This window comes from Hydrogenispora ethanolica (genome assembly GCF_004340685.1).
GTDB lineage: Bacteria > Bacillota > UBA4882 > UBA8346 > UBA8346 > Hydrogenispora > Hydrogenispora ethanolica.
In genome coordinates this window covers 1-54,066 of the sequence record NZ_SLUN01000039.1, presented here as the reverse complement: position 1 = coordinate 54,066, position 54,066 = coordinate 1, and the positions used below count along the sequence as shown (strand labels likewise).

At 55.3% G+C, this 54,066-nt stretch carries 43 protein-coding genes and 2 riboswitches; of the genes, 6 read left to right on the top strand and 37 right to left on the bottom strand.

Annotation, left to right across the window (positions count from 1 at the left end):
- The first annotated feature begins 169 nt into the window (after positions 1-169).
- On the top strand, positions 170-1,582 hold the full coding sequence (locus EDC14_RS22460) for an aryl-sulfate sulfotransferase (protein WP_132016631.1): 1,413 nt from the start codon (positions 170-172) through the stop codon (positions 1,580-1,582).
- An 89-nt stretch (positions 1,583-1,671) separates the two neighbouring features.
- On the opposite strand, the gene ychF is transcribed toward EDC14_RS22460, so the two are convergent.
- The 23 genes from ychF to EDC14_RS22350 form a co-directional block, all read right to left on the bottom strand.
- Positions 1,672-2,781, bottom strand: a complete 1,110-nt coding sequence (gene ychF, locus EDC14_RS22455) for a redox-regulated ATPase YchF (RefSeq protein ID WP_132016629.1) — start codon at positions 2,779-2,781, stop codon at positions 1,672-1,674.
- A 126-nt stretch (positions 2,782-2,907) separates the two neighbouring features.
- On the bottom strand, positions 2,908-3,558 hold the full coding sequence (thiE, locus tag EDC14_RS22450) for a thiamine phosphate synthase (RefSeq protein WP_132016627.1): 651 nt from the start codon (positions 3,556-3,558) through the stop codon (positions 2,908-2,910).
- Complete coding sequence (gene thiM / locus EDC14_RS22445) at positions 3,548-4,360, bottom strand: hydroxyethylthiazole kinase (protein ID WP_132016625.1); 813 nt, start codon at positions 4,358-4,360, stop codon at positions 3,548-3,550. Before thiM ends, thiE begins: the two co-directional genes overlap by 11 nt.
- Positions 4,361-4,415: 55 nt before the next feature.
- A complete protein-coding gene (gene thiD / locus EDC14_RS22440) occupies positions 4,416-5,225 on the bottom strand; it encodes a bifunctional hydroxymethylpyrimidine kinase/phosphomethylpyrimidine kinase (RefSeq protein WP_132016623.1) in 810 nt (269 codons plus the stop codon).
- 96 nt (positions 5,226-5,321) lie between these two features.
- Positions 5,322-5,435, bottom strand: a riboswitch (TPP riboswitch).
- 79 nt (positions 5,436-5,514) lie between these two features.
- Positions 5,515-8,652, bottom strand: coding sequence for a methyl-accepting chemotaxis protein (locus EDC14_RS22435; protein ID WP_165908236.1), 3,138 nt, complete (start codon positions 8,650-8,652; stop codon positions 5,515-5,517).
- Positions 8,546-8,920 (bottom strand): hypothetical protein, encoded by a 375-nt coding sequence (locus EDC14_RS26930; protein WP_165908235.1) that lies wholly within the window; start codon positions 8,918-8,920, stop codon positions 8,546-8,548. Before EDC14_RS26930 ends, EDC14_RS22435 begins: the two co-directional genes overlap by 107 nt.
- Positions 8,921-9,316: 396 nt before the next feature.
- Positions 9,317-10,600, bottom strand: coding sequence for a UDP-N-acetylglucosamine 1-carboxyvinyltransferase (murA, locus tag EDC14_RS22430; RefSeq protein ID WP_132016619.1), 1,284 nt, complete (start codon positions 10,598-10,600; stop codon positions 9,317-9,319).
- Between the two features lie 48 nt (positions 10,601-10,648).
- Positions 10,649-11,488 carry a sugar phosphate isomerase/epimerase family protein gene (locus EDC14_RS22425; protein ID WP_132016617.1) on the bottom strand — a complete coding sequence of 280 codons (840 nt, stop codon included), beginning with the start codon at positions 11,486-11,488 and terminating at the stop codon, positions 10,649-10,651.
- Positions 11,485-12,303: a 6-phosphogluconolactonase gene (locus EDC14_RS22420; protein ID WP_207930775.1), complete on the bottom strand. Its 819-nt coding sequence runs from the start codon at positions 12,301-12,303 to the stop codon at positions 11,485-11,487. Before EDC14_RS22420 ends, EDC14_RS22425 begins: the two co-directional genes overlap by 4 nt.
- A 105-nt stretch (positions 12,304-12,408) precedes the next feature.
- Positions 12,409-12,618: a hypothetical protein gene (locus EDC14_RS22415; protein WP_132016613.1), complete on the bottom strand. Its 210-nt coding sequence runs from the start codon at positions 12,616-12,618 to the stop codon at positions 12,409-12,411.
- Positions 12,619-12,785: 167 nt separating this feature from the next.
- Positions 12,786-14,021 carry an ROK family transcriptional regulator gene (locus tag EDC14_RS22410; protein ID WP_132016611.1) on the bottom strand — a complete coding sequence of 412 codons (1,236 nt, stop codon included), beginning with the start codon at positions 14,019-14,021 and terminating at the stop codon, positions 12,786-12,788.
- An 852-nt stretch (positions 14,022-14,873) separates the two neighbouring features.
- On the bottom strand, positions 14,874-16,067 hold the full coding sequence (locus EDC14_RS22405) for a pyridoxal phosphate-dependent aminotransferase (RefSeq protein WP_132016609.1): 1,194 nt from the start codon (positions 16,065-16,067) through the stop codon (positions 14,874-14,876).
- A gap of 226 nt (positions 16,068-16,293) precedes the next feature.
- Positions 16,294-16,401: riboswitch (glycine riboswitch) on the bottom strand.
- A gap of 47 nt (positions 16,402-16,448) precedes the next feature.
- Positions 16,449-17,411, bottom strand: coding sequence for a 2-hydroxyacid dehydrogenase (locus EDC14_RS22400; protein WP_132016607.1), 963 nt, complete (start codon positions 17,409-17,411; stop codon positions 16,449-16,451).
- A gap of 272 nt (positions 17,412-17,683) precedes the next feature.
- Entirely contained in the window at positions 17,684-18,457 is a 774-nt protein-coding gene (locus EDC14_RS22395) for an SDR family oxidoreductase (protein ID WP_132016605.1), read from the bottom strand.
- Positions 18,458-18,610: 153 nt separating this feature from the next.
- Positions 18,611-19,630 (bottom strand): substrate-binding domain-containing protein, encoded by a 1,020-nt coding sequence (locus EDC14_RS22390; RefSeq protein WP_132016603.1) that lies wholly within the window; start codon positions 19,628-19,630, stop codon positions 18,611-18,613.
- Positions 19,631-19,808: 178 nt separating this feature from the next.
- Entirely contained in the window at positions 19,809-20,819 is a 1,011-nt protein-coding gene (locus tag EDC14_RS22385) for an ABC transporter permease (protein ID WP_132016601.1), read from the bottom strand.
- Positions 20,820-20,880: 61 nt separating this feature from the next.
- Positions 20,881-22,362 carry a sugar ABC transporter ATP-binding protein gene (locus EDC14_RS22380; protein ID WP_132016599.1) on the bottom strand — a complete coding sequence of 494 codons (1,482 nt, stop codon included), beginning with the start codon at positions 22,360-22,362 and terminating at the stop codon, positions 20,881-20,883.
- An 82-nt stretch (positions 22,363-22,444) separates the two neighbouring features.
- On the bottom strand, positions 22,445-23,092 hold the full coding sequence (gene dhaL / locus EDC14_RS22375) for a dihydroxyacetone kinase subunit DhaL (RefSeq protein WP_132016597.1): 648 nt from the start codon (positions 23,090-23,092) through the stop codon (positions 22,445-22,447).
- A gap of 91 nt (positions 23,093-23,183) precedes the next feature.
- Positions 23,184-24,188 (bottom strand): dihydroxyacetone kinase subunit DhaK, encoded by a 1,005-nt coding sequence (locus EDC14_RS22370; RefSeq protein ID WP_132016595.1) that lies wholly within the window; start codon positions 24,186-24,188, stop codon positions 23,184-23,186.
- 57 nt (positions 24,189-24,245) lie between these two features.
- Positions 24,246-24,710: a ribose 5-phosphate isomerase B gene (gene rpiB / locus EDC14_RS22365; RefSeq protein WP_132016593.1), complete on the bottom strand. Its 465-nt coding sequence runs from the start codon at positions 24,708-24,710 to the stop codon at positions 24,246-24,248.
- Positions 24,711-24,794: 84 nt separating this feature from the next.
- Positions 24,795-25,730: a substrate-binding domain-containing protein gene (locus EDC14_RS22360; protein ID WP_132016591.1), complete on the bottom strand. Its 936-nt coding sequence runs from the start codon at positions 25,728-25,730 to the stop codon at positions 24,795-24,797.
- A 347-nt stretch (positions 25,731-26,077) separates the two neighbouring features.
- Positions 26,078-27,688: a response regulator gene (locus EDC14_RS22355; RefSeq protein WP_165908234.1), complete on the bottom strand. Its 1,611-nt coding sequence runs from the start codon at positions 27,686-27,688 to the stop codon at positions 26,078-26,080.
- Positions 27,689-27,713: 25 nt separating this feature from the next.
- Positions 27,714-29,513 (bottom strand): sensor histidine kinase, encoded by a 1,800-nt coding sequence (locus EDC14_RS22350; protein ID WP_132016587.1) that lies wholly within the window; start codon positions 29,511-29,513, stop codon positions 27,714-27,716.
- A 260-nt stretch (positions 29,514-29,773) separates the two neighbouring features.
- On the opposite strand from EDC14_RS22350, the gene EDC14_RS22345 reads away from it, so the two are divergent.
- Complete coding sequence (locus EDC14_RS22345) at positions 29,774-30,184, top strand: bacteriohemerythrin (protein WP_132016585.1); 411 nt, start codon at positions 29,774-29,776, stop codon at positions 30,182-30,184.
- A 189-nt stretch (positions 30,185-30,373) separates the two neighbouring features.
- Here EDC14_RS22345 and EDC14_RS22340 read toward each other — a convergent pair whose 3' ends face one another.
- From EDC14_RS22340 to EDC14_RS22315, 6 genes are all read right to left on the bottom strand, one after another.
- Entirely contained in the window at positions 30,374-30,979 is a 606-nt protein-coding gene (locus EDC14_RS22340) for a transglutaminase domain-containing protein (RefSeq protein WP_132016583.1), read from the bottom strand.
- Between the two features lie 138 nt (positions 30,980-31,117).
- Positions 31,118-32,389: an MFS transporter gene (locus tag EDC14_RS22335; RefSeq protein WP_165908233.1), complete on the bottom strand. Its 1,272-nt coding sequence runs from the start codon at positions 32,387-32,389 to the stop codon at positions 31,118-31,120.
- A gap of 731 nt (positions 32,390-33,120) precedes the next feature.
- Complete coding sequence (locus tag EDC14_RS22330) at positions 33,121-33,819, bottom strand: alpha/beta hydrolase (protein WP_132016579.1); 699 nt, start codon at positions 33,817-33,819, stop codon at positions 33,121-33,123.
- Positions 33,820-33,975: 156 nt separating this feature from the next.
- Positions 33,976-34,710, bottom strand: coding sequence for a response regulator (locus EDC14_RS22325; protein WP_132016577.1), 735 nt, complete (start codon positions 34,708-34,710; stop codon positions 33,976-33,978).
- A 284-nt stretch (positions 34,711-34,994) separates the two neighbouring features.
- Complete coding sequence (locus EDC14_RS22320) at positions 34,995-38,165, bottom strand: protein kinase domain-containing protein (RefSeq protein WP_165908232.1); 3,171 nt, start codon at positions 38,163-38,165, stop codon at positions 34,995-34,997.
- 266 nt (positions 38,166-38,431) lie between these two features.
- The gene (locus tag EDC14_RS22315; protein WP_132016573.1) at positions 38,432-39,055 is read right to left on the bottom strand and encodes an FHA domain-containing protein; all 624 of its coding nucleotides are present in this window, start codon (positions 39,053-39,055) and stop codon (positions 38,432-38,434) included.
- 651 nt (positions 39,056-39,706) lie between these two features.
- Here EDC14_RS22315 and EDC14_RS22310 point away from each other — a divergent pair.
- The 3 genes from EDC14_RS22310 to EDC14_RS22300 all read left to right on the top strand — a co-directional run bounded on the left by EDC14_RS22310 (position 39,707) and on the right by EDC14_RS22300 (position 43,822).
- Positions 39,707-40,147 (top strand): MarR family winged helix-turn-helix transcriptional regulator, encoded by a 441-nt coding sequence (locus EDC14_RS22310; RefSeq protein WP_132016571.1) that lies wholly within the window; start codon positions 39,707-39,709, stop codon positions 40,145-40,147.
- A gap of 96 nt (positions 40,148-40,243) precedes the next feature.
- Positions 40,244-41,968: an ABC transporter ATP-binding protein gene (locus EDC14_RS22305; protein WP_132016569.1), complete on the top strand. Its 1,725-nt coding sequence runs from the start codon at positions 40,244-40,246 to the stop codon at positions 41,966-41,968.
- Positions 41,969-43,822 (top strand): ABC transporter ATP-binding protein, encoded by a 1,854-nt coding sequence (locus EDC14_RS22300; protein ID WP_424337428.1) that lies wholly within the window; start codon positions 41,969-41,971, stop codon positions 43,820-43,822.
- Positions 43,823-43,842: 20 nt separating this feature from the next.
- Here the strand turns inward: EDC14_RS22300 and EDC14_RS22295 are convergent, their stop codons facing one another.
- Positions 43,843-44,475 (bottom strand): exonuclease domain-containing protein, encoded by a 633-nt coding sequence (locus EDC14_RS22295; protein WP_132016567.1) that lies wholly within the window; start codon positions 44,473-44,475, stop codon positions 43,843-43,845.
- A 337-nt stretch (positions 44,476-44,812) separates the two neighbouring features.
- Here EDC14_RS22295 and EDC14_RS22290 point away from each other — a divergent pair, with 337 nt between their 5' ends.
- Positions 44,813-45,241 (top strand): hypothetical protein, encoded by a 429-nt coding sequence (locus EDC14_RS22290; protein ID WP_132016565.1) that lies wholly within the window; start codon positions 44,813-44,815, stop codon positions 45,239-45,241.
- A 78-nt stretch (positions 45,242-45,319) separates the two neighbouring features.
- Here the strand turns inward: EDC14_RS22290 and EDC14_RS22285 are convergent, their stop codons facing one another.
- The 7 genes from EDC14_RS22285 to EDC14_RS22255 form a co-directional block, all read right to left on the bottom strand.
- On the bottom strand, positions 45,320-45,940 hold the full coding sequence (locus EDC14_RS22285) for a redox-sensing transcriptional repressor Rex (RefSeq protein ID WP_165908231.1): 621 nt from the start codon (positions 45,938-45,940) through the stop codon (positions 45,320-45,322).
- 78 nt (positions 45,941-46,018) lie between these two features.
- Entirely contained in the window at positions 46,019-48,040 is a 2,022-nt protein-coding gene (locus tag EDC14_RS22280) for an NADH-dependent [FeFe] hydrogenase, group A6 (protein ID WP_132016561.1), read from the bottom strand.
- Positions 48,037-49,920: an NADH-quinone oxidoreductase subunit NuoF gene (locus EDC14_RS22275; RefSeq protein ID WP_132016559.1), complete on the bottom strand. Its 1,884-nt coding sequence runs from the start codon at positions 49,918-49,920 to the stop codon at positions 48,037-48,039. Before EDC14_RS22275 ends, EDC14_RS22280 begins: the two co-directional genes overlap by 4 nt.
- The gene (nuoE, locus tag EDC14_RS22270) at positions 49,917-50,456 is read right to left on the bottom strand and encodes an NADH-quinone oxidoreductase subunit NuoE (protein WP_132016557.1); all 540 of its coding nucleotides are present in this window, start codon (positions 50,454-50,456) and stop codon (positions 49,917-49,919) included. The genes EDC14_RS22275 and nuoE overlap by 4 nt, the downstream gene beginning before the upstream one ends.
- 140 nt (positions 50,457-50,596) lie before the next feature.
- A complete protein-coding gene (locus EDC14_RS22265; RefSeq protein ID WP_132016555.1) occupies positions 50,597-51,754 on the bottom strand; it encodes a SpoIIE family protein phosphatase in 1,158 nt (385 codons plus the stop codon).
- Positions 51,751-53,460: a [Fe-Fe] hydrogenase large subunit C-terminal domain-containing protein gene (locus tag EDC14_RS22260; RefSeq protein WP_132016553.1), complete on the bottom strand. Its 1,710-nt coding sequence runs from the start codon at positions 53,458-53,460 to the stop codon at positions 51,751-51,753. Before EDC14_RS22260 ends, EDC14_RS22265 begins: the two co-directional genes overlap by 4 nt.
- A 43-nt stretch (positions 53,461-53,503) precedes the next feature.
- Complete coding sequence (locus EDC14_RS22255) at positions 53,504-53,752, bottom strand: (2Fe-2S) ferredoxin domain-containing protein (protein ID WP_132016551.1); 249 nt, start codon at positions 53,750-53,752, stop codon at positions 53,504-53,506.
- Positions 53,753-54,066: the final 314 nt, after the last annotated feature.

Here is a 54,066-nt window from a genome sequence, read left to right as displayed (position 1 = left end):
CCTCCAATTCCTTTATTCAAAGTGACAGATAGGGTTCTCCTTACTTGGGGGTACAGAACCATATAGTGTTTGCTGAGTAAACTTGATACTCAGATTAAAAAAATATTTCAATCCGAAGATCCGGGACGGCCGGGAACACAAAAATACTTGAAATAGGATGTGAGGCAGTTTGAATACCAACGCATTCACGACGGCCATGGCGCGATGGACCGCGTTGCAAAAAAGAATGGCGATCGGTCTGGGTCTGGCCGCGGTTTTATTGATCAGCGGGGCGCTCTACCTCTGGAGCGAGCCGGCCGCCAAACCCTACGAAGGCTATACGTTATTCGCCCCGCTGAACTCCACCACGACCTACCTGATTAATAACGACGGCGCGGTGGTTCATCAATGGCCCAGCCGCCACCTGCCGGGAATCGCCGTCTATCTGCTGGACGACGGCCACCTGCTGCGGACGGCCAAGTCGGCGCCGTCCGGCAGAAGACATTTCGCCGCCGGCGGCGCGGGCGGCAAGGTGGAGGAGTTGGATTGGGACGGCAAGGTCCGCTGGGGATACACCTACTCCAATGAGCGCTACCGCCAGCATCACGACATCGAACGCCTTCCCAACGGCAACATTCTGATGATCGCCTGGGAGCGGAAGTCGGCCGCCGCGGCCGTGGCCGCGGGACGGGATCCCGAGTTATTGAAGGATAACGAACTTTGGCCGGATCACGTGATCGAAGTCAAGCCCACTCCCTCCGGCGGCGAGATCGTTTGGAAATGGCATCTCTGGGATCATCTGGTGCAGGATTTTGATCCCACCAAGGAAAACTACGGCGATGTCGGCGTCCACCCCGAACTGGTGGACATCAATTTTGTCGGGACCATGACCAATGCCGCGGGAATCGCCGACTGGACCCATATCAACGCCATCGATTACCATCCGGAGCTGGACCAGATCTTGCTGTCGGTCCACGGCTTCAATGAAATCTGGGTCATCGACCACAGCACCACCACGGCGGAAGCAGCCGGCCATCAGGGCGGCCGCTACGGCAAGGGCGGCGATATTCTGTACCGTTGGGGCAATCCCCGGACATACCGAGCCGGAGGGCCGGAAGACCAAAAATTATTCGGCCAACACGATGCCAAGTGGATCGCCAAGGGACTGCCCGGCCAGGATCATATCCTGCTCTTCAACAACGGCCTCAACCGTTCGGGCAAGGGCAAAGGCTATTCCACGGTCGTGGAGATCAAGCCGCCGCTCGACGCTCAAGGCAATTACGTCTTTGGGAAACGGCAGCGTTACGGACCGGAGCGTTCGTTCTGGAAGTACCGCGCCGGATCGTCCGGCAGTTTCTATTCGGCTTATATCTCCGGCGCGCAGCGGCTGCCCAATGGCAATACCCTGATCTGCAACGGCTATAACGGCCGATTCTTCGAGGTGACCCGGCGCGGCAAAACGGTTTGGAGCTACACCAATCCCTTTGGGCAGACTTCCGGGGATGACAGCGTCATCAAAAAGAACGGGGTCTTCCGGGCCGAACGCTATACCCTCGATCATCCGGACATCCGGGATAAGGAGTTACCCGATTCGACCACTTGAGAACCCCCGACCGGTAATAACCAAAAACGCCCAAAGCTCCGGAGAATAACGGAGTTTTGGGCGTTTGTTTCGTAGCAAGCCTAACTTGTTCAGACATTGAAACGGAAGAGAGTCACGTCCCCGTCCTGCATCACATACTCCTTGCCTTCCAGCCGGACCAGCCCCTTCTCCTTGGCTGCAGCATACGAGCCGCAGGCCATCAGATCGTTGTAGCTGACGATCTCGGCCCGGATGAAGCCCTTCTCGAAATCGGAATGAATCTTACCGGCCGCTTGGGGCGCCTTGGTCCCCCGGGTGATCGTCCAGGCCCGGACCTCTTGTTTCCCGGCGGTCAAGAAACTGATCAATCCCAACAGCTGGTAGCTCTTTTTGACCAACTGGTCCAGGCCGGACTCGGTCAAGCCCAGTTCCCCGAGGTACTCCTGGCGTTCATCCTCGTCCAACTGAGCGATCTCTTCTTCGATCCGGGCCGAGATCAGGATCAAGGCCGCATTCTCCGTCTCGACACAAGAACGCAACTCGGCTACCAAGGGGTTCCGCTCGGCCCCGGCTCCCAGCTCTTCCTCGCCGACGTTGGCGGCGTAGATGACCGGCTTGTCGGTGAGCAAGAAAGCCTGGCGGACCACGGCCCGTTCTTCCTCGTTAAACTCCATGGCCCGGACGGGAATACCCTGCTCCAGACCGGCTTTCATCTTCTCATAGATGGCCATCTCCGCCTGATATTGAGCTTTCAACTTGGGATCATGGGTCTTCAGGGAGATGTTGGTCTTCTCCATCCGTTTCTCCAAGGTCTCCAGGTCGGCGAAGATCAGCTCCAGATTGATGGTCTCCAGATCGCGCTTGGGTCCGACCGAGCCGTCCACGTGGACAATGTTGGGATCCTCAAAGCAGCGCACCACATGGACAATGGCGTCAACCTCCCGGATATGAGCCAGGAACTTATTGCCGAGGCCCTCGCCCCGGCTGGCGCCCTTCACCAGCCCGGCGATATCCACGAACTCGATGGCGGTCGGCGTGATCTTATCGGGATCATACATCTCAGCTAACTTTTGAAGTCGTTCGTCCGGGACGGCCACGACACCCACGTTGGGGTCGATGGTGCAGAACGGATAATTGGCGCTCTCCGCGCCGGCTTTGGTAATAGCGTTGAATAACGTGCTCTTGCCGACATTCGGCAATCCGACGATTCCCAGTTTCAAGGTCAAAGTCTCCTTCGGTTCGAATGAGTGTCCAACCTTATTTATTATAAAAGAATCCGGGTCATAATACAAACCAAATTATTTTGAAAAACGCCGGCGGCTCAGGCGCCGCGTCTCCTTCAGCCGCTAGACGGCAAGGTTACGCCAGCCATCCACCAAACCGCGCAGCCTCCGGGCGGCCTGCTCGATCTCCGGCTGGCAAAGGATGGCCGAGACCAGCGCCACTCCGGCTACTTCTTGTTCCAGCACCGACTGTAAATTCTGCTCCTGGATTCCGCCGATGGCCACCACGGGCAATCCCACCCGGGCGGTGACGGCCCGCAACCCCGCCAGGCCCACTTCCCGGGCGTCTTGTTTGGTGCCGGTGGGGAAGACGGCTCCAATCCCCAGATAGTCCGCACCGGCGTCCTCCGCCGCCAAGGCCTCGTCCAGCGTGCCGGCGGAGACGCCCAAGATCTTGCCGGATCCGAGCAAACGGCGGGCCAGCCCCGCCGGAAGATCCTCCTGGCCGATATGGAGCCCGGCGGCGTCGACCGCCAGCGCGATGTCCAGCCGGTCATTGATGATCAGGGGCACGCCATAATGGTCGGTGACTGCTTTCACCCGGACCGCCAATTCAAAAAAGTCCCGCGTCCCCCGGTCTTTCTCCCGCAGCTGGACCAGAGAGACGCCGCCGCGAAGCGCCGCCGCGACGCTTTGGCAAAAGTCTCTGCCCGCCAGGAGACCGCTGTCCGTCACCAAATAAAGTGAATAATCGATCGCCGCTTCACGCCTCATGATATTTTCCCCCTTGGATGAATTCTTCCGGGGTCAAGCGATCGATCTGATCCAATAACTTGACCCGGAAGCTGCCGATCCCGTCATCGGGAGCCAAAGCTGCCAAAGCTTTCTCCCCGGCCAGTCCCATGGTGATGATTCCGGCGGCGGCGGCCCGGAAATAGTCCCGGGTGACCCCGGCATAGCAGCCCACCAGCGAAGTGGCCATGCAACCGGTCCCGGTGACCCTGGCCAAGATGGGATGGCCGTTGTCGATGAGCCCAATCCGGCTGCCGTCGGCCACCACGTCCTGCGCGCCAGTGACGGCCACCACGCAACCAAGCTTTTGCGCCAGCGCGGCGGCGATCCCCGGCGCGTCGGCGCACGGACCCGCGGCATCAACCCCACGGGTCTGGGCGCTGCCTCCGGCGAGGGCCGTAATCTCCGCGATATTGCCGCGCACCACCGCCAGCTCGATCTCCTGGACCAATCTGAGCGCGGTAGCGGTCCGCAAGGTTGTGGCCCCCGCACCCACCGGATCCAACACCACCGGGATCCCGAGCCGGTTGGCCCTCTTCCCGGCCAGGAACATCGAATCGATGGTCCGTCCGTTCAAGGTGCCGATATTGAGCACCAGGGCCGAGGCGATGGCCACCATCTCCTCCACTTCGGCCGCATCGTCGGCCATTACCGGTGACCCGCCCAGGGCCAACACGATGTTGGCGCAATCGTTCACCGTCACATAGTTGGTAAGATGGTGCACTAAAGGTTTTTTCGTTTTGACCTCTGTCAGGAGGTCAGCAATAGCCTGAAGTTTCTGCATTGATCCATTCTCCTCTCAAGTCCGATACAATGTTTGAAATCCCGCAATCGTGAGTTTAGAACTGATCCAACCAGCCCGCTTTCCGATATAAGTCATAGAAATGATGAGTGGGTCCGACCCCTTTGCCGATCGCCAGGGCATGGGCGATTGCTCCGGTCAGATACTCCTTGGCCTCAGCCACTGCCGTCTTGACCTCCATCCCTTTGGCCAGGTTAGCCGCGATCGCCGCCGATAGCGTGCAACCCGTGCCATGCGTGTTTTTGGTGTCAATCCGGGCGGCACGCAACGCATGAATTTCTTTCCCGTCATACAGAATGTCCGTGGCATTATCCGGCAAGTGCCCTCCTTTCAGCAGCACGTAGGCGGGGCCTAATCCTTGGATTCTGGCCGCGGCCTCGGCCATCCCGTCCAGGTCATGGATGGGCATCCCCGCCAGGATCTCCGCTTCCGGAATGTTCGGCGTCAGAACGGTCGCTAGCGGTAAGAGTTCGCTGCGGAGCGCCGCCAACGCATCCGGCTGCAGCAGGTTCCAGCCGCTTTTGGAGACCATCACCGGATCCACGACAATATTGCGCGCCGCGTGGTGGCGCAGCCGGTCGCAGATGCGTATGATGGTCGTTTGCCGCGATACCATGCCGATCTTGACCGCATCCACCTCGATATCCTCAAAGATGGCGTCGATCTGCCGGCCGACAATCTCCACCGGGATCTCGGCCACGGCCAGAACGGCCTGGGTGTTTTGGGCCGTGATGGCCGTGATGGCGCTCATGCCGAAGACGCCATGAGCGGCAAATGTTTTTAAATCAGCCTGGATGCCCGCCCCGCCGCTTGAGTCGGAACCGGCGATGGTTAAAGCCTTCTTCATGAAATATCCCCTTTTCGTAAAATACGATGGTTCCATGCGGAAATAAAAAAGCACAAACCGGGAACGGTCTGTGCTTGAGCGACAGCTATTGCAATGGGCCTGCGCAAATCACTTCCCTTCGCTGGCATGATCCAGATCAGGTTTGAAGGGTGAAAGAATTCAACGGTTCTTAATCTCAGCCGGACCTATCCGACTCCCCTAGTGTCCAATGGATATTTAATTGCCTTTTATCATAGCATGTTTGATGCTGAAAAATCAATAGTTCGGGCCAAATTTACTCCACGCTTTTTCAATACTTTCCGAACTCACCGGCATCCGGTTTCCGGGATTTTTCACTGTTGGCCGCGGCCTGCCGGAGGCCGCCGGCAATCGTTTCCCGGGCCAATTCCGAACCCTTCTTGCTGCGCTGATCCGGCGCGGCCGAGTGCCGGTTATGCTCCGCTTCCCCACGCAGCTTGAATTTTTGGACGATCTGCCGCAGCAGATCGGCTTGGCTCGCCATCTCTTCACTGGCTGAAGCGCTCGCTTCCGCGGTAGCCGTATTGGTCTGGGTGACCCTGGCGACCTGCGAGATGCCCTGGTTGACCTGGGTGATGGCGGTCGCCTGTTCATTCGAGGATTCGGCAATCCCCCCCACGAGCGACGTGGCCTTGGTCACTCCCTCCACGATCCGGTTGAGCGCATCCGCGGTTTGGTTGGCAATCTTGGTTCCGGTCGCCACTTTCTTCATCGAGCCTTCGATCAGCGTGGTCGTCTCTTTGGCCGCGTTGGCGCTCCGGCCGGCCAGATTCCGAACCTCCTCAGCCACCACCGCGAATCCCTTCCCGTGCTGGCCGGCCCGGGCCGCCTCGACCGCGGCGTTTAGGGCCAGGATATTGGTTTGGAAAGCAATCTCATCGATTACCTTGATAATTTTGGAGATATTCCGCGACGCTTCATTGATGTCCGTCATCGCGGTGAGCATCGCCAGCATCTGCTCATCGCCTTGAATGGCTTGTTCCTTGGCGGCGAGCGCCAGCTGATTGGCTTGGCTGGCATGAGTCGCGTTCTGTCGGGTTTGGTCTGCGATCTCAGCCATCGAGGCGGTAATCTGCTGGACTGTGCTGGCCTGCTCCGTAGCGGCTTGCGACAGCACCTGGCTGGAATCGGAGACATGGCGGGCTCCGGAAGCGACTTGATCCGCAGCTTTGCCGAACTCTCCCAAAACTTCGTTCAGGGTTTTTATCGTCTGATTGAGGGCATCCGCGATCTTGCGGTGATCGCCCCGGTAGTCTCCCTGGACTTGGACCGCCAGATTTCCTTTCCCGATCTCTTCCAGAACCGAGGCCGCCTCGTTGACCGGTTGAATGACCGCATCGAGCGTTTGGTTGAACCCGGTGACAATCTGTTGATAGCCGCCGGTAAACCGGGCGGCTTCGCCCCGCACCTTCAAATCGCCATTAATCGCCGATTCGGTCAAGCGGGTCACTTCTTGGATCAGGCCGCGAATCGTTTGCATCATGGTATTGATGGCCGGCAATAACTGGTCATTCTCCGAACGCCGACTGAGCCGCTCGCCTTCCTCAAAGCGAGCGGTATCACCTTGCGAGACCGCCACCACGATCTCCTGGATTCCCAGGAAACCGGAACGGACCTCATTGATCTCTTTGGCAAACTGCCGCAGCATTCCCTGATATTTTTCGGAGTCCATCGCCAGGGTAAAATCATTCATTCCGATCTTTCGCAACACTTGATTGGCATCGTTGAGAGGCTCCACAATGGCATCAAGAGTCCGGTTGATCCCGGCGACGATCTTCCCGAAGTCTCCGCCGTGCCTTGCCGCGTCGACCCTGACTTCCAACTGGCCGGCAGTCGCCGCCTGGACGAGGATATCGGTATCGGCGATCAGTTGTTGAATCGCCGCGATGCTCTGGTGCAACGCTTGATGAATCAATACAAAATTCTGCCTGACCTCGAAAGTGTCCGCATCGCCCGGGGCCGCTTCGATGGTGAAGTCCAGGTCACCGGCTGCCAACTTGCCCAATCCCTGAACCAGCTTCGCAACTTCGTCTTTCTGGAACTGGTTTACTTTTTCGGCTATCCGCATGGCTTTGGTAATCGCAGTCTGATCGGTCATAAATTCGAAGGAACCGACGACCTCGCCCTGGTCATTCTTCAAAGGAGCCGCGGCGCAGAAAATGCTCACCTCGTGGTCGCCGATCATTGCATCATTGCTGCAAGTGTAGGTCGAGTTTTGCTCCATGGCCACCTGACATGGGCATTCCCGGGTTCCGCATTTGGTCGACTGCCAAAGATCGGCACAGTTCTTTCCGACCAACTCTTCCTTGCTCTTCCCGACGAAGTCCGCCCCGGTTTGATTGATGTATTGAATCCGCAACTGACTGTCCATGAATTGGATCGGCGCGGGAATCGCTTCGAAATTGCCGACAACCGTGTCCAGAGTCTTGTTAACGCCCTCAATAATCTTCCGGAAATCGCCGCCCAGCCCGCTACCGTCGGCCCGGGTATCCAGCCTGCCCTGCATGGCGGCGCCCGTCAAACGGGTTACTTCGTCATTCAAATTATGAAGCGATTGTACGACCTGTTTCATGCTGAGGGCCAAAATATCCTGCTCCGATTTTTGGACGACTTCCACCGTTAAATCGCCGGCGGCAACCCGCTGGGCCACACTCGCTTGTTCGCGGATATTGTCCACCATCTTGATGAACGAGCGGATCAATTGTCCGATCTCATCGGTGGAAGTCGCGACAACCTCGACTTCCGTATCCCCCAGCGCCAGTCTTTCGGCCGCTCCCGTCAAGCGTTTCACCGGGCGCCCAATCGCCATCGCGAATAAAATGCCGAGTCCGATCGCGATCAACATCCCGATGATGGCGATGATCATCATCAGATATCCGGCTTGATTGGCCGCTTTCGTATCGTTCAGCGCCGTTTGACTGGCTTGACTGACATTCATGTCATAGATGTTCTTAATAATGCTTTCGACCTGTTGCGCCTGGGATTTTAAATCGCCATTCATCAGTTCCAGCGCTTGCTTCTTTTGTTTGGCCTTAATCAGGTCAATGAAGGTCGCCTGGTATTCATCGAATTTTTTCAACGCGAAGGTAAGGCTGTCCGCTTGGATCGAAAAGCCGTCTTTTTGAAACTTGGCGACCGCGTCCTGGATAGAGCGATCTAATGCTTCAATCTCCGAAATATAAATTTCCTGGTCCGAATCGACAATTACCAAAGTCTTCATATTATTAAGGAGTTTTTCAAAATCGATCACCGCGAGGCCCATAAAATAAAGAGGGATGGTGTTTTTCTGGCACATCCGCTGTTCATTTTCGCCCATAACCCGGAGATGAATGGAGCCAATCAATCCAATAGCCCCGGCGAGTAAAGCGACGAATATGAAACCGCCCAACAACTTGACGCCGATCTTCATGTTTTGAAACCATTGGGTGAATTTCTGCAGTTTCGCGACTCCGTGAAGTATCTTTGACCAAGGAATTTTGGGAAATCGCTTGAATTTTGAGGTAGCTTGGGTCATGTTCTTTTTCAACCCATCGAATAGCTGCTTCATCGTCATCCTCCATGATCTGCTTTTGATTTGCCTGATTATCCCTTAAAGGCATCGCAATGTCCGGCCCCTTTTTTATTTTCCCGTCAAATGATTCGGCAATAGCAACCCTTCTTTCGTGAACGGTTTTCAATTGCGGTTCCTAACCATTAAAACAAAATCAACGCAGTTGCGTTGATGATGCTACGAACCCATCGCTGTTTTTAGATTTTCGGGATTCCCATTTCCCATTCACATGCTTGGAAGCATTCTAATAAATTTATCGGTCTGATCCGAGATCAGTTTACATCTTTTTTAAATTATTGAAAAACGGCGCGGCGAAGAATGAATATCCCGAAGTCCATATTCATTCATAGTTTTATATCCGATTCCGGACCGGTCTTTTCATTGCTTTTGAAAAAAATCCAGGATTGATAGGCGATAGCGGTGAAGAGGAAGCTTCCCCACCGGCATTCAGTATCAGAAGAGGGAGAAGGAATATTTGAATTTAGTTAACAATCTGTAATCGAGGCGCTTGCGGTGAGGCAAATCAAGGGTTATTGGAGAGAACCGGCGCTGCCCCCGGGGGCATGCGTTGGATCTCGGCTCCCAGCTGCCTCAGTTTTTTTTCAATGCTGACATAGCCACGGTCAATATGTTCGATCCGGAAAACCTGGGTCAATCCTTCGGCGACTAACCCGGCAATTACCAGGGCCACCCCCGCCCGGATATCGGTGGCGTCCACCGGCGCGCCGCTCAGCCGCTCGACGCCGCGGAATACCGCGGTTTCATGTTCCACTTTAATCTCAGCGCCCATTCTGCGTAACTCATCGACGTAGCGGAAGCGATTATCAAAAACATTCTCGCGGATGATGCCCGTTCCAGCCGCCTGCGCCAGCAATACTCCGAACGGAGCCTGCAGATCGGTGGCAAAACCGGGGTAAACGTCGGTATCGACATCCACGGCGCGCAATTTCCGGCGCGCCGTAATCCGCAAACCATTCTCGGTTTCGATAACGCCAGCTCCGGCCTCACGTAGTTTCGCGATGAGCATCCGGAGATGATCGGGGATCACATTGGTGACCCATACATCCCCTCCTGCCGCCGCTGCCGCGATCAGAAAAGTGCCGGCTTCGATCCGGTCCGGGATCGGCGCATGTTCATACCCGGACAGTTTGGCCACCCCGTCGATCCGAATCCGGGTGGTTCCCGCGCCACGGATCTTGGCTCCCATCCGGTTCAATAAGACCGCGGTATCGATCACTTCCGGTTCGCGGGCCGGATTCTCCAGGATCGTCACGCCCGACGCCAAACAAGCCGCCAGCATCAGATTGATGGTCGCCCCGACGCTACTGCGGTTGATAAAGATATTGGCCCCCCGCAAACCGCGGCTTTTCCCGATGAGCATCCCGTGCTCCACGGTGATTTCCGCTCCCAGCGCCTGGAAACCGCGGATGTGTTGGTCGATAGGACGCGAGCCAATCTCATCCCCGCCCGGCAGCGCGACCTCCGCTTGGCCCAACCGGCCCAGCAGAAGCCCGGCCAGATAGACGGAGCCTCGAATCTTCCGGGTTATCTCGTAAGGAGGCTGATAGCGGTCCAGCGCGGCCCCGTTGATCAGCAGCGCATTCTCCTCGAAGCGGACACTCGCCCCCAGGCTTCGTAACAGTTCACTCAGGGTCAAGACATCGCTGATCTGGGGGACCGGATTTAATATGACTTCTTCCGTGCCCAGCGCGGCGGCGGCCATTAACGCTAAAGTGCTGTTTTTACTGCTGCTCACTTCCAAGCTCCCCTGAAGGGCATTTCCACCTTGAATCTCAAACCGCTGCATGAGGCTCTATCACTCTCTTCATCCCAAATTGGACTGCGCTTCCCACTGTTAGTTTATCCGCTTCAAAATTTTTTGGTGAGCGATTTCAGCCGGTCTTTCGGCAAGATACGCCGCTTCCAGCAACCTCTTGGTACGCAAGGCTTCGTCAAAATCGCTGAGTTCCAGGACCCACCACTGGATCTCATGCTCCAACGCCCAATTTAAAATCGGTCCGATCGCCTCCAGGTTCTCCGGCTCCTGGTGCCGGCCCGCAACGGTTTCAATCTCATAGAGGTGCAAATTCCGGATGCGGTGGGCAAAAGGCTGGATATACTGCTCCAGGCTCACCGAAAGCTGCGCCGCTTTCAGAAAGGCCCGGGCATGGCCGATATCCAGGGTGACCATAGCCCCGGACGCCGCGGCCAGGGCGGCCAATCGCTCCGGATCGCTGGTCCAGCCTTTCTTCAGGTTTTCCAGACAAACCGTGACGCCGCATTCCCGGCCGTAGCGAACCAGTTCCTTCAGATGATGCAGGGCGGTCTCCCAGGACAATTCCGTCTCGGGAATACTACGCGACCCGATGTGCAGATTCAAGTGGGTCTCCGGAAAAACCTTCACGAAATCGATATACATCTTCAAATAGATCAAAGCCGCCTCCGCATAGAGCGGATTGGCGTGTCCGATCTCGACGTCCTGGCAAGGCGCGTGAAACCGGGTCGGGAGCCCGCTGTTCAGCACCGCTTCCGTAAAAAGCTTCCGAGCGTTGGAAGCGGCGGCGATCCGGAAATAATCCAGATTCCAATCGATGCCGTCAAAATGATGGGCCGCTGCGAATGATAATGCGGCGCGGAAATCTCCGCCGCTGGCCCGGGAAGAAAAGACCAGCCTGGGATGGATTTTAGTCCTCATGGCTCAGTAGCCGGATCGCGCGGCGCCGACTGGCGGTCGAGATAAAGGCGCGCCTGGGGATGCCGGCGCAGGATCGTCGCCGGGCAAGCGGTGCCGACCGGGTCGTTCAGCGTCCGCGTGACCGCTTCCCGCTTGGCCGGTCCGGGGACGATGCAATACAGCCACCGCGCGCCGATCAACGCGGGGATGGTCAGGGTCAGGGCATGAGTGGGAACCTCTTCCAAGGTGGCAAAACACCCGTCATGGACTTGTTGCAACCGGCAAGCTTCTTCCAATTCCACCAGTTTCACCAGCTTCGGATCGTGAAAATCGGCCACCGGCGGATCATTGAAGGCGATATGCCCGTTCTCGCCGATGCCCATGCAGACGATGTCGATGGGCCGTTCGCTGAGTCGTGCGGCGTAACGGTCACAGGCGTCGGCGACGGCATCGCCCATGGCCCAAAGCGCCCCCTTGCCCGCCAGCGGCGAAGCGGGCGGAATCAAATAATGGACCCGCCCTGGCTGAACCCGGTCAAAGAGGCGCGCTTTCAAGAACGAGGAGAACCGCTGTGGAGCGGCGTCGGGCAGTCCCGGGTAATCATCCATGTGAAAAGCAGTCACCCGGGACCAGTCGATGCTCCCGGCCCGAGCGAGCGCGTCTAAAAATTCATTCTGGGAAGGCGCGGCGGCGAAGATCATCCGCACCGAGTCCTGCACCGTTAGGAGTTCGATCATCTTTTGGGCCACGGCTGCGCCGGCAGCGGCGCCCATGGCCTCCCGGGTATCGTAGATTTCAACCGCCAAACGATCGACGGTCAGTCTTTTCAAACTCATGATTTACTCATTCCTTTTCGCACTGTGATAATGAATTTTCTCTTTCCTCCCCGCTGTTGGCGGCGGAGGTCTAAGTCCAATCCGGCTTCGGGCTCACTGATTCGCTCACGGGGCGGGCTCCGGCGCTTGGTAATAAATTTGCCCTTCGACCGGAGGCCCCCCGGACATCCACCACCTGGACATTCTCAGGAAAGCTGAACGCCTCGGCCGGGCCGAATTCCCGGATCCGGTCCCCTCCACCAGAACCGCGCCGTGGGGGATCACCCGCAGCGGTGTCAACAACGTCCCATTGGTGAGCAATATCGCCGGTTTCATACACTTCTCCTTCCAAAAGCCATGTGATAAAGTCCTCAAATTCGGAAACCATCCTTTCAATGGCCTAAAAAACGACTTTATCACTTGCTTTTCTGAGCTTTTGTGTTCACCCTGGCCTTCGGACAGGGTTTATCACAACGCTTCTAATGCCGGCCCCGCGTCTCAATCTACCTTTCGCCGGCGATCCATTCCTCGGAATAGAACAACTGGTCCAGGACCAATGCATAGACTCCCATCAGCGGCGGATCCTCCGGCATCGTAGAGATGACGATTTGGACCGCTTCCCGAATCTCCGGCAAGGCATGGGCTTCGACCATCCGCAGCATCTCATCGAGCAGCAGGCCGCCGCAGCGGGCCAGCTCGCCGCCGAGGATCACCATTTCGGGGTCAAATACGTTCATGAGTTCCGCCACTTTCATGCCCACCAGCCGGCTGGCTTCCTCCATGATCCGGCGGACGGCCGGAACCGCGGCGAGCGGCGGTTGGAGGAGTGCTTCGAGGCTGAGGCTGTTTGAGGAGAGGCCGTGGGCCGCCAGAACGGATTCGGGGACGGCGGCCCTCGCCTGCTCCAGGATCCCCCGGACGCCGCATTGCTCCTCCAAGGTACGGTAGCAGGAGGGCACGGTCCGGGAGCATTCTCCCTCCGGCGCGTCCGGCATGCCGGCCGTGCCGACCTCCCCCGCATAGCCGCGGCTGCCGCCGAACAAGTCATTATGAATGATGATCCCGGCCCCGACGCCGACCGACAGGTTCAGGAAGATCAGATTGGAACAGTCTTTGCCGCTGCCGAAGCTCTTTTCTCCCAGGGCCGCGGCGTTCGAGATATTCTCGACATGGACCGGGGTCCCGCCCAGCCGCTCCGACACCAGCTCGCCTAGGCGGACCTTGCTCCAACCCAGATTGGAGGAGCGCTCGACGATTCCTTCCCGCGAGTTGACCAGCCCCGGCGCGGCTATCCCGCACCAGCGCACTTTGGAAGTACGAATATGCAGGTCGGCGACCAACTGTTCAAAGGCGGTTCCGATTGCCGCGACCACCTCTCCCGGAACCGTTGTCTCCAGCTTTTGACGCCGGCTTTCCAGGATGCCGCCGGCCAGGTCCATCCCGGCGGCGACCAGCTCGCCCTGTTGAATGCGGACCGCAAAAATATAGCCGGCCGCGGGATCGAGTTCCAGCATCACCGGCCGGCGTCCGCCGCTGGACGCGCCATGACCCGTCTCTTGCACGATGCCCATGCCGATCAAGTCATTGACGATCACCGTCACCGTCGGCGCGGCCAGCCCGGTCATCTTGGCCACTTCGTAACGGGCAATCGGCCCGTGCAGCCGAATCGTATTGAGTGCCAGCATCCGGTTGAGCACTTTGAGGTCCCGGCTATGGCTGGCGGTCTTCGTCCACTTCATGCTATCGCCCCATCCGCTCCGTGTTTCCAGTCGCGCGGCTCGAAACTAGAGACCCGCGCCATCCAGGCCATGAGACCCGTCCTCGCGCGCCGTGTCATCAGAGTCCTCCCCCGGCCGGATCCTCCGGCCAACGCCTTCCGGTTGTGAAGCCGGCCGGCGGATCGTCCCGTTGCCGCATCGACTTTGTTTATCTATCTAAAAAAGTAACTTCATTTTCATATTAGCTTCTCCGGCCGGAAACGTCAAGTCTCAAGATCCCGCTCTCTCCGCAGCTTTGCGCCGAGAAAATATGGTGGTGCGGTAACGCCAGTCGGGACCGGTCCCTCCCCCTTGGCCATGGAATCCGGGGAACGCCGCCCGCGCCGTTGCCGAAGAAGCTCCCGGAATTGCCGACGATACTCTCATCGTTCCTGGGCATGCTTCCCCGGCAGCTGCGCATGTTCGCGCGGTAACTGTGCATGGTTACCCGGTAACCATGCATGCTCGTACAGTGACTGTGCATTCATGCGCAACAACCGGGCATGGTCGCGCGGTTACCGCGCATGGGTACGCAGCAACCGGGCATGCTTCCACAGTGACTAAGCTTGCTTGCTCAGTAACTGGGCACGCTCGCGCAGTGATTGCGCATGCTCATTCAGTTGGAAAACCGCTTCCTTTCGCCCCTCAATGGAGCGCTACCTGCGCCGCGCGGCGGCTTGGGCGAGCCGCGGTTGGACGCCGGGAAAGCCGGGAACCCCATCGATAAAAAAACCTTGCTCCGGAAGGAGCCAAGGTTTTTTCACGGAGCCGCCGGCCCGGGAGGGCCGCCATCATTGCCGGATCATTCGGGAATGGCGGCTCCGGCCCGGAGAGTCAGGCCCGTCTTTCCAGGGCCTCCTTGATCCGACGCAGCCCTTCGCGGATCTGCTCCTTGGAAGTGGCGTAGGAAAGCCGGATGTACTCCTCGGTCTCGCCGTCATTCTTCCGGCCGAAGGAGGTCCGGGGCAGTACCGCCACGCTGCCCTCGAAGAGCAGATACTCCTGGAGCGCTTTGGAATCTTTGAAGCCGAGCCTGCGGCAAGCCTCAGTCACGTTGGGGAAGACGTAAAAGGAGCCTTGCGGCCGCAAACAGCGAATCCCTTCGATAGCGTTCAAGCCGTCGACGATCCGATCGCGCCGTTCCTTGAACTCCTGCACCATCCGGTCTGAAGCGTGCTGCGGCCCTTGCAGCGCCTCCAACCCGGCATATTGCGTGAACGTGGCGGTGCAGGACTCGCAATTCGTCTCCAGCCGGGCGATGTCCCTGGCCAGATCCCGGTTCATCACGCCGTAGCCCAGCCGCCAGCCGGTCATGGCGTAGGTCTTGGAGAAGCCGTCGATCAGGATGGTCCGCTCTTTCATCCCCGGCAGCGAGGCGATGCTGGCAAACTCCCCTTCATAGAGGATCCGCGAGTAGACTTCGTCGGAGATGACCCACAGATCGTGGCGGATCGCCAGTTCGGCGACGGCTTCCAGGTCGGCCCGGCTCAAGACGCCGCCGGTCGGATTCTGGGGCGAATTCAAGATGATCAGCTTGGTCCTGGGCGTGATCAAGCGGCGAAACTCATCCAAGTCGAAGCTGAAGCCTTTCCGTTCCAGCAAGGCCGCAGGAACGGGCCTGGCCCCCACGAAGTTGATCATCGATTCGTAGATCGGAAAACCGGGATTGGGATAGATCACTTCGTCCCCTTCATCGACGCAGGCGAGGATCCCGTGGAAGATGATGGGCTTCGCGCCGGGCGTGACCACCACTTCCTCCGGGTCCACGGCGATCCCCCGCGTCCTGGAGATATAGGCGGCGATCTCCTCCCGGAAAGAAATCAGGCCCGCCGACGGGCCGTAATGGGTCTCGTTCCGGGCGATCGCCTCCATTCCGGCCTGTTTGACATGGGCCGGGGTGTCGAAGTCCGGCTCGCCGATGCAGAAACTGACGATGCTCCGGCCCTCCTTCACCAGTCGGTTCACGACCGCCAGAACCTCAAAGGCGTTTTCCGTGCCGAGCCTGCTGATACGTTTCGCTTTTTCCATTCCATGACCCCTCCTTTGATTTTCGCCAACCGGGATCCCTTCAGCCGCATTCGCGGATAAAAAAAACAGCGCATGACCAAAGTCTATGCCCTGTTTGCTGACCTGAGAGTTTCCGCCCCGCGCCCTTGGCGGGGTTTTGCTCCTTCGGTATGACGCTCAGGCGATTTGCCTTCCCCATTCTTGCCGCGGCGAATGGCAATGGCCGAACGTCAACTTTTCAGAGTTCTGTCCGGATACGGTCCTTTTGCCTGAAAGATTCGCCGGAAAGTTGACCCCTTTCCGTTGCTTGCTTCTTCGGCTCCCGCCCCGGGCGGGTCTCTCCCGTATCGTTCATCCAAAAGCGATATTCAGTTATCGGTGCAATGCCCGCCCGGAAACGGTTTAGCGGTTGACCCAGTTGGGCGGAGTCTCGCCGCGCAGCGCCGCCAGAATATTCTCCGCCGCCATCAGGCCCATTTGGGTCCGGGTCGCAATGGTGGCACTGGCGATGTGCGGCAGGATGACCACATTGTCCAGCTCCGTCAGGCCGGGCGCCAATTCCGGCTCGGCTTCGAAAACGTCGAGCCCCGCGCCCCAGATCGTTCGGTTCCACAAGGCGTCCACCAGGGCGGCTTCGTCAATCACCGGTCCCCGGGAGGTGTTGATCAGGATGGCGGTCGGCTTCATCAGGCGCAGCTCGGCGGCACCGATGAAATGCCGGGTCTCGGGAAGCAGCGGAATGTGGAGCGAAACAAAGTCGGACTCCCGGAGCAATCTTTCCTTGGTCACATACTCGGCGCCGGTTTCGGCTTCGAACTCCGGATTCCGTTGCACGTCGCAGTAGAGCAGCTTCATCTCAAATCCCTTGGCTTTCTTCCCGAAAGCGCTCCCGATCCGGCCTCCGCCGAAGATCCCCAACGTTTTCCCGGTGACATCCTGCCCCAGGAACAACATCGGGCCCCAGCCCTCAAAACGGCCGGCCCGGGTGAATTGATCGGCCGGCACCACCCGGCGGGCCACGGCGAAAAGCAGGGCCCAGGCCAGTTCGGCGGTAGTATCGGTCAATACCCCCGGAGTGTTGGTGATGAGGATCCCCCGGTCGCTCGCGGCCTGCAGATCGATGTTGTTATAGCCCACCGCGTAATTGGCGAAGATCTTGGCTCCTTTTGCGGCATCCAGCACCGCGACGTCGATCGTATCCGTCAGCAGGCAAAGCACCGCGTCCCTGCCCGCCACCTCCCGCAGCAACTCCGCGCGGGTCAAAACCCGGTCCTCGGAATTGACCGTTACCTCGCAGTGTTGCTGCAAACGCTCGATGGCCGGCTGCGGGATCATCCGGGTCACATAAACGTTCCATTTCGGCATGACGAACACCCTCCGGTTCCTATCTCTGAGATAAATTATGCTCCGCAATGGTTAGAATTCCTCTCATTTTTCGACGGATGAAATCAATTTCCTGCCGGTGCAACAAGAGTATTCCACGCGGCCTGTCATAGCCTATCAAGCTTTCAAATGCGGGATTGCGTTTTAGAGGAAGCCGTATTTTCCAATTCGCCACAGCCAGGAGATTTTTTCAATGAACAATAAAATGAGGCTGTCTTTGGGTTCGGAAAGACAGCCCCGTCAAACACCATTGGTTATTGGATGGTATAACCGCCGTCGATGACCAGATTGGCCCCGGTGATCATATCAGCCGCGTCACTGGCCAGGAAGACCACGCCGGCGGCGACCTCTTCCGGATAGCCAAACCGGCCGGCCGGAATCTTCTTTTTCATCGCTTCTCCGACCTCGCCCGCCCAGGCCTTCTTGCCGAGTTCCGTCAGGATCACGGTGGGCGACACCGCGTTGACCTGAATGTTAAATTCCGCCCATTCAATGGCCAAGACCTTGGTCATGCCGATGATCGCGGCCTTGCTGGCGCAATAGGCAACGTGCTTGTCGAGGGCGATCACCCCGGCTTGGGAGGCAATGTTAATAATTTTTCCGCCGTTCCGCTGAATCATCGTTTTCCCCACCGCCTGGGCGATCATGAACGGCGCCTTCAAATTGATGGCCATGGTCTTATCCCAATCATTCTCCGGCAAATTCTCCGCGTCGTCCAGGAATACCACTCCGGCGCAGTTGACCAGGATGTCAATCTTCCCGAAGGTCTTGATGCTATCGCCAACCATCTGGCGGATACTTTCATTGCTGGTTACATCCACCACCAGCGGCAGGATTTTTACGCCCAGTTCCCCCAGGGAAGCCGCGACTTCTTTCACTTCAGGCAGCCGGTCCACCAGAATCAGAGCGGCGTTCTTCTCCGCGAACAGCGTGGCGATGGCTTTGCCGATCCCGCTGGCGGCTCCGGTGACCAGCGCGACTTTTTGATCCAGATTAAAGTTTTTATCAAAACCGTTAAACTCTTTCATGCTGATATCCCCTTTCATATCGGAAAGAAAGGCCCGAAGAAGCTGAACTTCGGGCACTTTTCTCTACGTAAAGCTTCCGTCTTCTACAGGCAACGACGTGATTCGCATCACCTTAGGTTAGGTCAAGGATCATATCGTTGCTTATCCTATCGGTTACCGGCTGGTATCCACTTTCCGTTGGGAGAGCAGTTTATCGGCATTATCCTTGGTCACGGGAACCCAGGGCACATTATAGACTTTCTGCATGGTTTTACCCCACACCATGTCTTTCCAGCAATCGGCTTGCGGTTTGTAGCTACTTCCGATCAAGGCCCGGAGCGCCAAATCCAAAGCTCCTTGCGATTGTCCGGTTGCATCCTGTAAGGTGCAACTGGCCAGTTCGCCGCTTTTAATTCCCAATAAAGCGTCGGTCACGCCATCGATTCCCGCCGTCGGGATGGTTTTGGGGTCGATGCCCGCTTGTTTCATGGCTTGAATCGCTCCCAGGGCCATTTCATCGTTTTGGCCGATCACGCCGTTGATCTTCCCCGGATAGGCATTCAGCCAGTTCTCCATCAGGCTCAACGCCTCGGCGCGCGACCAGTTGGCGGTCTTCATCTCAAGGACCTTCACAGCCGGGTATTTCCGGATCACATTCAAATTTCCTTTTCTTCTTTCGATCTGAGCCGATTGGCCGATCGGCCCTTCGATGATGACCACGTTCCCCTTGTGGCCGATCTTGCTCAGGACCGCTTCGGCCTCGATTTCGCCGGCTTTGACATCATCCGAACCGATATAGGAGGTCAAATGATCGCTATTCACGCGGGTGTTCGAACCAATCACCGGAATCCGCGCTTGATAAGCCGCTTCCACCGCCGCGGCTCCCGCCTGAATATCGATGGGTACGAACAGGATGGCATCAAATCCCTGGGTAACCATGGTTTCAAACTGGCTCTGCTGGACGGAGGCATCGTATTTTCCGTCGAACACGGTAATCTTCACCGTACCGTTTTTTACCGCCGGATGCCGCTCCAGCGCAGTCGTCCATAAGCGCATATATTCGGCTTTTAAACCATAGACGGCCGCTCCGATCTTATAAACTTTTTTCGCCGCGAGGATTTGGACATTGGCAAAGATGCTGATTAATAGGGTCAATACCAGTAATAATACGATGACGCTTCGAGTCTTTTTCATTCTTCATCCTACCTTTCCCTCAATTGATTTTGGTTGCCGGGAAAATAAAACTGGGTTATAGTATAATTGGGGTTTTTTCACCTCCTTATAAGGAGCCGCTTTTGAACGAGGCTGACAACCCGGAAAGTTTCTCAACTAATGAGCGGTATGCAATGTTTTATACCAAGGACTTAAGGATTCAGTCTTTATTGCCGCCTTTTTGGAAAGAGTCCAACAATACCGCCAGGACGATGATGGCGCCTTTAATCAGCTGCTGGAAATAGGATGAGACTCCGAGGAGGTCCAAGCCGTTATTGATGACCCCCATGATCAAAGCGCCGAATAAGGTGCCGGTCAGTGTCCCCTGTCCGCCGTTTAAGCTGGTGCCGCCGATGACCACTGCGGCAATGGCGTCCAGTTCATAGTTGACGCCAGCCTGGGGCAGCCCGGCGGTGGTCCGGGCGGTCAGAATCAGGCCCCCCAGGGCTGCCAGCAGTCCGCAGATGCCATAAACGCAGAGGAAGATCAAGCGGGTGTTCACCCCGGAAAGTTTGGCGCTCTTCTCATTGCCGCCCACCGCGTAAACATAACGGCCGAACCGGGTCCGGTATAAAATGAGCCAGGCGATGATGAAGACTACGGCAAAGATGAGCACCGGCACTGGTATCGCGTAAAACATGCCCTGCCCGATAGGCAAGAATGATGGGTCAATGTTGGGGATGGGCATTCCATCGTTATAAATGTAAGTCAACCCTCTGGCCATGCTCAGCATGCCCAAGGTTACCACAAAGGGAGCGACCTTCCATTTGGCGATGAAAACGCCATTGATCAGACCCAAAACCAAGCCTGCGCCCAAACTGATGGAATAGGCAAGCGCCGGAGAATAAACATGGCCGCCGAGCGCCGAAAAGGTCGCGCTGGAGAACGAGGCCGCCACCATCGCCGAGAAGGCCAGGATGGAGCCCACGGATAGATCGATCCCGCCCGTTAAAATCACGAAAGTCATTCCAATCGAGAGCAACCCGTTGATCGATGTCTGGCGCAGGACATTGACGATGTTCTTTTCCTTCAGAAAATACGGGCTGGCAAAGGAGAGAACCACGCATAACAGCGCAAAGACAAAGATGATTCCATAATTGGCGAAGAGATATCTGATTCTTTCTTTATCCAAAGCAAGATTCATTGGCTTGGCGGCAATTTGTTTTTCCATGATCGATAATCACTCCTTTTTATCCAATTTGAGCGGCCGGAACTTTACGGTTGCCGGTTTCTTAGGAAGCCAGATGGAGCAGAATCTCCTGAGTCGCCTCGCATTTTGACAATTCTCCGGTTATCCGCCCGTTTTTGAAGATAATGATCCGGTCACTCATGCTGAGGATCTCCGGAATTTCCGACGAAACCATGATCACCGCCTTACCACTCTGGGTATAATCGGAGATGAACTTGTAAATCTCCCTTTTGGCTCCTACGTCAATGCCGCGGGTCGGTTCATCCAGCAGCAGAATCTGCGGGGCCGTCAGCAAGCACCGTCCCAGCAGTACCTTTTGTTGATTGCCACCGCTTAAGTTCTTGACGAGGTGCTCCATTCCCGCGGTTTTGATGGCGAACTTGGCGATCATTTCGGAAGCGTCATTCTTTTCGGCTTTGCGGTTGATAAAAATCCGGCGAGTCAGCCGTTTCAACGAAGCCAGGGAGATATTTTCCTTAACGGACTGCGTTAAGACCAAACCCATCTTTTTGCGATCCTCCGTTACCAAGGCCAGACCCTGTCGGATGGCGTCAGCGGTCTTGGCAATCCTCACCGGCTGTTGGGCGATGGATATTTCGCCTTCATCGGCCGGATCGTAGCCGAATAAAGCCTGGAGAAACTCGGAACGGCCGGAGCCCATCAATCCGAAGACCCCAAGTACTTCTCCTTTCTTCAGTTCGAGGCTGATATCCCTGAACTTTCCCCGGCGGGACAGGTTTTTTACGGATAAGGCCGTTTCTGCAACGGGTCGGGACTCCTTGACATACTCTTCCCCAATCTTCCTGCCGACCATCAGGCTGACCAAGTGATTCGGGTCGATGTTCTGGATCGATTCCGTCGCCACATGTCTGCCGTCCCGGAGCACCGTCACTTCATCGGCGATGGTAAAGACCTCTTTGAGCCGATGGGAGACGTAAAGAATGCCTTTCCCTTTCGCTTTCATTAAGCGGATGATTTTGAAAAGATTGTCGACCTCTTTCTCGCCAATCGCCGAAGTGGGTTCATCCATGATAATGACTTCCGAATCGTAGGAGATGGCTTTGGCGATCTCCACCAGCTGAATCTCGGCCAAGCTCAGATATTTCATTTTTTTGGCGGGATCGATCTGCACATCCAGTTCCGCCAGGACTTCGGTAGCCATCCGGTTCAACCGGGGATAATCAATAAAACCGGATCGAACCGGTTCCCGCCCTAAAAAAATGTTTTCGGCAACCGTCATATCGTAGATCGGAGTCAGTTCCTGTTCAATAATGGAGATCCCGGCGTCAAGCGCTTGTTTGGGCAGGGAAAAATCGACCTTCTTCCCTTGAAAGATAATCTCTCCCGAATCTTTGGCATACATCCCGATCAGAATGTGCATAAAGGTGGATTTCCCGGCGCCGTTTTCGCCGCACAGCGCATGAACGGTCCCTCTTTTCAAAGTCAGCGACACGCCATCCAAAGCCCTCACGCCGGGGAATGTCTTCGTAATGTTGTCGACTTTCAGTAAAACGGCTTCGGTCATTGTAATTGACTCCTTTGCAACGGCTTCATATTTTCAAAACAACAATGAATGCGTTATCTCGGAAAATATTTTCGTATTCCGTTCAACTCCGAGCCAAATATTCCGTGATAGAAATCGCCATGGCGGATAATAGCAAGTAGCATGAAGTGGCGCCGGCATCCAACACGCCCCGCGAACGTTCACCCAGCCGGCTGGCGCGGCCGACCTTGGCCACCAAGTCGCGGGTGGATTCCTTGCCCTTTTCCGCGGCCGTCCGCATCCGCTCCAGCGCCGTACTGAAACTGCGTCCCTCCGCCACCGCCGTCTGGTAGGCCTCGACCGCCGGGAACAGCGTATCCAGAAGGGTTTTATCACCGACTCGGGCATTCCCGAGAGACTGCACTCCCGCCAATGCGGCGTCTAACATGGCCCCGAAGACCGTTTTGTCGATGCTCTCTTTCCCCTCGGAAGCCTTGGCCATTTCCATAAAGAAGGTGCCATATAATGGTCCCATCGAGCCGCCAATCTCCGTGAGCAAAATTCGGCCCAGGGTTTTGAGGCCGACCGTCAAACTGACCTGCGTATCTCCCAGTCGCTCCTTGCAAAGGGTAAACCCTTTATTCATATTGATCCCATGGTCGCCATCGCCGATGGCCCCGTCGATCTCGCTCAGATACTCCTTATTCTGCCGGATCGCAACGATCAAGGAGTTCACCACGAACAACCCTTCATCGTTTAAAAAATGGTCCATTTTCTTCCTCCTCCTGTGTACAGTTTCCGGAAGAATTTCCGCCAAGGCTCGACCCGGCGGAGGTCCCATTCTTCCGCTGAAATCGCGCGGTTTATCGTTTGAACTGTTTCAATCCCATCGATTCGGCTTCTTCATCGACGAGCAGCTTTAACTCGTCATCCAGTTTCATTAAGGTGAGGGTTACTCCCATCATTTCTAAAGATGTAAAATAATTGCCGACATAGGACCGGTAAATTGTAATGCCTTCCCGGCCAAGCATTTCCGCTACCTTGTTGAATAGAATGTAAAGTTCCATCACCGGGGTCGCGCCTAGGCCCGACACTAGCGCCACTACTTGGTCGTTTCCGGCGAAGGGGAGATCCGGCAGTACCACGTCGAGCATCATCTCAGCCATCTCATCGGCAGTCTTTAGTTCACAGACTTGAATTCCCGGTTCGCCATGATGACCGATTCCCACCTCCATCGTGCCGGCTTCGATCGTAAAGTTCGGTTTGCCGACCGCCGGAATGGTGCAAGGAGTCAAGCCGATTCCAATGCTGCGAGTGTTATCAATCGCCTTCTGCGCTACCCGGATCACCTCGTCCAAACTGCCACCCCTGGCGGCCATGGCCCCGCCAATCTTCCACATCAATACTTCCCCGGCCACCCCACGCCGTTTGGCGCGTTCAGTTTTGGGAGCCGAAGGGACATCATCATTGGCGACCACGGTCTTCACTTCAATTCCGTCTTCCTTAGCCAGCTCGATTGCCATTTTGACATTCATGTTATCACCGGCATAATTGCCGTACAGGCAAGCCACTCCTTTGCCGGAATCGGCCGCTTTAAATGCATCATAAAAAGCTTTGGCCGTCGGAGAGGAAAAAATTTCACCCACCGCCACCGCGTCCACCATATTCCTGCCGATATAGCCGATGAACGCCGGCTTATGGCCCGAACCGCCGCCGGTTACCACCCCGACCTTTCCCGGAATTGGCGCTTTGGCATACTTGATAACTCTGGGATTATCGGTTGGGGCAACCAGATCGGCATGGGTTCTTACAAAACCGGCCAGCATATCTTCGACCACTTGTTCCGGGTCATTGATGATTCTTTGCATATCGCATCCTCCCGACTTTATTGAAATTCTGATGAAAAACTCTGTAATGAAACGGCGCTACACATCCTGCTTGTTCCAGAAAATTCTTTCATATTCCGTAATCTTGGCTACTTTTGGGGTTGAACCCCCGCCTTGAAACTCGGAGTGTAACCAGGTGGTGACGAGCAGTTTGGCGAGTTCCTCTCCGATGATCCGGGCTCCTAAGGCCATAATCTGCGCATCATTACTTTTACGGGCCCTCTCGGCTGAATACGGATCGTGACAGACCGCCGCTCTTACTCCGGGAACTTTGTTGGCCGCGATGGCCATACCGATTCCGGTGCCGCAAACCAGGATTCCTCGCTCATGGTGTCCGGCGGCGATCGCCTGCGCCACTCGAACGGCGATGTCCGGATAGAGTACCGGTTGGGTGTCATATACCCCGTAATCCTTCACTTCAAAGCCCATATCCGTTAAAAACTGCCGAATTTTTTCTTTTAAGCCAAACCCGGCTTCATCCGAGCCGATTGCTATTGAACTCATGCCACCATCTCCCATTCAGTAATATCTTTCAAGCGATTACGGCCCTGGATTGCACACAATCCGTATGTCTTTCAAAGGAACTTGCTACTTTCGCCTGGCAAAATATTGAGCCACGTTTTCGGCTGTTACTAATTCAAAAGGAATCCAATAGTTCTTCGCCACCTTTTCCCCTTTGAGAAATTTGACTGCCACCTCTACCGACATGGAACCTTGGCCCTGAGCATCCTGAAAGCAAGTAGCGGTCAAGCGCCGTTCCTTGATGGCCTGCAATCCGTCGTAAATGCCATCCACGCCTACCACTGGGACTTTTAATCCCCTCCTTTCCAAAGCCTTTATCGCCCCCAGTGCCATTTCATCATTATGGCCGCAAACGCCTTGAATCTTATCGGGAAAAGCCTTGAGCCAGTTTTCCATCAAAGTGAAGCCTTCGGAACGGGACCAATTGGCGGTTTTTTCAGATAGAACTTTAATCTTCGGATATCTTGCCAGGACATTATGGATACCTCTTCTGCGTTGAACCTGAGCCGAACTGCCGATCGGCCCCTCGATAATCACAATGTTGCCGCGTCCGCCCATTTTCTTGGCCAAATAAGTCATTTCCATTTCTCCGGCGGAGATGTCATTGGACCCGATATACGAAGTCAATTTATCGCTATTCACCTGGGTATTGACGCCGATGACCGGTATGCCGTTACGCACCGCTTTCTCTACCGCGTCCGCCATGGCATCCACATCGACCGGAGTAAAAATGATGGCGTCATAACGCTGAGCAATCATATAATCAAAATTGTCATATTGGGTTTTCACATCGTAATTGCCGTCAAAAATATCCAAATCCACATTGAATTTGGCCGCCGTTTCTCGCTGCGCCTTACTCAATAAAATGGTGTATTCGTTTTTTAATCCATAATGGGTGATCCCAATCTTGAATTTTCTCTCTGCTGAAGAAATATTCCCGGAAACAATCGTAACCAGAAAGATTGTCAATAATGCCGTATGAATCGCAATCGCTTTTTTCATCAGAACACTCCCTCGCGCGCAGGTGATTTGAGTTTTTCAAGCGAGAACCGGTTACAATCGACTTAACTTTCAGTTACAAGTTCATTATAGGCCATCTCTAAAGAGAAAAAGGTCTCGCTTTTTTAGATTTGGTTTGCATTTTTTAGACCGCCACTCTCCCATTCGCTCTTTTAAAAGCCATGTGATAAAGTCTCCAATTCGGAAATCATCCTTTCAGTGGACTCAAAAACAACTTTATCACTTGCTTTTCTGAGCTTTTGTGTTCACCCCGGCCTTCGGACAGGGTTTATCATAACGCTTTTAAATATGACATAATATAAAAAAACCGCCTGAAAGGCGGCTCATATTTAAGAAAAACTTTCCTCGCGATACTGGGTCGGGGAGATTCCCACCACTTTTTTGAATACCATGCAAAAATGCTTCGCATTGGAGTAACCGACTCTGCCGGCAACCTCTTGAATCTTGTACCGATGCTGCGCCAATAACTCTTTGGCCTTTTCCATCCGAATCATCGTAAGGTAATCTAAAAAGTTCTGGCCGGTCTCCTTTTTGAATAAGACGCTTAAATAGCTATTATTTTTACCAAAATGGTCGGCAACAATGTTTAAATTAATCTCCTTATCGAAGTTCTCCCGCATATAACGGATGATCTGTTCGATAATCTTGCGGTCCGGGCTGTTACTCTTGTAGGTGGATATGGTTTCGGCGATCTTGGTTAAATACTCTTTTAAATAGGTTTTTAACTGGTCAATCGCCCAAAACGAATCTAAATCACGAAAATCATCCTCCCCCGGTTCAAAAATGATGGAAAAATCAATCCCTTTTTCGGTAAAGTAATCGTACATATACTTATTGAATTCCTCGTAAAAACTCACCAATCTGGCAATCGGACCTTTATGGAAAGCCAATTGCTCAAAATATTCGTCCAGCATCATCCCGACATTTTTATTCATCCCAAGCTCAATTTCACTGATGAGTTTCAAATAATTGACCGAATTCACATAATCCTTGACCTCCTCCTCACCGGCATCTTTGTAATACATGATTCCGCCCGGCTCACGAAAGATCTTATAAAGCGCCAGATGTAATGCCTCATGGTATGATTTTTGGATATGGACAAGGCCCGTAACGCTGTTGCCGACTCCATAGAAAGTAGCTACGGGCAGCTGAGCGTTTAAAATACGGGTAATCTGATCAGTAACCTTTTTGATGTGAGCTTCAATTAAAAAGCTTTCCGGGTTGCCCAACAAAATTACTAAACGCAAGCCCGAGTCATAAAAGCTCCAAAACCCATTAACGATTCCGGAAATTCCTTCATCGACGGCTTCTTTGAGAGCCACCCGCTCCATCTCGTCCCATGCTTTCCATGAATCATGATCTTGGAGCCGGTACTCCGCCACCAGGATCTTGAACCGATCGGACGAAAGGTCGACCCCCAATTGAAGCAGTTGCTTGGATACCGTGTTTTCATCATAATAGGTACCATGAATCAGCGAATTGAAATATTTTTCTTTGAGTAGTTCCACCCCCACCTTGCTTTGCATGTTCTTCACCAGTTCCGCTTCATGCCGTTGGATGTTATCGTCCAATTCCTGAGTAATATGTTGCAACAGTTGGAGGAATTCTTCTTTCACGATCGGTTTTAATAAATACTCCTTCACTCCGTATTTGATCGCCCGTTTCGCGTAGTTGAAATCATCATAACCGCTGATAATGATAAAGATAGGCCGTTTGCAACCGTCCTGATGGACCTGGGAGATCAATTCCAGGCCATCCAAATAGGGCATGCGAATATCCGTGATCACAATGTCCGGCTGAAAACCGCGGATGGCTTCAAGCCCATCCCTGCCGTTTGATGCCTCACGAATCTCGGAATAGCGGATATTTCCCCGTTCAATGATCGCTCTGATACCCCTGGTAATGATCTCCTCATCGTCGATGATCAGAATTTTATACATGAAAAACCACTTCCTTCGCATAGATTCAATGCGCAGCGGGTAACTTGATCACAATCTTGGTTCCGAGGTCGATTGCACTCTCCAATGTAATGCCATATTCGATACCAAATTGCATTTTAATCCGTTTATCCACATTCCACAGCCCGATAAAACCCTCGGTTTTTTTATCAATCTCCGAATCATTCCCTGAGGTCAATCCGCGGTTGATCCGTTCCAGCCGCTCCGCTTCAATTCCGACGCCATTATCCGTGATCTCAATCCAAAGATTCTCCCCCGCGACCCGGCCATGGATGGTGATCTTCCAAATCCCTTCCAAATTCTTGAAAGCATGATAAAAGCAGTTTTCCACCAGCGGTTGCAACATCATTTTAATCACCAGATAGTCTAAAAGCGCTTCTGGAATGTCCTCATGAAACTGGAATTTTTCACGGTGCCGGACTTTCATTACCGTCACGTAATTTCGGATATGTTCGATCTCTTGTTTGAAAGGGACGAGACGATTGGTCCATTTGATGTTATAACGGAATAATTTGCCTAACGAGGTGAGAACATCCGCCAAATCGTATTCTTCCCGCAGTTCGCATTCCATGCGCAGACTTTCCAGGGTATTAAAGAGAAAATGCGGATTGATCTGAGATTGCAAAGCCCGGATCTCGGCATCCCGGTGGGCGGTTTCCTGTTCGATCAGATTGAGCATCACTTCTTCGAGCTTCTCCGCCATCTGATTGAAGCTGCGCGCCAAATCCCCGATCTCATCGTTTCCCCGTTCCTCAACCCGGACGTCAAATTCGCCGCTCTGAATCCGTTTCATCATTTTTACCAGGACTTTTAACCGGGCAAACAAAAAGTTGGTGGTCAGAAAAGTGACCAAAAAAACGGCGCTGATCCCCGCCAAAATGATATAAATTAACATATTTTTCTGCTTGATCACTTCTTGTAATATTTCCTTTTCCGGAACCACCGCCAAAATTTTATAATCAGTCTCCTTGATGGTTTCATATTCCACCCGATGACGTTGGTTGTTGAACCGGATCTCTTTGACGCCGTTAGCACCCGGGAACATCTTTAAATGAATCTGCTCTGCCAAACGGCTGTTACGAATCGGACTGATCGTCTTGCCGTTCCGGTCCAATACATAAATAAACCCCTGCTCGCCCAGGCGCAAGTCATTTAGATCCCCGAACATCTTTTCAATCAGGATATCGATTTCCAGCACGCCGATCAATTGATTCGATATCACTGGCGTAATCCTTTCATACAGGGGAATCACGATGCTCTTGTTCTGCTTAGGGTTAATGTTTGCATTCACATCATAAAACTCCTCCGCTTTCTTCATGTCCCCCCAAATCATTTTATCCGAGGAGTTCATTAGCACGCGATAATAATCTTTGGCTGCGATTCGCCGGAGGGAATAGAGGATATCATAAGCTTCCTCGGTGGACTGATTGCTGGTAAACACCCTGATCTTATAAAACTTATTGGGATATAAATGTTTGATATTGATCAATTTGTTTTGAAAATTGTAGATAAAATTGTCGATTTCAGCGGGACTGAATGAAAAATCGTTGTCCAAGAAGGCTTGCAATTCGCTGCTGAAGACGATCTCTTCCGCGATATTCTCGGCATTTTTGATCGTATATAAAATATTCTGCTTTAACTGAAAGATCCGCTCGCTACTATTCCGATCGGATTGTTGCTTAGCCGATTGAACCATATTCTGATACTCACTGATTCCGATAAAAACGGTGGGCACCATCAACAAAACAAAGTAGATCAAAGTAAACTTCCACGAGATGCTTAAACCCTTCAGCTTATTGAAAGCCATGGCATAAACCTCATTGTGAATGGATTTTTTAACGGTAAGTCGACTTCAATAATGTAAATTAATTATTACAAATTTGTTTCACGTTATTTCTCCGCAACTTCGAATATTCCTTCATTGAGCTTGAACATTAAAAGTGCCTAATGTTGGAATCTCTACCTGTTATGGTTTCCGGTGCAAAAACTGTACTTAGTCTTCGCGCAAAATTGCCGATACTTCATTTAGATATATCAAACATCCAATGGAATAAGGAGGTTGACATCATGGCGATTCAATGGACTCCCAATCTGGCGGTGGGCGTGACGCAGATCGATGATCAGCACAAAGAATTGTACCGCCGGATCGATCAATTGTTGGAAGCCTGTAATCAGGGAAAAGGTAGGCAGGTCATTGGCGAGGCGTTGGCATTCCTAGAAGAGTACGTGATTACCCATTTTCGGGACGAGGAGGCTCTGATGCAGCGCTACACCTATCCCGCTCCCAAATACAACGAACAAAAGACGCAGCATACTTTCTTCATTAAAAAGATCGCCGAATTAAAAGCGACCTTTGAAAAAGAAGGCCCCGGTTTGAATATTATCATTCTCACCAATCGAACCGTGGTAGAATGGTTAAACGGCCACATCCGGAATGTCGATACCCAATTGGGGACGTTTCTCAAAGACAAGTTATGAAGGCGACATATCCTTATTTAAGCTTGCCTTTGCTTTCACTTCATTTGATCAAAAAAACCGCCTCGGCGGTTTTTTTGATCAAGCATTATCATTTCATGACTTCGTATTTCTGCCGGCGAAACATCCAAATCGCTTACGAAGCAACTTCGAGCCGGAAACTCCTGGTCAGCGCGGCGCTCCTTGTCCGACTCAAATCTCCCCCGGCAGGTTTTGCAACAGCTCCGTCAGATTATGCGAGCGTTGCAACGCCGCAATCGTCTTGGGGTTGGGCTCGGCATATACGACCCGGTTGTCGGATTCGCCCGATTCGGGATGGACCGGGAAGGCCAATTGTTCTTTTTCGATGGCGAATTGGGCGTTAACCCCGGTTTTATTGCCCCGGGCATCCAACCGGATCCACCGCTCCAGACTCGATAGATAGACCGCATTCAAGCCATGCAGTACGATCCGGGGATCGTCATCGAACAGCAATAGCCTTTGATAGCAAAAGCCGGTGGGAATCCCCATCCATCGCAACAGCGCCGCCAACAAATGCGCCTTGGCGTAACAGATCCCGTGGCCTTCCCGCAATACCGCGGAGGCACTGCAGGTGACGGTTGCCGCATCGCAGTCGAAGGAATGCCTGATCCGGTCGCGGACGAACTCGTAGGCCGCCCGGACTTTGGCGATCTCATCCGACGACGCTCCGGCCAAGCGTTCAGCGGCCGCCGCCACCTGCTCCTGATGGAAATCGATGAAGGCCGACGGCTTCAGATACTCCGCCCGATCCAGCCTTTCTAGCGTTAGATACTCCATCCTCTTCATCTCCCGATTGCGGTTGTGGGATCATTCCCGCCTGCAGTCATGTCTCATTTGATAAGCGAACCGAAAGGAATCCCCGCGCTGCAATTCTTACCTCCGGATATTCCATGCGCCAAAGAGTGGTTGGCGCGCTCAGCCCGCCGCGCAACGCCGTTTTTCCAGGATGCCGAGACCGGACATGCAAAGCGCGGCCGAGCAAGCCAAGAAAAAGGTGAGCGGCCAGACCGCGTCAATGCCGTGGCTGGCGATGAACTTACCCATGAGGACCGGCCCCAGACAGCTTCCCACTCCTTGTGAGAAAGTCTCCAGCGCATTGAAGCGCGCCCGATGGCTGATCGGCGCGTGACAGGCGATATATACGCCATTACTGGTCGCCGCAAGGATCTCGCCGACGCTCCAGATGATGGTGGCCACGATGAACCAGGGCAGGGTCCGGGTGAATAAATACATCCCGAAGCCGCAACCGTACAGGACCCCGGCCAGGGCCACGCACTGCAGGGTTTGTATCCGGCGGGTCAGCCAAACGATAGCGGTGGTGCAGAAGACGACCACCAACGCATTGACCATGGCCAGAATGCCGAAGTAGGCCGGGCCTGCCGAGCCGAACTTCTGGTTCAGATCCAACGGCAAGGCGAAGGCATGGTGGTTGTATACAAAACTGTACACCCCGAGTAACAGCAGCATGGCCGTCAGATACGGCCGCCGCCCCATCACCCGCCAGAAAGGACCGGTCTCCGGCCGTTCGTCGGGGTGGGCCAATTCTTCCTGGGCCGCCGCCGCGGGAACCGCCTGGTGCCCAAAGCGCTCCTCCACCATGAACTGGACCAATCCCATCGCCACCAGGGTGGTCAGCGCGTCGCCGATGAACAGCCATTTCATATGGTCCCGAAACAACAGGCCGGCCACCAGCGGCCCGATGGCCGACCCGATATTGATGCCGAGATAGAGAAAGGAAAAAGCGGTCCGCCGGTTGGCGACATCGGTCAGATCGGCGGCCAGGGCGCTGTTGGCCGGACGCACCGCTCCATTAAAGGCGCTGGAGGCGATCAACAGCCACGGCAGCCAATGCATATTCGGAATAAACGCGCAGGCCAACAGGAGCAGCGCCGACAGCAATTGGGAGCCGGCCAGCACGGCTTTGCGGCCCCAGCGGTCCGCCAGCTTCCCGCCGATGATCACACCCGGCGCTTGGACCAGCATCGACAGCATCACATACCAGCCGGCCTGGTCCGGCCTCATGCCCAACTTGTCGGTTAAAAGCAGCGTCAAAAAAGGATTGACGAAATTGCCGGCGGCGTTGATCACCCGCGCCAGAAACAGCACATAAAACTCGCGGGGCAAATCGGCATACTGCGCCAGAAACCCCGGCAGCCGCTTCATCCTTTCCACATTGCCAAGCCCCATCATCATGCTCCTTTACTGTCTGGGCGTCTACCTGCTATGGCGGCGAACGGTTGCGAATACAGTATACAATCGCATCGCGATCAACCGCCCGAATTGGAATCTCTCAATGGAACCAAATTTTTACGGAAGATTCCTTTTCGTGAGCGTATTGGTATATTTTAGGTGTTGCCACCGGAACTGTCAAGGATTTTAATGGAAATGTCATAAATCTTTCGTCATGGTGCAGTATATTCTCTTAAGTCATACTTTCGACGGAGACGTCTCAAAAGTTGAGCGTTTTTTTCTTGGGGCACGGTTTCCGGACATACGAATTGCGCGAGCAACCCTTTTTATCGCTCGTTTACCACTAATAAAAAAAACGCCTCCGGCGATTTTGAAATGTTCTTCAATCCCTTATCCTCGTCCGGCCGGCGGCAACTTGCCAGAGGGTTCAGCTTGAGCGGGAATCCGGTATCCATAAATTGCCATCATTGCAACTGGCAGAGGATGAAATGCTGCATACGATAACCCGCGGTGAGTGTCAAATATCCCGTGTTCACTCCGACGGAATAAGCATTGTCGCGAGAGAAACCCATCGTGTTCATTCCTTGATTACTTGATACAAGAATTGCGAAACGGTATCGGCAATCTCATGGAGGCGATGGATCGGGTTATGATCAGCCCCGGCGATCGGATAAAGGAGATATAGCACTTCTTGATTCTTTAATTGCTCTGCCAAACTTGCGCTTTGCTCAAAGGGAATCGTGTTTATCCTTCGTCCCGTGTACTATCACAGTCGGAGGATCATTTTTGTCGATTGCGCCCAGTATATCCCGATTGATGCCTCCCCATAAGTCAATCAGCGCGATGATGCCGGCCTTATCCCAATGGCCGTTATCGTCTTGGTCTTTATAACAGAGATTTACCGCGATTTGCCCACCCGAAGAGGTGCCGCCCACGATGATCCGGTTTTTATCGATGCCGTATGCGGCGGCGTTTTTTCGGATCCATTCCAGCGCCAGCATGGCATCATTGACAGTATCGTTTAACATGCCTTGAAAATCTTCATGGGGATTTTGGCGCAACCGGTAATCAATGGAGATTGAAACGTAACCTCTGGCGGCGAATTCTTTTGCCAATGCCACAATGTTTCCTTTGGTTTTATCATTCTGCGGCAAAAAAGCGCCGCCATGGATCCACATGATCGCCGGGCGATTTTTTTCGCTGTCCCTATCCGGAGCATAAAGATCAAGCAATAATTTTTGGTTCTTGCCTTCGCTATTGATGACCTTGCCATACTCGATATCCGCCTGAAGTTTGATCTTCTTAAATATCGGTTTCAAATAACGGGATTCCCCGTCGGAAGCGGTCGGTACGGCGTTGCAATTCTGATAAACGAAAAGCAGCGGCATCATCAATGCCAATATACGGAATAAATACTTTTTCGACAAATTTGTCACCCCGCAAACGATTTTCTTTTCGAATGATCCAATTAAACCTCCATTTCCATTTTACTTTACGCGCCGGCAACGTCCGCTACCATGACAAAAGAAGCATACAACACGGCAACTATGCATTTCTCTGATTTTGGAAAATAATTTTACCGGTTAATTCCTTTTCATTTCATGGCCCAATTCAAGTTCCGATACATAAGCAACCGCCTGCCTGCGGTTTTTCAGTTGCAGCCGTCTTTTGACCTCACCCATATGATATTTGATGGCGGCCTCGCTAAGTCCTAGTTTTTGGGCGACTTTTTTATAGACCAGCCCTTGGGATACCAGCTTCAATATGGTAATTTGCTGCGGAGTCAACGTTGCTGAAATTTCCTGAAAAACAGCGGCAGCATTTTTCCGTTCATTTTCACGCAAGGCGAATTGCGCGAGTACCTTGGCTACCATTCCCGAGGCGAAGGGCATCTCCCCGAGCGCGATCCCGTTCAACGACTCCAGAAACTTTTCCGGCTTCATGCTTTTCAACAAATATCCGAAAGCTCCCGCTCTGATTGCCTCGAAAAGATGCATCTCATCCTGAAATTCGGTGAACATTACGATTTTGATTTCAGGATCATTTTGCCTCATCATCCGGGTCATCTCAATTCCGCTGGTTTCTCCGATTTGAACATCCATTAATATTACTTCCGGTTTGAGAGTTTTCGCCTTATCGAAAGCTTCTAAATAATTTGTCGCTCTTCCGACTACTTCAAACCCGTTAGCCGTCAGTAAGTTTTGAATAGCTTCCATCCATAAGGCCTGCTGATCAACTAATAAAACCTTCATCGAGCGGACCTTCCCTTTGGGTATCTTTTTCTTCCGGACAATGGAGAGAAAAACTTCCATTTCCATTCTACTCACCGGCAACGCCCGGTACCATGACAAAAGGATGATAAAAAAATAACAAATGGAACGACTTGCGCTTATAAGGCCATGGGATAAAGCCTTTGATCGGAGAAATCAAATTTTCAAACGACTTTACCCCTTGCTTTCTGAGCTTTTGCAATAAATCCCGACCTTCGGACAGGGTTTATCACAACGCTTTATAAAGTAGGTCAGGAGACTGAACCCCACATAAAAAAAGATCTCAAATCTTTGAGACCTTCGAACCGTCCGCATGGTTTCCCAAATTCCCGCTAATTTCTCTCGAAAGCTCCGATATCGACATGGGCTCTCAGCAGACGGGGACTGCCGCTCGCATCAGTCCAATCCTTCCCCACCACTCCGTCATCCCCCGCATCAATACAAGGCGAACCATTATCCAAGCGATAGTTGGCGTTAGGGTAATCGATAAGTTTAGGGTCGGCGCTCCTGTCTCCAGTGCCCGAAGCAAGGTTGGCAAAGTCATATTGAACGTTTGAGAAATAGCAGTTATGATGCGCCGTTACCAGGTTGGAAGCCTTTTCGTGGACATTGAAACCGGATGAGTTATGGGCCACAATCGTATTGACGACGCTCAGCCGGCCGCTATCGCCCGCCATATCCAAACCTCCGCCGAAGGTTGCCCGGTTTTTAACCAGAGTCGAGTTGATGACCTCGAGGGTAGCCGCTGACTTGCAGACGATACCGCCGCCGTTCCCGGAAACCTGCGGGTTTGAAGAGTTTTCCGCCGAATTGCCGGCGACGACGCAATTGTAGATCCTGGCCCTGGTGATCTTGCCGGAAACAGCGATTGCGCCGCCGTGAGGCCAGGCCGAGCCGCGGCTGACGGCTTGATTGTTATAAAACTGGCAATTGGTGATCGTGGCTGATTCGGTGGCATCGATAAAAATACCGCCGCCCGCGGCATAACCGGTACCCGCCGAGTCTACTTGATTATCGTTAATCCGGTTTTCCGCAAGGTATAGGCTCTTAGCGGAACGGCATTCGATGCCGCCTCCGAAATTTTCAGACGGATCATTCCCGCCAGCCCGGTTATGATGAATCACATTGCGGATGATCTCGGAAGAACCTTGATTGATGTGAATCCCGCCGCCGCCCAAAACCGCCTGATTACCGGATATGGTGTTATCCGCGGCTGACAGCCGAGTCAGTTTGGAATAGATTCCGCCTCCCTCGAGGCTGGCTGTGTTCCGCTCAATGATATTCTTTTCCATGGTTGCGTCGGAGCCGGTACCAAGGAAGATTCCGCCGCCGCACTCTGCGGCGTTATTCCGGATAATATTCCCGGTAAACCTCTCACCGGAACGGTATAGATAAATCCCGCCGCCGTTCGAACGCGCCCGGTTGTCGGATAGGGTGGTGTCGGTAACCGTCAATGACGATAGGTTGCCGCACCATATTCCGCCCCCGTGGACCCTGGCGGTATTATGATCGATAATGGTCTGGGTCACCGATGCCTTGGAGTTCACGTCGAGGTAAATCCCGCCGCCGCGGTCGGAAGTATTGTTGCGAATGGTATTCCCGGCAAACGTCGCTTGCGAATCACCGAAACATAAGATGCCGCCCCCGTTGCCGTCGCTGGTATTATCGGTCACAATGCACTTCTCCAGTGTCAAGATGGCTTTGTTTTTGGCGTTGATTCCGCCACCCCGGCCCGCCGTATTGTTCCGAATAAGCGAATGGCTGATTTTCGTCTCCGAGCCGGACATGCAGCTAATTCCGCCGCCATTCTCGGCCTTTCCGTTTTGGATGATAAACCCGTCGATCCTTACATCCGTTACGCCGGGCATGACTTTCATTACGCTATCCCGTTGATTCCCATCCAGAATTGTCGGATGGACGGCGCTGTTCCGTTGCTCCAAGCCGTTCTCTTTCCCGGCAAACCCTCCAAATAGTTTGATTCCCTTGTCGATCTCAATGTTTTCGGTATAGGTCCCGGCAGCCACCCAGATCGCATCGCCCGGACTGGCGATACCGAGCGCAGCCCCGACCGTTCGCTTGGCCAGTCTCCAACTGGTCCCGGGATTCGCGTCATTCCCGGCGAGTCTCACATAGATCATGAGGGAACGGGTCGAAGCGGCTTGGGGAGGAGACGGCAAGATGGTCTGGGCCGGTGGGGTTGTTTCCACAGGCTCGGAGGTCGCCGGAGGAGCCGTCCCCAATCCTTCCGGGAGCGGAACGGGAGGGGACGGTTTGGCTGCCGTGAAAGCGGGCGGTTGGGACTGCACCGCTTTATCCGGCTGAATCATGGGTTTGAAGGGCGGGTTAAATAACATCCCAATGATCGCGAGCAATAAAAACAAACCGGATGCGGCCAGCAACCCGCGATGTCGTTTCCACTGCGCCGGCCGGCTTTTCTCGGCCGTGAGTCCTTCGTTTGCCCGGCTCCACGGCAGAAAGATCCTGTGCTGCTCCGGCTTTGGCTGAACCGCGCCGGCGGTGTCGACGCCTGCCGCAGCTTCCACTCCCCATAACGCCACCCGGAAATCCTTCATAGTTTGATAGCGCTCTTTGGCCTTGACGGACAAAGCCCGGATCACGATCGCTTCCTTTTCCGGCGGTATGGCCGCTCCCAACTCCGAAGGCCGCCGCAGCGGGTCCGTTTCGACCCGGGCCAGCGCTTCCACAGGCGCCACTCCAGAAACTGCCCGGTAGAGCGTTGCCGCCACTCCATAAACATCGGTCCAAGGGCCCTGATCGCCATGCGTCTGATACTGCTCCAGCGGCGCATAGCCGGGTTTCAGCAACACCGAAACCGTTTTGCTCCGCTCCCCCACGGCATACCGGGCCGCCCCGAAGTCGAGCAGCTTGATCTGATTGTACTTGGTCATATAGATATTATCCGGGCTGATGTCCCGGTGGAGGATTCCCGCGGCGTGGACCTCCTGCAGCGCATCGATGACCGGGAGCATGATTGCGGCGGCATCATCATAGGCGATCCTTCCGCCGGCTCGATCAAGATACTCGTGAAAGGTTATGCCTTCCACGTACTCCATGACCATATACGCGGTGCCGTTTTGTTTAAAAAATCCATACACCGAAACGATGCATGGATGCGCATTGAACTTCGCCAGCATTCTGGCTTCAGTGATGAACTTTTGCAATCCCGCGGCGAAACAGTCTCTAGCAGCGCCGCTGTAAACCGAGACGGTGGCGCTCTCCAGGGTGCGGGTCACCAAGTGGTGAGGCAGGTATTCCTTGATTGCCAGTTTCATGTGGAGATCGAGATCATAAGCCAGATAGGTAATGCCGAAACCGCCATACCCCAGAACCCGGCCGATCAGATAACGGCCTTTTAATACCGTGCCGGGACGTAAAAAAAGAGCCGACTCCGGAACGGCCGTTTTTTTCCAGCCGCAATGGGGACAAACATCCGTCCCGCTGTTTTCGGTCATACATCCCAGGCAAAAACGATCCGCATTCATCTCCATAAACCGCCATTGATTCGTAAACGATATGATGACTTCGAGTCTTTGACTTTAGACTTTAGACTTTAGACTTTAGACTTTAGACTCTAGACTTTAGACTTTCGACTTTAGACTCTAGACTTTAGACTTTCGACTCTAGACTTTAGACTTTAGACTTTAGACTTTCGACTCTAGACTTTAGACTTTAGACTTTAGACTTTCGACTCTAGACTCTAGACTCTCGGGCTATTTCAACAGATAACCGTAACCTCGTTTATTACAGATCAATGCCCCATCTTTCCCCAGTTTTCCCGTAACCGTTTGACCAGGACGATGACTTCCTCATCCCCGACCAACGGGCTGCCCGCTTCCTGACACCGCTCCGGCCACACCGTCCTCTTGATGGTCAGGCTGTCAACCGCAGATCCCCGGTTTCGGTACAAAAGCCGGAATAATGCATAGAGATTGCCGGTGAGTTCGATCGGCCGGCCTGCAATCAACACCTCCCGCTTCGCCTCATCCAGCACGATATCGGTCTCCTTTTGATGAGGCCACGGCAGTGTTTCGTCCGGACAAGTTTCGATAAAAAAACTCAATACAACCTCGCTTCCGGCCAGATCAATGGTATCTCCGTGATTCAACGGATACGGCTCGTTTTTGTTTAACAACATCCCATTGACGGCCGTCCCGTGTTTACTGTGATCCGTGATCGCATAACCATCGTTCACCATGGTAATCTCGGCATGATTCCGGGAAATGTAGGCGCTGACGAACGCCAGATCCGGCCGGTGAGCCTCCCAAGCCCGTCCGATCGAATAACGCTCTTTGGATATGGAAAAGGATTCCCGTTGACCATGAGGAGAACCCTTGGTGACAAGCAAAAAAGCTCTGCCTGGTTTTTTGGACATTGCGCCCCCGCCGTTATGAATGGCTCAAAGCGAGTATATTTCCGCTAAAATCAAATCATATTTTAATATTCTACAGCATTCCAAATATTCCTATCGTTCCATTTTTCAAATGAGAGAATTGCAAATTGCAGTATCCTTGCGCAGCCGCCGGGCGTGTTCACTCAGCTGCTGCGCATCCTCGCTCCGTTACCGTGCATTCTCGCGCAGTGGTTGCGCATGCCCGCGCAGTTGCCGTGGTTCCTCGCCCGGTCGCTGTGCAAGCTCGCCCAGTTACTGCGTAAGCTCGCCCGGTTGCTGCGTATTTTCGCTTTCTTACGAAACCATTTCGCACAGTTACTGTGCGAGCTCTTTCCGTAACTGAACGAAACCCTTCGGTGGCTGTGGAAGGATGCGCAGTGGCTGAACACGTTTCTCCGGCAGCTCACGGAGAATTTTCTGCCGCCGAACATGCCCGTTCGCTGACCCAATCCAATCATTGAGGAATTCGGGGTTCTGCCCGTGTCCTCCAATCGGTCCTTGCCGGGGGCGGCGTCGCTGCTTCCCTTCCGGCCGAACCTTATGCTCCGCCCCGTTCAAAAACAGAGGGTTGACAAATTGCAATGTCATGCTATGCTATCAATTAGACGACTAACTAAAAGAGGACGCAGACCCATGGACCCGCTGGATCGACAATCCTTAAGCCACGCCTTGCGGCAGTTTATCAACATTCACCGCCAACGCACCCACGCCCTCCTGGGAAAACTCGGCCTGTACCCGGGGCAGTCGCCGCTCCTCTTCATGCTGTGGGAGCGGGACGGCCGCACCCAAAAAGAATTCGCCGAACGGCTGCAGGTGGCGCCGGCCACCATCACCGTAATGCTGCAGCGGATGGAAAGGACCGGTCTCCTGGAGCGGCGGCCCGACCCCGGGGACCTGCGGGTGTCCCGGGTCTACCTCACCGAGGCGGGCCGCAGGATCCGGGTGGAGGTGGAGGCGGTCCACAAACAATTGAACGACCAATGCTTCGCCGGCTTCACCCTTGAGGAACGGGTGCTGCTGCGGCGGTTCCTCCTCCAGATGCACGACAATCTGGCCCGGCCCGAAGCGGAGTGAACGGCCCGGTCAAATATTTAGGCGTCAAACTAATTGCGTTTTTTTCGCTCCCGGTGCGCGCCAGACCATCCTATCCCCGAATCAAGGAGTGACCTCATGAAAAGACTGGCATCCTACTTAAAACCGTACTGGAAGGCGGCGCTCCTGGCGCCGCTGCTGATGATCGTGGAGGTGGTCGCCGATCTGCTGCAGCCGACCTTCATGGCGCGGATCGTCGACCATGGGATCGCCGGCGGCGATATGGGCTTTATCCTGCGGACCGGCGCGCTGATGATCGGGATCACCCTGATCGGCATGGCCGGCGGGGTCGGCTGTACCGTCTTTGCCAGCGTCGCCTCGCAGAAATTCAGCGCCGACCTCCGCAACGACCTCTTTCAAAAAGTGCAATCCTTCTCCTTTGAAAATCTGGATACCTTCAAGACGGCCTCGCTGATCACCCGGCTCACCAATGATGTGGTGCAGCTCCAGAACGTGGTCCTGGCGATGCTGCGGATCATGGTCCGGGCGCCTTTGATGGGTCTGGGCGGCATCATCCTGGCCCTGATGATCAATCCCGGGCTGGCCGCCATCCTGCTGGTGATCATGCCGTTGTTGATCCTGGCCCTCACCGGGGTGATCCGCAAGGGCTTCCCGCTCTTCAACCAGGTGCAGCAGCGGCTGGACCGGGTCAACACCGTCATCCGCGAGAACCTGGCCGGCGTCCGGGTGGTCAAGGCCTTCGTCCGGTCCGACTACGAGAAGCGGCGCTTCGGCGATGCCAACGAAGCCTTGACGGCGATCGCCACCAAAGCTTCGCGGCTGGTCGGGCTGACCATGCCGCTGATGTTTCTCCTGATGAACCTGGGCGTCATCGCCGTGGTCTGGTTCGGCGGGGTACGGGTCAATTCCGGCAACATGCAGGTGGGACAGGTGATGGCCTTCATCAATTACATGGTGCAGATCCTCTTCTCCCTCATGATGGTGGCTTTCATGCTGATGGCCATCTCCCGGGCCAAGGCCTCGGCCGACCGCATTCTGGAAGTGCTGGCCGCCGAGGCCCCGATTCGGGATCCGGCGCGCCCGGCGGCCCAGGCCATCCGGCAGGGCCGGATCGACTTTCAAAACGTCTCTTTCCGCTACCGGGGCGGGGGCGGCGCCGCGGTGCTCCGCGATCTGGACCTCACGGTGCTGCCGGGCCAGACCACGGCGATCCTCGGTGCGACCGGTTCCGGCAAATCGACGCTGGTCAACCTGATCCCCCGTTTCTACGATGTGACGGCCGGGCGGGTACTCGTCGACGGGACCGATGTCCGGGATTATCCCCTGGAAGCGCTGCGCCAAGCCATCGGCATGGTGCTGCAGGAGTCGGTGCTCTTCTCCGGGACCATCCTGGAGAATATCCGCTGGGGCCGGCCGGAGGCATCGGAGGCGGAAGTGCGCGCCGCGGCCGAGGCCGCCCAGGCGCACGAATTCATCAGCCAGCTGCCCGACGGCTACGGAACCGTCCTCGGCCAACGCGGCGTCAACCTCTCCGGCGGCCAGAAGCAGCGGCTGGCGATCGCCCGGGCGCTCTTGCGCCGGCCTGCCATTCTGATCCTGGACGACAGCACCAGCGCGGTGGATCTGCGTACCGAAGCCCGAATCCAGCAAGCGCTCAAAGCCATGTCCGGCGTGACCTGCCTGGTCATCGCGCAGCGCATCAGCAGCGTGATCGATGCCGATCAGATCCTGGTGCTGGACGACGGCCGGATCGTCGCCCGCGGCACCCACCGGGAACTGCTGCAATCCTGCGCGCTTTATCAGGACATCTATCAATCGCAATTGGGCGAGGAGGCGGTTTGAATGGCGGAGAAAAATTCGGGGCAACCTTCTCAGCCGCCGGCCAGGATGATGGCCGGCATGCGGCCGGGCGGTCCGCGCCACGGCGTCCCTTTCATGGGGCCGCAAGGCAAGGCCAAGAACGGCCTGGCCACGCTGAAGCGGCTATGGGGTTATTTGCAGCGGCAAAAAACCGGGCTGATCGCCGTCTTCCTGCTGGTGTTGGCCAGTTCGGCCTGTACCTTGGCAGGGCCTTTCCTGATCGGCCGGGCCATCGACAGCATGGTGGGCGGCGCGGGGGCCGTGAACTTCGGCAAGCTCGGCGGGATCGCCCTGCTTTTGGCGGTGATCTACGGTTGCGGCGCTCTGGCCACTTGGTTCCAGATCTACCTGGTCATCGGAGTGGCGCAGATCACCGTCCGCGATCTGCGCCAGGACCTCTTCGCCAAATTGCAGACCTTGCCGGTGCGCTTCTTTGACCGGCAGACCCACGGCGAATTGATGAGCCGCCTGACCAATGACGTGGATAACATCAACAACTCCTTGAGCCAGAGCGTGACCCAGGTCTTCTCGAGCCTCATCACCATCCTGGGCTCGGTCGGCCTGATGCTCTGGCTCAGTCCGCTGTTGACCGGAATCTGCCTGGCCGTGGTGCCCCTCGGCGTCTGGCTCGCCAAGCGGATCGCCGTATCCACCGCCAAATACTTTTCGTTGCAGCAAAAAGAGCTCGGCAACCTGAACGGCTATATTGAGGAGATCGTCTCCGGGCAACGGGTCGTCAAGGCCTTTTCCCATGAGGCGCGGGCGGTGGCCGATTTTCAAGCGATCAACAGCCGCTTGACCCGGGTGGGGATCCGAGCCCAGATCTGCGCCGGGATCATTCCGCCGCTCATGAACCTGATCAATAATAACGCGGTCTTCGCGATCGTGGCGACCGGCGGCGGCTGGCTGGCCCTCCGGGGAATGATCACCGTGGGCGTGGTTGCCAGTTTCTTAAACTACGCCAAACAGTTCGGCCGGCCCATCAACGAGCTGGCCAATCAGTTCAACATGCTCCAATCGGCCTTGGCCGGCGCGGAAAGAGTCTTTGAGGTGATGGACGAGGAGTCGGAGAAGGAGCATCAGTCCGCGCCAACCGAGCCGGTCACCGCTGGCGCGGTGGCCTTCCGGGACGTCTGTTTCGGATACCGGCCGGAGGTGCCCATTCTGAAGCATATTGACCTGACGGCCGCTCCGGGGCAGACCGTCGCCCTGGTGGGACCGACCGGCGCCGGCAAGACCACCATCGTCAACCTGTTGACCCGTTTTTACGAGATCGACCGGGGGACGATCACCATCGACGGCCGGGACATCCGGACCCTTCCCAAGGACGGCCTCCGCCGCTCGCTCGGCATCGTGCTGCAGGAGAGTTATTTATTCGCGGATACGGTGCGCGAGAATATCCGCTACGGCCGGCTCGACGCCAGCGACGCCGCGGTGGAGCGGGCAGCGCGCTTGGCCAATGCCGATCTCTTCATCGAACGGCTGCCGCAGGGTTACGACACGCTGCTCAGCGAGGACGGCGGCAATCTCAGCCAGGGGCAGCGGCAGCTCTTGACGATCGCCCGGGCGATCCTGGCCGATCCGGCCATCCTGATCCTGGATGAAGCCACCAGCAGCGTCGACACCCGCACCGAGCAGCATATTCAGCAAGCCATGCTGGAGCTGATGAAAGGCCGCACCAGTTTTGTGATTGCCCATCGCCTGAGCACCATCCGCGAAGCCGATCAAATCCTGGTCATCCACGGCGGCACCATCATCGAGCGCGGCAACCACCGGCAATTGCTGGCGGCCGGGGGATTCTACCACGATCTCTATTTCAGCCAGTTCCGGCGGTGACTTTCCGGTGCGACCCGCCGTCAGCTCGTTTGCCCTCCGGCGCTTTGGGGAGAATGGGCGCTGGGTCCGGCCTTAAATTTTCTCCCCTGGAGCAGTTCCAAAAGGTATGTAACGCCTTGGCCATTCATCTGGGAGAGCAACATCAGGCAGGAGCGGACATCGTCGCCGGCCCGGTGGGCGGTCCCGGCCCCGATGCGATGGGCCCGGAGCAGATTCTGCAGTCCCTTGGAGGGAAAGCCTTTCTTCCGCCAGTTGATGCCGTTCATCGAACAGTACCAGACCTTCCGCTCCACGCTGGGGAAGAGCTTGCGCACGAAGGAATAATCGAAACCGGCGTTATGCGCGATCAGAAACTCGGCGCGGGCGACCAGCGCCTCAACCATGGCATCATCCAAGCTCCGGCCGTTGATGCTATCCTTGGTGATGCCATGCACCCGGGCCGCGCCGGGAGAAATGGCGCAGGCCGGCTCCCGCAGGCCGGTATAATGGCCGAGAATCCCCTGAATGCGCCCGCTCGCCCTGTCAAAGGCGAAAAGATAAATGGAAAGCTCGATCACCTCATCTCGCCAGGGATTCAAGCCCGTAGTCTCCACATCGAGGAAAGCCGCCACCCCCCATTCGGGGCTCGCTTCCTGCAATTCCGCCAATTCCATGCTCTTCCTCCTCGTTCAGCCGGTCATTCCCATCGTTCCATCGCTGTGCCAATGGCAATTCTGTTCTTCCGTCCAAAATCATCCAACCCACGGATTATTCCCGATCGGATGGGAATAATCCTTCCGGGATGAATAAAATGACCAGGAAGACCGGGATTTTAGAGAAACATCCCGGTCATATAGGTCCATCTTGGACACAGCCTGGGACTAAAGACCCAGACGCGAATGGTTCTTTCGTAGGATACTCGGTTCGCCCAATTCATATTATGATTGGATCAGGAGTTGGCTGATACCGGAGGGCTGAACCGTTCAACTGTCCGGCAATGGAGTGATTCGGGTGAACAGAATCTCTTTGAGCGTCATGGTCTTATTCGCTTTTCCACCGGCTTCCGAGAATGAACTCTTGATAAAGGCGTGGCCCGTGGCCGGCCCTCTGGCGGCCGCGGGAATGAAGCAATCCATCTCCGCCACTTTCACTTGGGATGGCAGCGGCCGCGGGACCGTAACCACACTCCTTCCGGACGGCGAAGCCTGCTCCGGCGAGTACGCCTGCCTTTCCAAACGGACCCCCGCCTTTTTCCATTCCGAGGATTATCATAACTTCTACGGCGGCAATCTTCCGCAAAAGGGCCTGCAATACGGGCAAGCGCTGCTCACCGGCGCGTGCGGGACTATCATCCAAGCCGAATTCTATATCAATCTGAGGGCGAATCAACGCTTTGGACTGGCGCGGGACAACCGGAATAATATCTATCAATTCCTGTAGGCGGCGACACGAAAAAAGCGCAACAAAAAACCGGTTTGAATGAATGGATTCAAACCGGTGAATCAAAACTGCTGAGAATCAATCCTTTTCCGCCAGGAAATGGAACAGCGTGGCCAATCCCGCGGCCAGATCCTCGTTACGGACCACGACGTCCGGCGGCGTTTCCAAAGAAACCGGGGCAAAGTTCCAGATGGCCTTGATCCCCGCCCGGACCATAATTCCGGCGATAGGTTGGGCCCAGTCCGTCGGAACCGTGATGATCCCGACTTTGATCCCCAGGCGTTTGACGATATGCTCCAACTCGGCCACCGGGAACACCTCGCGGCCGCTGACCCGCTGCCCCACCAGTTCCGGGGCGGAGTCAAACAAAGCCACGATATTCAAGCCGTAGCGTTCAAAACCAGTATAATCGACGATCGCCCTTCCCAGCCGGCCAACTCCGACCAGCACCGCCTCGTTGGTGTTTTTCAAGCCCAGAATCTCTTCCAGCTTGGCCTTGAGCGAATTGACATGGTAGCCGAGGCCGGCCTGGCCCAGGGCGCCAAACACGGTCAGGTCCCTCCGGACCTGAACCGCGTTGACCTGAGCCGCTCTGGCGATCTCCTCGGATGAGACGTAATTCTCGCCCCGTTCCGCGGCCCCGCAGAGGCAGCGATAATAGAAGGGCAGCCGTTTCAAAGTAAACTTGGGTACTATCATGGTCGACCGTTTCAACTCCATTCCCAATGGAAGCAACGGCAGGATTCGGGTGCCATGATGAATGCCGTTACCGCCCCGTTATTGTTTCACCGGAAGCTTTGGCAAAACTCGTTCTTTCAAGATCGTATCCACTTGATCGACGGTCACGCCGCCGATCACTTCTTCGTTGATCCGGATCGAAGGCCCCCCGCTGCAACCTTCCAGGCAGAAGGTGGCGTGGAGATTCAGCCGATCCCGCACGCCGGCCTGTTCCGCCTTTTTGATGAATTCCTGCAAAGTATTGTAGGAACCCTTCAAGTAGCAGCAAGTACCGACGCAGACCGCCAGATCCACTTTGTGCTTCCGTTCGCTGGTCAACAGCTGAATATCCTCATCGGTGATCCGGCCCCGGGTCGCATAGCTCGTATGCAGGCTTTCATGCGCCTCGTGGCTGTTGGGCCGTTCCAGCCATTTCTCGTAAAACTTGGCCACGACCGGATTATCCTGCGCTTTCCGCAGTTGCGACAGTTTATCCGCGCGATAGATGCTGCGGGCGCGGGCTTTTTTGACTTCCTGGTCGGTGGCGATGGGCTGTCCGGCGCCGCCGATGCAACCGCCCGGGCAGGCCATGACTTCGATCAGATGGTACTTGGCCTCGCCATTCTGGATCCGGCGCAACAGTTCCTTGGCGTTGGCCAAACCGTGGACCACCGCGATCTTGACTTCCGTGCCGTTCAGATCGACCGCAAACTCCTTCAATCCTTTAAAGCCGCGGACCTCTTCGAAATTCACCTGCTCCAGAACGGTCCCGGTGGCGATCTCATAAGCCGCCCGCAGCGACGCCTCGGCCACGCCGCCGGTGGCCCCGAAAATTACTCCGGCGCCGGTGGTAAAGCCGAACGGCATGTCGAACGATTCCACTTCCACCTTATCGAAGGCCAGGCCCGACTCGCGAATCATCCGCGCCAGCTCCTGGGTGGTCAGAACCAGGTCGACATCGGGCACGCCGTCGGTGGTGAATTCGGGCCGGGTAATCTCAAATTTCTTCGCCGTACATGGCATGATCGAAACCACATAGATATCTTCCGGCTTCTTGCCAAGCTCCCGGGCCCAGTACTTCTTGACCAGCGAGCCGAACATCTGCTGCGGCGAACGGCATGATGAAAGATTGGGCAAGAAATCCGGCGCATTATGCTCGGCGTATTTCACCCAAGCCGGGCAGCAAGAAGTGAATTGCGGCAGGCGCTCGCCCTGCTCCACCCGCTCCAGAAACTCGGTGGTCTCCTCCATCACCGTCAGATCGGCGGCGATCGAGGTATCAAAGACTTTCGCGAAACCCAGCCGTTTCAAAGCGGCCACCACTTTGCCGGTGACGATCTCCCCGGCCGGCAGGCCGAACTCTTCGCCCAGAGCGACCCGGACCGCCGGCGCCACTTGAGCCACGACCAACTTGCCCGAATCGTTCAGGGCGGCCCAGGCTTTGCCGATCTCCGACTTGACCACGATGGCGCCGGTCGGGCAGATGGCCGCGCATTGGCCGCAATTGACGCAATCGACATCGGTCAGATTCTTATGAAAGGCCGGAGTCACTTGGACCTTGGAGCCGCGGTTGGCGAAGTTCAACACGCCGATCCCCTGCACTTCGCTGCACATCCGGACGCAATCGCCGCAAAGAATACATTTGTTGGGGTCGCGCACCAGCGAGGTGCCCGAATCGTCCAGCGGCAGTTTGACGTCGCGTTCGCCGAAGCGGATCTTGCGCACGCCGAAACGTTCCGCCAGATCCTGCAGTTTGCAATGGCCGCTCTTCTCGCAGGTGGTGCATTCCCGGTCGTGATTGGCCAGCAACAGTTCTAAAACGGTTTTACGGGCCCGCTGCACCCGCGGGCTGTTAGTGAGGATCTTCATTCCCGGCGCCGGCGGGGTGGAGCAGGAGGCGACAATGCCCCGTCCCTCAAGCTCGACCACACACATCCGGCACGCGCCGTAGATGCTCAATTCGGAATTGTAGCAGAAAGTCGGAATTTCAATCCCGATCTTGCGGATCAACTCCAGCAAACTCTGCTCCCCGTTTATTTCAACGACTTGATTGTCAACGATTACGGTCTGATTGGTGCTCATCGGGCTCCCTCCTCAATGGCCTTGAATGGGCAACTGCTCACACAAGCGCCGCATTTGATGCACTTCTCCGAATCAATGGTGAACGGTTTTCTGATTTCACCGGAGATCGCCTGAACCGGACAGACTTTGCTGCATTTGCTGCAGCCCTTGCACAACGCGGGATTGATGCTGTATCCCAACAAGGCTTTGCAGACTCCGGCCGGGCAGCGTTTATCGACCACGTGGGCCAGATATTCGTCTTTAAAGTATTTCAGCATGGTCAGGACCGGGTTCGGCGCGGTCTTGCCCAGGCCGCAGAGCGAAGCGTCCTTCACGGCGTTCGCCAGGTCCTCCAGGATCTCGACATCTTCCGGACGGCCTTCACCGTCCACCGCCCGCTGCAACATTTCGAGCAGCCGTTTGGTACCCTCGCGGCACGGCACGCATTTGCCGCAGGACTCGTTCTGGGTGAAATTCATGAAATACCGGGCGAATTCCACCATGCAAGTATCCTTGGCGGTTACCACCAAGCCTCCGGAACCGATCATGGCGCCGACCGAAAGCAGCGAATCGAAGTCCAGTTTCATGTCGAGGTGTTCCTCGGTCAGACAGCCGCCCGACGGCCCGCCGATCTGCACCGCTTTGAATTCCTTGCCGTCCCGGAGCCCGCCGCCGATTTCGAAGACGATCTCCCGCAGGGTGATGCCCATCGGCACCTCGATCAAGCCGGTATTGGCGACCTGTCCGGTCAGGGCGAAGGTTTTGGTTCCCGGGCTCTTCTCCGTGCCCCGGCTACGGAACCATGCCGCGCCGCGGCTAATGATCTGCGGCACATTGGCGAAGGTCTCCACGTTATTGATCAGGGTCGGCTTGCCCCACAGACCCGACTGCGCCGGAAACGGCGGCTTGGGACAGGGCATGCCGCGTTTGCCCTCGATCGAGGCCATCAACGCCGTCTCCTCGCCGCAGACGAAAGCGCCTGCGCCTTCCTTGATCTTCAGATCAAACGCAAATCCGGTTCCCAAAATATTGCTTCCTAACAAGCCAAGCTCCCGCGCGGCCTGGACCGCGACCTTCAGCCTGTGAACAGCCAGCGGATACTCGGCCCGCACGTAAATATAACCTTCCGAAGCGCCCACGGCATAACCGGCGATGGCCATTCCCTCAATCACTTTATGGGGATCGCCCTCCATCACGCTGCGGTCCATGAATGCTCCCGGGTCACCTTCGTCGCCGTTACAGACCACATATTTTTGGCTGCCCGGCGAAATGCGGGTGGCGTCCCACTTGCGGCCGGTCGGGAAACCGCCGCCGCCCCGGCCGCGCAAGCCCGATTCAATCACTTCTTTGCAGACTGCCTCGGGGCTGGACTCGGTGAGCGCCTTGGCCAGAGCCTGATATCCGCCGCCCGCGATATATTCGCGGATCTCCTCCGGATCGATCACGCCGCAGTGGCCGAGCACGTTCCGGTTTTGATTCTTATAGAACGGAATATTGCCTTCCTCGGCATATACCTCGCCGGTGAGCGGGTGATGATACAATAAATGTTTCACCGGCTCCTCGTTATTAACCAGCGCGCTGACGATGGCCGTGGCATCCTCCACTTTAACTTTGGTATAGAGGACTCCGGACGGTTCGATCCGCACGAGGGGCCCCATCTCGCAGAAACCATGGCAACCGCTTTTGACGACCGAAGTTCCCGAACAGCCGTCCAACATCATTTCGACGGTCACAAAAGTGCCTTGTTTGGCAACCTCTTCTTTTAAAGCCTCGAATATTTTCAAGGATCCGTTGGCGACACAACCGGTTCCGGCGCAGATCAGGATACGCGCCGTTTCGCGCTGGTAGCCTTGGCTCCATTTTTCTTGAAGTTCGTTCAGTTGTTGGCGGGAATCAATCATCTCCCTTCACCTTCTTCCGCTAGAATTCGATCGAGAATGATCGTAATGGCATCGGGAGTCATCTGCCCGTAGATCTGCTCGTTGATCATCACAACCGGCGCCAGGCCGCAAGCTCCCAGACAAGAAACAGTTTCAACCGTGAAACGCAGGTCATCGGTGGTCAATTTATTGCCCGTCAGACCGACCCGTTTCCGGATGGCTTCTTTTACCGGATCGGAGCCCCGCACGTGACAAGCTGTTCCATCGCAGATTTTCACCACGTATTTGCCTTTGGGCTCCAGGGAAAACTGGGCGTAAAAGGTAGCAACGCCAAAGACGGTGGCCGGCGATAGCCCCATGACCGTCGCGATGTAAGTCAAAATCTCCTCCGGCAAGTAACGGTACTCCTCCTGCACTTCCTGAAGGATGGGAATTAATGCTGATTGCGCCTTGCCGTGGGCGTCAATGATCTCGTTCACCCGTTCAAAACGGCGGCGCGGCAATAATGAACTATCAGTCCGGGTCTTTTTTTCCTGCAAAATTGCTTCTTCTCCCATCTCACCTGATCCTTTCGTCGATTTTCATATTTAAGTGTGAAACCTAAATATCCTTGGAATGGCAAAACTACTCGAAATACTCGTCGGATGCCCGATATATCAAAGCGCCAACCGGACTTCGCATTGGCGTTCGCTGTGCCTCATAAATACTGAACTTCCACTTGTTTCCCCAACCCTTTCAGGATCTCGGTGATCTCCGCGACCATCTGCATCTTCAATCCGAAATGAATGGGGAGACTGGGGTTTTGATGAGCCGGATTAATGGCCCTGCCCACCAGGAAACGGATCTCATCGCTTTCCAATAACACCTTGGCCAGATCGACCGCGCCATTGAATCCCTGGGGCAGATCTTTGGACGCGTGGATGGTTTTGAGATACTCCGCCACTTTGCTCAAGGTAATAATCCCCTCGGTTACCAGGTCGATCCCTTCCAAGCGGCCGGTCGGCGGCAACGCCGGATTAAAATGTTCCAGGTCGGCCTCGATCTCCCGGCCCAGCGCCCGCGCGACGATCGTTCCGGTCGTGCCGCCGCAGATCACTTTTTTGCCGGGCGCGGCGAGGATCTCCCGGACCAACACCGGATCATCCTCGCGGTTTTTCGGCGGGCCCACCGCCACGGTCGCCAGCCGCGGCCTCCGGATCAGCAGCGAAAGCACCGTGGCATCATCGCCCGGTTTTCCCGCATACAGTTGATCACAGGCATCCAACAGCCAGCGGCTGAGCCGCGGGGCGTCATCGCCCTCTTTGACCAGCGCGATTTGCTGCAGGTACTCGGCGACATTGTCCCATTGCCAGCCCAGGTTGAGCACCTCGCCGACCCCGGCATGGATGATCCCGTCCGACACCACCACCAGCACATCTCCGGGCTGGAGCCAGAGATGAGTCTCTTTGATCCGCTTGCCGCAAACCTCGCTCTCCCGGGCGTCGGTTTTGACCAGATCGCCTTCCCGGAAGTAAAAGACCCGGGGATTGTCGAATTCGACGATATAGGTTTCGCCCGACTGTTTCACCTGGACGATGGTGAAAGTGGAATAGGCGATATTGCGTTTTTGACAGACCGGCAGGGTCTTGCTGACGGTATCGACGACCTCTTCCAGGCTGGCCCCTTTCTCCAGCATGGTGGCGATGATCTTGGCGGTCATCTTGGAAAGGATATTGGCCTTCACGCCGCTGCCCAACCCGTCCGCCAGCACCGCCATTACCGAATCCTCGGTCCGGACCAGCTCGACATTGTCGCCGCAGAGCTCCTCGCCGTGTTTATTCAGGCTCGCCCAACCGGTATCGATATACATACTCATCGCAACTTCTCTTCTTCATTGCTGATCAGCTTCATCAGCCGGGTCAGCTGCACTTTGGTCTCAGCGGTGGTCTCGCCCAACAAGCCGGCGATCTCCTGGGCGACCCGCATTTGTTTGTCGATTACTTCCTGAGCCTTCTCCAGGGTCTCTTCGGTGACCCGGTCCAGTCGCTCTTTTTGCTGCTTCTCCTTGGTGATGTCGGCGAAGATGCCGATCAACACCCCTTCTTTCTCTACATAAAAAACGGCTTGCCAGGCCACCATCCCGTAATTGGGGAACCCGACCTCGCCGGTGACCAGTTCCTTGGTTCTCAACACCCTCTCGAAGTCCTGAGGATCGATGATGGTTGACAATTTCCGCCCGACTACCTGTTCCTGGCGGCAGACGAATCTTTGCTCGGCAGCCGGATTCACTTCCAGAATGCGCAATTCCTGATCGACCACGAAGATGGCGTTCGGCGTCATCTGGCAGATCAGGTGGGCTTTGGATTCCGCCTTGGCCCGCATATAGGGGATGCACATATCCACTTCGGCCATGCCGTTGGCGATGGCCACCGCTTTTTCGCGGCAGGAATTGTAGCCACAGGCGCCGCAGTTCAGCTCGTCTTCGGGTTTGAACTTGCCGGTCCGGGCCAGGATCTTATTGATCTCCTCCTCCGGGACTTTGGCGGAGATGGCCAAAGGTTTCGGCGTATAACGCCGCGCCATCAGCGGACTGGCCGGATGGGCCGAATCGCCTTCCATCTCAGCCCTCCGCTGCTCGGCATATTTCAAAAGCCGTTCCCGCCGGGAGAAAAGACTCTCATCCCCGCCCATGCCGGGCCCGGCCAAGCATCCACCGCGACAAGCCAACAGCTCGATCAGTTTCAATCCGTTTTTCGCCTCATGAAAGCGCTCCAAAAAGGCGATGGATTCGTCGAGGCCGTCAATGCTCAGGATATCCTGGGACATCAAGTCCGTGCTCAACGCGACCGTTCGGGCCAGTCCGCCCGGACTGGGGAATGCCTGCGCCTTGCCGGTGCGGATTCCGTCAAACCGGTCCGCCTCCAACCGGGCGGGTTCGAGCTTCGCCAATTCAAACAACGTCGCCAATTCCGCGAAGGTCAGCACGGCGTCGATAGCGCCGCTGCGCGGCTCTTCCCCCTTTTTGGCGATGCAGGGGCCGATGAACACCACTTTGGCGGCTGCCCCGTACCGGGCTTTCAGGATCCGGCCATGGGCGACCATGGGCGAAACCACCGGCGCCAAGTAAGGCAGTAAGTCGGGATAATAGATCTCCAGCAAATTGACGACGGCCGGGCAACAGCTGGTGATGACCGGCAAATTCCCCGTTCCGATCAGCCGCAGATGCTCCTTGGCGACCCATTCGGCGCCTTCGGCGGTCTCTTCGATATATTGGAATCCCAGTTTCCGCAGGCCGCTGACGAGCTGGCCCACATCCTTCAGTTCAAAGGCGGCGGCCGCCGAAGGCGCCAGGCTTACCGCCACGGAAGCGCCGGAATCCAGGAATTGTTGCACCCGTTCGATATGGCTCTCGATCTTTTTGGCGTTTTGCGGACAGATCGTAACACAGCGGCCATCCGCGATACAGCGGCTGTCCACGACTTCGGCGTGGCCGTCGGTGACCCGGATCGCCTTCACCGGGCAGGAGCGCACACACTTATAACAATCGCGACAGCTGGTCCGGATGGTTGAGATCAAACCCATCGTGATTCCCCCTTTGTTCGTTGCAAAACAGCGCCGGGTCGGGTTACAAGTGGCTTTCCAACACGTGATCCGCAAAAAATTGGGCGACGTTGTCTTTGGACAGGGAGCTGTAAATTTGGCCGTCAATTCGCGCGTTGACGCCATCGCAACATTCGCCGAGGCAAAAACAGGCTTTCAATTCGACCTGGATCTCCAAGGAATTTTCGGCAATCAACCGTTTTAACTCGTTGATGACGTCATAGGCCCCTTTTAAATGGCAGGAGCTTCCAACGCATACCGCTACTTGACGCATGCCCAAGCCCTCCCCTTGTGAACGTTTTCACAATTCTGCCCAAAAGTTTGTGAAAATCGTTACAATCGAAAACATTAAAAAAGCCCGTACTCCAGGTTTCCAATAGCTTGTAACTTTTTTCACAATCAAAAATATCCAAAACTAGTATAGTATGATTACGATGGTTTTGCAAGATTATTAACTGAAAGTTCATTGTAATCTTTTATAGGCCATCTAACGAACGAAATTGAGTTCAAAAGAGGCAAAAAATCAGACAGGAAAGCCGGCAAAAGAAGGAATCACAAGCAATTCACGAAGTTTGAGAGCGGTGAGAA

Excerpts from the sequence above, each read along its gene's own strand:
- dhaL (WP_132016597.1), bottom strand. The coding sequence starts at position 23,092 with ATGGACCATTTTTTAAACGATGAAGGGTTGTTCGTGGTGAACTCCTTG.
- EDC14_RS22280 (WP_132016561.1), bottom strand. The coding sequence starts at position 48,040 with ATGAGCACCAATCAGACCGTAATCGTTGACAATCAAGTCGTTGAAATA.
- EDC14_RS22325 (WP_132016577.1), bottom strand. The coding sequence starts at position 34,710 with ATGGAAATGGAAGTTTTTCTCTCCATTGTCCGGAAGAAAAAGATACCC.
- rpiB (WP_132016593.1), bottom strand. The coding sequence starts at position 24,710 with ATGAGTTCAATAGCAATCGGCTCGGATGAAGCCGGGTTTGGCTTAAAA.
- EDC14_RS22420 (WP_207930775.1), bottom strand. The coding sequence starts at position 12,303 with ATGAGTTTGAAAAGACTGACCGTCGATCGTTTGGCGGTTGAAATCTAC.
- thiM (WP_132016625.1), bottom strand. The coding sequence starts at position 4,360 with ATGCAGAAACTTCAGGCTATTGCTGACCTCCTGACAGAGGTCAAAACG.
- EDC14_RS22390 (WP_132016603.1), bottom strand. The coding sequence starts at position 19,630 with ATGAAAAAGACTCGAAGCGTCATCGTATTATTACTGGTATTGACCCTA.
- EDC14_RS22345 (WP_132016585.1), top strand. The coding sequence starts at position 29,774 with ATGGCGATTCAATGGACTCCCAATCTGGCGGTGGGCGTGACGCAGATC.
- EDC14_RS22350 (WP_132016587.1), bottom strand. The coding sequence starts at position 29,513 with ATGGCTTTCAATAAGCTGAAGGGTTTAAGCATCTCGTGGAAGTTTACT.
- EDC14_RS22410 (WP_132016611.1), bottom strand. The coding sequence starts at position 14,021 with ATGAAGTGGACGAAGACCGCCAGCCATAGCCGGGACCTCAAAGTGCTC.
- EDC14_RS22435 (WP_165908236.1), bottom strand. The coding sequence starts at position 8,652 with ATGAAGATCGGCGTCAAGTTGTTGGGCGGTTTCATATTCGTCGCTTTA.
- EDC14_RS22380 (WP_132016599.1), bottom strand. The coding sequence starts at position 22,362 with ATGACCGAAGCCGTTTTACTGAAAGTCGACAACATTACGAAGACATTC.
- EDC14_RS22370 (WP_132016595.1), bottom strand. The coding sequence starts at position 24,188 with ATGCAAAGAATCATCAATGACCCGGAACAAGTGGTCGAAGATATGCTG.
- thiD (WP_132016623.1), bottom strand. The coding sequence starts at position 5,225 with ATGAAGAAGGCTTTAACCATCGCCGGTTCCGACTCAAGCGGCGGGGCG.
- EDC14_RS22300 (WP_424337428.1), top strand. The coding sequence starts at position 41,969 with ATGGCGGAGAAAAATTCGGGGCAACCTTCTCAGCCGCCGGCCAGGATG.
- EDC14_RS22415 (WP_132016613.1), bottom strand. The coding sequence starts at position 12,618 with ATGAAACCGGCGATATTGCTCACCAATGGGACGTTGTTGACACCGCTG.
- EDC14_RS22275 (WP_132016559.1), bottom strand. The coding sequence starts at position 49,920 with ATGATTGATTCCCGCCAACAACTGAACGAACTTCAAGAAAAATGGAGC.
- EDC14_RS22265 (WP_132016555.1), bottom strand. The coding sequence starts at position 51,754 with ATGAGTATGTATATCGATACCGGTTGGGCGAGCCTGAATAAACACGGC.
- murA (WP_132016619.1), bottom strand. The coding sequence starts at position 10,600 with ATGCAGCGGTTTGAGATTCAAGGTGGAAATGCCCTTCAGGGGAGCTTG.
- EDC14_RS22285 (WP_165908231.1), bottom strand. The coding sequence starts at position 45,940 with ATGATAGTACCCAAGTTTACTTTGAAACGGCTGCCCTTCTATTATCGC.
- EDC14_RS22255 (WP_132016551.1), bottom strand. The coding sequence starts at position 53,752 with ATGCGTCAAGTAGCGGTATGCGTTGGAAGCTCCTGCCATTTAAAAGGG.
- EDC14_RS22335 (WP_165908233.1), bottom strand. The coding sequence starts at position 32,389 with ATGGGGCTTGGCAATGTGGAAAGGATGAAGCGGCTGCCGGGGTTTCTG.
- EDC14_RS22385 (WP_132016601.1), bottom strand. The coding sequence starts at position 20,819 with ATGGAAAAACAAATTGCCGCCAAGCCAATGAATCTTGCTTTGGATAAA.
- EDC14_RS22405 (WP_132016609.1), bottom strand. The coding sequence starts at position 16,067 with ATGGAAAAAGCGAAACGTATCAGCAGGCTCGGCACGGAAAACGCCTTT.
- thiE (WP_132016627.1), bottom strand. The coding sequence starts at position 3,558 with ATGAGGCGTGAAGCGGCGATCGATTATTCACTTTATTTGGTGACGGAC.
- EDC14_RS22425 (WP_132016617.1), bottom strand. The coding sequence starts at position 11,488 with ATGAGGACTAAAATCCATCCCAGGCTGGTCTTTTCTTCCCGGGCCAGC.
- EDC14_RS22315 (WP_132016573.1), bottom strand. The coding sequence starts at position 39,055 with ATGTCCAAAAAACCAGGCAGAGCTTTTTTGCTTGTCACCAAGGGTTCT.
- EDC14_RS22295 (WP_132016567.1), bottom strand. The coding sequence starts at position 44,475 with ATGGAATTGGCGGAATTGCAGGAAGCGAGCCCCGAATGGGGGGTGGCG.
- EDC14_RS22340 (WP_132016583.1), bottom strand. The coding sequence starts at position 30,979 with ATGGAGTATCTAACGCTAGAAAGGCTGGATCGGGCGGAGTATCTGAAG.
- EDC14_RS22320 (WP_165908232.1), bottom strand. The coding sequence starts at position 38,165 with ATGAATGCGGATCGTTTTTGCCTGGGATGTATGACCGAAAACAGCGGG.
- EDC14_RS22305 (WP_132016569.1), top strand. The coding sequence starts at position 40,244 with ATGAAAAGACTGGCATCCTACTTAAAACCGTACTGGAAGGCGGCGCTC.
- EDC14_RS22310 (WP_132016571.1), top strand. The coding sequence starts at position 39,707 with ATGGACCCGCTGGATCGACAATCCTTAAGCCACGCCTTGCGGCAGTTT.
- EDC14_RS22260 (WP_132016553.1), bottom strand. The coding sequence starts at position 53,460 with ATGGGTTTGATCTCAACCATCCGGACCAGCTGTCGCGATTGTTATAAG.
- EDC14_RS22360 (WP_132016591.1), bottom strand. The coding sequence starts at position 25,730 with ATGAAAAAAGCGATTGCGATTCATACGGCATTATTGACAATCTTTCTG.
- EDC14_RS22355 (WP_165908234.1), bottom strand. The coding sequence starts at position 27,688 with ATGTATAAAATTCTGATCATCGACGATGAGGAGATCATTACCAGGGGT.
- EDC14_RS22395 (WP_132016605.1), bottom strand. The coding sequence starts at position 18,457 with ATGAAAGAGTTTAACGGTTTTGATAAAAACTTTAATCTGGATCAAAAA.
- nuoE (WP_132016557.1), bottom strand. The coding sequence starts at position 50,456 with ATGGGAGAAGAAGCAATTTTGCAGGAAAAAAAGACCCGGACTGATAGT.
- EDC14_RS22400 (WP_132016607.1), bottom strand. The coding sequence starts at position 17,411 with ATGCCGAAATGGAACGTTTATGTGACCCGGATGATCCCGCAGCCGGCC.